Origin of the sequence: Alteromonas sp. 009811495 (assembly GCF_028865455.1) — a bacterium.
Taxonomy (GTDB): Bacteria; Pseudomonadota; Gammaproteobacteria; order Enterobacterales; family Alteromonadaceae; genus Alteromonas.
This window is the reverse complement of sequence record NZ_CP113972.1, coordinates 2,997,982-3,055,652: the sequence shown is the minus strand read 5'-3', so window position 1 is coordinate 3,055,652 and position 57,671 is coordinate 2,997,982. Positions and strand designations below refer to the sequence as shown.

The 57,671-nt window shown below is 41.8% G+C and carries 46 protein-coding genes (2 of these 46 only partly in view); 29 read left to right on the top strand and 17 right to left on the bottom strand.

All coding sequences use genetic code 11. The features are described from left to right. From OZ660_RS13950 to OZ660_RS13890, 13 genes are all read left to right on the top strand, one after another. Nucleotides 1-799, top strand: the 3' portion of a protein-coding gene (locus OZ660_RS13950; protein WP_274741314.1) for a glycosyltransferase family 2 protein. It extends 11 nt beyond the left edge of the window; the window shows 799 of its 810 coding nt (coding positions 12-810); the start codon falls outside the window, past its left edge; its stop codon occupies nucleotides 797-799. A 5-nt stretch (nucleotides 800-804) separates the two neighbouring features. Further along, nucleotides 805-2,730, top strand: a complete 1,926-nt coding sequence (gene asnB, locus OZ660_RS13945; RefSeq protein WP_274741313.1) for an asparagine synthase (glutamine-hydrolyzing) — start codon at nucleotides 805-807, stop codon at nucleotides 2,728-2,730. After that, on the top strand, nucleotides 2,708-3,853 hold the full coding sequence (locus OZ660_RS13940; RefSeq protein WP_274741312.1) for a glycosyltransferase: 1,146 nt from the start codon (nucleotides 2,708-2,710) through the stop codon (nucleotides 3,851-3,853). The genes asnB (OZ660_RS13945) and OZ660_RS13940 overlap by 23 nt, the downstream gene beginning before the upstream one ends. Next, nucleotides 3,837-4,232, top strand: coding sequence for a hypothetical protein (locus tag OZ660_RS13935; RefSeq protein ID WP_274741311.1), 396 nt, complete (start codon nucleotides 3,837-3,839; stop codon nucleotides 4,230-4,232). Before OZ660_RS13940 ends, OZ660_RS13935 begins: the two co-directional genes overlap by 17 nt. Nucleotides 4,233-4,242: 10 nt before the next feature. Further along, nucleotides 4,243-5,544 (top strand): O-antigen ligase family protein, encoded by a 1,302-nt coding sequence (locus OZ660_RS13930; protein ID WP_202262098.1) that lies wholly within the window; start codon nucleotides 4,243-4,245, stop codon nucleotides 5,542-5,544. Beyond that, the gene (locus OZ660_RS13925; RefSeq protein ID WP_274741310.1) at nucleotides 5,534-7,111 is read left to right on the top strand and encodes a GMC oxidoreductase; all 1,578 of its coding nucleotides are present in this window, start codon (nucleotides 5,534-5,536) and stop codon (nucleotides 7,109-7,111) included. Before OZ660_RS13930 ends, OZ660_RS13925 begins: the two co-directional genes overlap by 11 nt. 3 nt (nucleotides 7,112-7,114) lie before the next feature. After that, the gene (locus tag OZ660_RS13920) at nucleotides 7,115-7,429 is read left to right on the top strand and encodes a hypothetical protein (protein ID WP_274741309.1); all 315 of its coding nucleotides are present in this window, start codon (nucleotides 7,115-7,117) and stop codon (nucleotides 7,427-7,429) included. A gap of 184 nt (nucleotides 7,430-7,613) precedes the next feature. Then, nucleotides 7,614-9,494 (top strand): asparagine synthase (glutamine-hydrolyzing), encoded by a 1,881-nt coding sequence (asnB, locus tag OZ660_RS13915; protein WP_274741308.1) that lies wholly within the window; start codon nucleotides 7,614-7,616, stop codon nucleotides 9,492-9,494. A 5-nt stretch (nucleotides 9,495-9,499) separates the two neighbouring features. After that, entirely contained in the window at nucleotides 9,500-11,428 is a 1,929-nt protein-coding gene (locus OZ660_RS13910) for an acyltransferase family protein (protein ID WP_274741307.1), read from the top strand. Continuing rightward, entirely contained in the window at nucleotides 11,421-12,491 is a 1,071-nt protein-coding gene (locus OZ660_RS13905; protein ID WP_274741306.1) for an acyltransferase family protein, read from the top strand. Before OZ660_RS13910 ends, OZ660_RS13905 begins: the two co-directional genes overlap by 8 nt. Nucleotides 12,492-12,494: 3 nt before the next feature. After that, nucleotides 12,495-13,676, top strand: coding sequence for a glycosyltransferase (locus OZ660_RS13900; protein ID WP_274741305.1), 1,182 nt, complete (start codon nucleotides 12,495-12,497; stop codon nucleotides 13,674-13,676). An 8-nt stretch (nucleotides 13,677-13,684) separates the two neighbouring features. Continuing rightward, nucleotides 13,685-14,509 (top strand): sulfotransferase domain-containing protein, encoded by an 825-nt coding sequence (locus OZ660_RS13895; RefSeq protein ID WP_274741304.1) that lies wholly within the window; start codon nucleotides 13,685-13,687, stop codon nucleotides 14,507-14,509. A gap of 258 nt (nucleotides 14,510-14,767) precedes the next feature. Continuing rightward, nucleotides 14,768-16,189 carry an oligosaccharide flippase family protein gene (locus tag OZ660_RS13890; RefSeq protein ID WP_274741303.1) on the top strand — a complete coding sequence of 474 codons (1,422 nt, stop codon included), beginning with the start codon at nucleotides 14,768-14,770 and terminating at the stop codon, nucleotides 16,187-16,189. 81 nt (nucleotides 16,190-16,270) lie between these two features. Here the strand turns inward: OZ660_RS13890 and OZ660_RS13885 are convergent, their stop codons facing one another. From OZ660_RS13885 to OZ660_RS13875, 3 genes are all read right to left on the bottom strand, one after another. Next, nucleotides 16,271-18,886 (bottom strand): hypothetical protein, encoded by a 2,616-nt coding sequence (locus OZ660_RS13885; protein ID WP_274741301.1) that lies wholly within the window; start codon nucleotides 18,884-18,886, stop codon nucleotides 16,271-16,273. A 119-nt stretch (nucleotides 18,887-19,005) separates the two neighbouring features. Then, nucleotides 19,006-20,232, bottom strand: a complete 1,227-nt coding sequence (locus OZ660_RS13880; RefSeq protein ID WP_274741300.1) for a glycosyltransferase — start codon at nucleotides 20,230-20,232, stop codon at nucleotides 19,006-19,008. Next, nucleotides 20,225-21,181 (bottom strand): polysaccharide deacetylase family protein, encoded by a 957-nt coding sequence (locus OZ660_RS13875; protein ID WP_274741299.1) that lies wholly within the window; start codon nucleotides 21,179-21,181, stop codon nucleotides 20,225-20,227. The genes OZ660_RS13880 and OZ660_RS13875 overlap by 8 nt, the downstream gene beginning before the upstream one ends. 216 nt (nucleotides 21,182-21,397) lie before the next feature. On the opposite strand from OZ660_RS13875, the gene wecB reads away from it, so the two are divergent. The 4 genes from wecB to OZ660_RS13855 are packed head-to-tail and all read left to right on the top strand — an operon-like array spanning nucleotide 21,398 to nucleotide 25,881. Further along, nucleotides 21,398-22,519: a non-hydrolyzing UDP-N-acetylglucosamine 2-epimerase gene (gene wecB / locus OZ660_RS13870; RefSeq protein WP_274741298.1), complete on the top strand. Its 1,122-nt coding sequence runs from the start codon at nucleotides 21,398-21,400 to the stop codon at nucleotides 22,517-22,519. 4 nt (nucleotides 22,520-22,523) lie between these two features. Beyond that, on the top strand, nucleotides 22,524-23,774 hold the full coding sequence (gene wecC, locus OZ660_RS13865; RefSeq protein ID WP_274741297.1) for a UDP-N-acetyl-D-mannosamine dehydrogenase: 1,251 nt from the start codon (nucleotides 22,524-22,526) through the stop codon (nucleotides 23,772-23,774). 27 nt (nucleotides 23,775-23,801) lie between these two features. Further along, entirely contained in the window at nucleotides 23,802-24,830 is a 1,029-nt protein-coding gene (locus OZ660_RS13860) for a hypothetical protein (protein WP_274741296.1), read from the top strand. Beyond that, a complete protein-coding gene (locus OZ660_RS13855; RefSeq protein ID WP_232369573.1) occupies nucleotides 24,811-25,881 on the top strand; it encodes a FemAB family XrtA/PEP-CTERM system-associated protein in 1,071 nt (356 codons plus the stop codon). Before OZ660_RS13860 ends, OZ660_RS13855 begins: the two co-directional genes overlap by 20 nt. Here the strand turns inward: OZ660_RS13855 and OZ660_RS13850 are convergent. Further along, nucleotides 25,871-26,983: a GNAT family N-acetyltransferase gene (locus tag OZ660_RS13850; protein ID WP_274741295.1), complete on the bottom strand. Its 1,113-nt coding sequence runs from the start codon at nucleotides 26,981-26,983 to the stop codon at nucleotides 25,871-25,873. The two genes, OZ660_RS13855 and OZ660_RS13850, sit on opposite strands and share 11 nt — an antisense overlap. An 84-nt stretch (nucleotides 26,984-27,067) precedes the next feature. Here OZ660_RS13850 and OZ660_RS13845 point away from each other — a divergent pair, with 84 nt between their 5' ends. The 3 genes from OZ660_RS13845 (at nucleotide 27,068) to OZ660_RS13835 (ending at nucleotide 31,880) form a co-directional block, all read left to right on the top strand. Next, the gene (locus OZ660_RS13845) at nucleotides 27,068-28,147 is read left to right on the top strand and encodes a glycosyltransferase (protein ID WP_274741294.1); all 1,080 of its coding nucleotides are present in this window, start codon (nucleotides 27,068-27,070) and stop codon (nucleotides 28,145-28,147) included. 10 nt (nucleotides 28,148-28,157) lie between these two features. Continuing rightward, nucleotides 28,158-30,872, top strand: coding sequence for a tetratricopeptide repeat protein (locus OZ660_RS13840; RefSeq protein WP_274741293.1), 2,715 nt, complete (start codon nucleotides 28,158-28,160; stop codon nucleotides 30,870-30,872). Nucleotides 30,873-31,004: 132 nt separating this feature from the next. Further along, nucleotides 31,005-31,880: a PEP-CTERM sorting domain-containing protein gene (locus tag OZ660_RS13835; protein ID WP_226432988.1), complete on the top strand. Its 876-nt coding sequence runs from the start codon at nucleotides 31,005-31,007 to the stop codon at nucleotides 31,878-31,880. 167 nt (nucleotides 31,881-32,047) lie between these two features. Here OZ660_RS13835 and OZ660_RS13830 read toward each other — a convergent pair whose 3' ends face one another. Next, a complete protein-coding gene (locus OZ660_RS13830) occupies nucleotides 32,048-32,875 on the bottom strand; it encodes a PEP-CTERM/exosortase system-associated acyltransferase (protein ID WP_226432987.1) in 828 nt (275 codons plus the stop codon). Nucleotides 32,876-32,991: 116 nt separating this feature from the next. Then, nucleotides 32,992-33,741: a YdcF family protein gene (locus tag OZ660_RS13825; protein WP_274741292.1), complete on the bottom strand. Its 750-nt coding sequence runs from the start codon at nucleotides 33,739-33,741 to the stop codon at nucleotides 32,992-32,994. A 28-nt stretch (nucleotides 33,742-33,769) separates the two neighbouring features. On the opposite strand from OZ660_RS13825, the gene OZ660_RS13820 reads away from it, so the two are divergent. Then, the gene (locus OZ660_RS13820) at nucleotides 33,770-34,546 is read left to right on the top strand and encodes a S1 family peptidase (protein WP_274741291.1); all 777 of its coding nucleotides are present in this window, start codon (nucleotides 33,770-33,772) and stop codon (nucleotides 34,544-34,546) included. A gap of 36 nt (nucleotides 34,547-34,582) precedes the next feature. On the opposite strand, the gene OZ660_RS13815 is transcribed toward OZ660_RS13820, so the two are convergent. After that, nucleotides 34,583-36,241: an FAD-binding protein gene (locus OZ660_RS13815; protein ID WP_226432985.1), complete on the bottom strand. Its 1,659-nt coding sequence runs from the start codon at nucleotides 36,239-36,241 to the stop codon at nucleotides 34,583-34,585. A 291-nt stretch (nucleotides 36,242-36,532) separates the two neighbouring features. On the opposite strand from OZ660_RS13815, the gene OZ660_RS13810 reads away from it, so the two are divergent. The 5 genes from OZ660_RS13810 to OZ660_RS13790 are packed head-to-tail and all read left to right on the top strand — an operon-like array spanning nucleotide 36,533 to nucleotide 40,434. Further along, nucleotides 36,533-37,204: a hypothetical protein gene (locus OZ660_RS13810; protein WP_274741290.1), complete on the top strand. Its 672-nt coding sequence runs from the start codon at nucleotides 36,533-36,535 to the stop codon at nucleotides 37,202-37,204. Then, a complete protein-coding gene (locus OZ660_RS13805) occupies nucleotides 37,197-37,427 on the top strand; it encodes a hypothetical protein (RefSeq protein WP_202262076.1) in 231 nt (76 codons plus the stop codon). Before OZ660_RS13810 ends, OZ660_RS13805 begins: the two co-directional genes overlap by 8 nt. Then, nucleotides 37,418-38,287 (top strand): HprK-related kinase A, encoded by an 870-nt coding sequence (locus OZ660_RS13800; RefSeq protein WP_274741289.1) that lies wholly within the window; start codon nucleotides 37,418-37,420, stop codon nucleotides 38,285-38,287. The genes OZ660_RS13805 and OZ660_RS13800 overlap by 10 nt, the downstream gene beginning before the upstream one ends. Continuing rightward, nucleotides 38,271-39,389: a nucleotidyltransferase domain-containing protein gene (locus tag OZ660_RS13795; RefSeq protein ID WP_274741288.1), complete on the top strand. Its 1,119-nt coding sequence runs from the start codon at nucleotides 38,271-38,273 to the stop codon at nucleotides 39,387-39,389. Before OZ660_RS13800 ends, OZ660_RS13795 begins: the two co-directional genes overlap by 17 nt. Nucleotides 39,390-39,417: 28 nt before the next feature. Further along, nucleotides 39,418-40,434, top strand: a complete 1,017-nt coding sequence (locus OZ660_RS13790) for an NAD-dependent epimerase (RefSeq protein ID WP_274741286.1) — start codon at nucleotides 39,418-39,420, stop codon at nucleotides 40,432-40,434. 98 nt (nucleotides 40,435-40,532) lie between these two features. Here OZ660_RS13790 and OZ660_RS13785 read toward each other — a convergent pair whose 3' ends face one another. The 5 genes from OZ660_RS13785 to OZ660_RS13765 form a co-directional block, all read right to left on the bottom strand. Further along, the gene (locus OZ660_RS13785) at nucleotides 40,533-41,408 is read right to left on the bottom strand and encodes a patatin-like phospholipase family protein (RefSeq protein WP_226432981.1); all 876 of its coding nucleotides are present in this window, start codon (nucleotides 41,406-41,408) and stop codon (nucleotides 40,533-40,535) included. A gap of 135 nt (nucleotides 41,409-41,543) precedes the next feature. Then, nucleotides 41,544-42,494: a hypothetical protein gene (locus OZ660_RS13780; RefSeq protein WP_226432980.1), complete on the bottom strand. Its 951-nt coding sequence runs from the start codon at nucleotides 42,492-42,494 to the stop codon at nucleotides 41,544-41,546. 226 nt (nucleotides 42,495-42,720) lie between these two features. Beyond that, complete coding sequence (locus OZ660_RS13775) at nucleotides 42,721-44,901, bottom strand: malate synthase G (RefSeq protein ID WP_274741284.1); 2,181 nt, start codon at nucleotides 44,899-44,901, stop codon at nucleotides 42,721-42,723. 104 nt (nucleotides 44,902-45,005) lie between these two features. After that, nucleotides 45,006-45,950, bottom strand: coding sequence for a LysR family transcriptional regulator (locus tag OZ660_RS13770; protein ID WP_159627081.1), 945 nt, complete (start codon nucleotides 45,948-45,950; stop codon nucleotides 45,006-45,008). Between the two features lie 313 nt (nucleotides 45,951-46,263). After that, on the bottom strand, nucleotides 46,264-47,859 hold the full coding sequence (locus tag OZ660_RS13765; RefSeq protein ID WP_274741283.1) for an isocitrate lyase: 1,596 nt from the start codon (nucleotides 47,857-47,859) through the stop codon (nucleotides 46,264-46,266). A 398-nt stretch (nucleotides 47,860-48,257) separates the two neighbouring features. On the opposite strand from OZ660_RS13765, the gene OZ660_RS13760 reads away from it, so the two are divergent. From OZ660_RS13760 to glsB, 3 genes are all read left to right on the top strand, one after another. After that, on the top strand, nucleotides 48,258-49,214 hold the full coding sequence (locus OZ660_RS13760) for a chemotaxis protein CheV (protein WP_226432978.1): 957 nt from the start codon (nucleotides 48,258-48,260) through the stop codon (nucleotides 49,212-49,214). A 373-nt stretch (nucleotides 49,215-49,587) separates the two neighbouring features. Further along, complete coding sequence (locus OZ660_RS13755) at nucleotides 49,588-51,042, top strand: alkaline phosphatase (protein ID WP_274741282.1); 1,455 nt, start codon at nucleotides 49,588-49,590, stop codon at nucleotides 51,040-51,042. An 87-nt stretch (nucleotides 51,043-51,129) separates the two neighbouring features. Then, nucleotides 51,130-52,038, top strand: a complete 909-nt coding sequence (glsB, locus tag OZ660_RS13750; RefSeq protein ID WP_159627162.1) for a glutaminase B — start codon at nucleotides 51,130-51,132, stop codon at nucleotides 52,036-52,038. Between the two features lie 10 nt (nucleotides 52,039-52,048). Here the strand turns inward: glsB and OZ660_RS13745 are convergent, their stop codons facing one another. The 5 genes from OZ660_RS13745 to OZ660_RS13725 all read right to left on the bottom strand — a co-directional run. Continuing rightward, nucleotides 52,049-53,314, bottom strand: a complete 1,266-nt coding sequence (locus OZ660_RS13745) for a lipocalin-like domain-containing protein (protein ID WP_274741281.1) — start codon at nucleotides 53,312-53,314, stop codon at nucleotides 52,049-52,051. Beyond that, complete coding sequence (locus OZ660_RS13740; RefSeq protein ID WP_274741280.1) at nucleotides 53,311-55,923, bottom strand: ABC transporter permease; 2,613 nt, start codon at nucleotides 55,921-55,923, stop codon at nucleotides 53,311-53,313. Before OZ660_RS13740 ends, OZ660_RS13745 begins: the two co-directional genes overlap by 4 nt. After that, nucleotides 55,920-56,636, bottom strand: coding sequence for an ABC transporter ATP-binding protein (locus OZ660_RS13735; protein ID WP_226432975.1), 717 nt, complete (start codon nucleotides 56,634-56,636; stop codon nucleotides 55,920-55,922). The genes OZ660_RS13740 and OZ660_RS13735 overlap by 4 nt, the downstream gene beginning before the upstream one ends. Nucleotides 56,637-56,793: 157 nt before the next feature. After that, nucleotides 56,794-57,495, bottom strand: a complete 702-nt coding sequence (locus OZ660_RS13730; RefSeq protein ID WP_159627074.1) for a VC0807 family protein — start codon at nucleotides 57,493-57,495, stop codon at nucleotides 56,794-56,796. Nucleotides 57,496-57,541: 46 nt separating this feature from the next. Next, nucleotides 57,542-57,671, bottom strand: partial view of a rhomboid family intramembrane serine protease gene (locus OZ660_RS13725; RefSeq protein ID WP_226432974.1) — the 3' end only. Its footprint extends 410 nt past the window's final position; 130 of the gene's 540 nt are visible here — the last part of the coding sequence; the start codon falls outside the window, past its right edge; its stop codon occupies nucleotides 57,542-57,544.

Genomic DNA, 57,671 nt, shown 5'->3' with positions numbered 1-57,671 from the left:
AGTAGTAATTCTGTCTTTTAACTCTGAAAAGCATATAGGCAAGTGCTTAACCGCACTTTTTGACGCGTTACAAAGTGCAGAGTTAACCGGCGAAGTTTTTGTCGTTGAAAATGGATCGGTGGATAATTCACTTGAATGTATTAACCAATACGCTGACAAGTTTGGTAGCGCGCTACACGTAATAAATCTTGGTGAAAACACCGGTACAACATTTTCAAGAAATCAAGCACTAAAGCGTGCATCAGGCAAGCACGTGTTAGTTTTAGACTCCGATGCCTACGTTAATGCAGAAGCACTTAAGCGATTAATCAGTTACCTAGAGCAAAATAAGCAAGTGGGCTTAGCTGTGCCAAAAGTGACTTATGCATCTGGTAATTTCCAGCTTTCATGTGACAAGTTTCCCACGCTATGGGGTAAAGCAAAGCGTTTCCTATTCTTGAAGAAGATGGAACAAAAACCCAATGACTTATCTCTAGTTAGCGATCCTGTTACGGTTGATTATGCTATATCAGCATGTTGGATGTTGCCTAAGCACGTTGTAGATAAAGTGGGAATGTTAGATGAAAAGATCTTCTACTCCCCAGAAGATGTCGATTACTGCATTCGTATTTGGGAGGCTGGCTTCCAGATTCACTACGTTCCAGATGTATCCGTAATTCATGACGCGCAGGAATTGTCGCGCGGTTTTAAGCTAAATAAATTCCATTTTTCGCATCTCGCGGGCATTTTTTACCTTATGAAAAAGCATAGATACTTCTGGGGTTTAAATGGACTTTACAAGCGAATTCAAAGGAGATAGCTCCCGTGTGTGGCGTAGTGGCTTGGGTAAAAGCGACAACTGACGGAAAAGTTGACGAGTCTACTTTGCGTTCAATGACAGCAACGCTTCATCATAGAGGCCCTGATGGAGAAGGGTACTATATTGACGGCAATGTGGGATTGGGGCACAAGCGACTATCAATTTTAGATGTTGAAAATGGCAAGCAACCCCTTGAAAGTGATGGCGTTGTATTAAGTTACAACGGAGAAATTTATAATTTCAAGCAACTAAAATGTGAACTAGAAGCTTTAGGGCATGTTTTTGCTTCGCAATGCGATTCTGAAGTTTTGTTATTCGCATGGAAAGAGTGGGGCGTATCAGCGGTTCATAAATTGCGTGGCATGTTCGCATTTGTTATTTATGACAAGCCTCAAAATACACTGTTTGTAGCCAGAGATCGTTTAGGTATTAAACCGTTACACTGGGCAAGAACATCACAAGGCGATTTGTTATTTGCGTCTGAGCTTAAAGCTATTACTGCGCATCCAGATATTGAAAAACAACTGAACCCCTGTGCCATAGAAGATTTTTTCTCGCTAGGCTATGTGGCCGACCCTAAAACCATCTTCAAAGATGTATTCAAATTACCGCCAGCACATGTTATTTCAATAGATTTAAGTGACCCAACGCGTGATGTAACTCCGGAGTGTTATTGGGAAATTGAAAATTTTGTTTCTGATGAAATTACCAGCGAGCAAGACATAGGCGAAGAGTTCGCTCGGCTGACGGAAGAGGCGATTACGCTACGTATGGTAGCTGATGTTCCGTTAGGCAGTTTCCTTTCAGGTGGTATTGATTCATCAGTGATTTCTGCTGTAATGCAAAAGCACTCTGAAGTACCTATTAATACCTTTTCAATTGGCTTTGACTTATCTAAGTATGATGAGTCTTTTTATGCGAAGCAGTTGGCCACGCAATTAGGGTTTAGGCATTTGAACACTAGTGTTTCCATTAATGATTTAACCTTTATGGAGACCTTGGTTGATATTTACGATGAACCCTTTGCAGATAATTCGGCTATTCCAACATTCATACTATCGGGTGTTGCGGCGCAGCATGTAAAAGTAGCGCTGTCTGGTGACGGTGCTGATGAGTTGTTATACGGTTATCGCAACCACAAAATGTTGTGGGTTGAAGAGAAAATCCGCAAGTGTTTGCCAGACGGCGTACGCAAAAAAATGTTTGGTACATTGGCAAAACTCTATCCCAACCTTAAAACTGCTCCGAAATTTTTGCGCGGTAAAACAACCTTAAACGCTTTGTCTGGTAACGCAATAAGCAGTTATCACAATGCTATTTCTATCACGCATCAAAATGAATTAGCCCGCTTGTATTCGCCGCAACTTAAAGCGCAATTACATGGCTACAGTAGTTTGAGCATGTTTGATGATATAGCGAAGAAATGCAAAAGCACTAACAGCCTTAAAGCTATTCAGCTTATAGATTTTAAAACCTATCTTGCAGGTGGCATTCTTACCAAAGTAGACCGTGCAAGCATGAAAAACTCGCTTGAAGTGCGCGTACCCTATTTAGACCATCATCTGGTTGAGCGTACGCTGGCTGCATCTCCATCACTCAATTTATCGTGGGGCCAAACCAAGAGGCTTTTGGTCAACGGTTTTAAACACTTGCTTCCCTCATTTGTCACTAAGCGAAACAAAATGGGGTTTTCATCACCCATCGACGAGTGGCTTCGACAGATTCCCAAAGAGAGTTTGAAAAGTAAACTTTCAGAGGGGGCGCTGGCGCAAACTGGGCTATTTTCTCTAGACGGTATCAGCATACTGCTAGATGAACATCACGAGCGTGGTCACGAACATGGGATGACTATTTGGTCACTTCTTATTTTTAACGCATTTTTAGAAAAACACTTTGGAACACAAAAAAGTGAAAATATTGTATCACCATAGAATTGCCTCGAAAGATGGGCAGTATGTTCATGTCGAAGAATTAACTAACGCGCTTGACGAGTTAGGGCACGAACTTCATTTTGTTGCGCCGCAAGTTAATGAAAATGCGGATTTTGGTGGTGATGGCGGTTTTGTAAGTAAACTCAAAAAAGCATTACCCAAAGCGTTGTATGAAATCCTTGAGCTGAGCTACAGCGCATGGGTTTTCATCAAGCTTGTGGTTGCTATTTTAAAGTTTAAGCCCGAAGTTATTTACGAGCGTTATAACCTTTATCAACCTGCGGGAGTGCTAGCAGCAAAGCTATTCAATATTCCTTTGCTACTAGAAATTAATGCCCCTCTTGCTGAAGAGCGCGCAAAATATAGTGGTCTGGCGCTACAAGGCTTTGCCAAAAAGATAGAAGACTTTACCTGGAGAGGCGCCACACATTGCTTGCCTGTTACTGATGTTTTGGCTGATTACATGCGAGAGGCCGATATTCCAGAGTCAAGAATAACGGTTATTCACAATGGTGTAAGGCAGCAGTTCATTGACGAAATGATGCAACATGACATCAACGTTAATAAACAAGAAATTGTTATTGGGTTTACAGGTTTTATTCACCCATGGCACGGAATGGACAAAGCTTTAGAGGCAATTGCAGAACACAAGGAACTTCCGCTGCGCTTAATTTGTGTGGGTGATGGGAATATTTTACCTGACTTACGGCAGCAAGCTGAGAGGTTAGGCATTTCGGAAAAAGTGGAGTTCAAAGGTCTAGTTACACGCGATAAAGTATTGGATTTTGTAAAAGAATTCGACATTGCGTTACAGCCTGATGTAACCGCTTATGCATCACCTTTGAAAATGTTCGAGTATATGGCCGTTGGTGCTTTAATAGTGGCACCGAAAACGTCGAATATTCAAGAAATACTAAGTGACGATACAGCGCTCTTCTTCGAAAAAGGCGACAAGGCTGAATTCAAAAAAGCGCTTACTACTGCAATAACGTCATACAAAGTTTTAGACTGCAAACGCAGAGCGGTTAAGCAAAGCGTATTAGATAAGCAATTTGTGTGGCAAGAGAATGCGAGAAAGGTTGTTGATTTGGCAAAGAGAGTAGCAAATGAAGCGCATAATTAGTCTGGCTGTGTTATTCGTATTACTTATAGCGTTGGGTAGTGTACTTGTTCTAAAAGGTAATGAATCAATTGCGATTTGTAAGCCAAGTAAAACGTCAACGCCGTACTGTAAATTTGTTGGTAAAACCACACAAGTGTATCTAAATAGTGATGGTCTGGGTTTGGTGTTTATCGACGGTAATATTGACACTAAGAGTGCATCTGATTTTGGATATGCTATTTCTTCAGGAAGTGCGTTTGCCTTTGATATTCAAAATTCACATGGCCGGGCAATGTTTGATATGGCGTTATTGGCTCGGCAGCACAATTTCACAATAGAAGTACACGCTAGAGAAGTCGAACAAGGCTATCTCTTAGCTGATCGTATATGGGTAAAGTAGAGGATTCGCATTGTCTTTGACAGCAATAGCATTTCTTGCTGCATACTTTGGATGTTTATTCAGGGCGTTTAGCAAAGATCCCAAGTGGGGGTTATATGCTTATCTTTTAGCATTCTATGCACACCCCGTTGGCCGCTGGTGGGGACAGTCTCTGCCAGATCTAAGGTGGTCTTTCTTAGCGGCGCTCGTCACCTTGGTAGCCGTATTTTTTTCAAAGAAAAAGGGGCGTTGGCTCAGCTCAAAAGAGTCAAAGTACTACTTAGTATTTTTGCTTTACCTGTTAGCTCAATACCTTTGGGTACTGAACAGTGCTTTTCACACAATTTTTGTGTTGTTAGTGGTCAAATACTTCATTCTTATTCTCTTAATACAGCAATGTTTAAAAACCAAAGAAGACGTTATTGGCTTTATTATCTGTAACGCGCTTGGGGCACTATATTTTGGTTATTTAGGGTATTCGTATGGTGGAGGAAGGCTTGAGGGCGTTGGTGGGCCCGGAGTCGAGTCTGCTAATGGGCTGGGCCAGCATCTATCGATTCTGCTTGTTATCTCTTCATATCTGTTATTAATAAAAATTGGAAAGATAAAGTATTTATTGCTCTTCGCCGTGCTGGTGATTCTGAATACCATTATGTTAACAGAGAGTCGTGGGGCATTGTTATCTCTGGTGCTCACTGGCGTAGTTGCTATTTTCTTTGTGCCGCCTAGCGTTAAAAAAGTCTTCTTTTCATTGGCCATTCTTGGTGCGGTAGCTTTTGGTTTGCTAATGGGCCCTCAGATTGTCGAGCGCTTCAAGAGCACTCAACAAAATAGCTTTGGCGAAATTCAAGACAAGAGTGCGGCATCAAGGCTAGTTATTATTAAAGCGCAATACGAAATTTTTAAAGAGAAGCCTTTATTAGGTCAGGGGCACCGTACAACATTGGTTTTAAGTCCGTTGTATATCCCTCAAGAGTATTTGTCCAAAGTGAAGTCTGGAGAGCAGGTAGTACAAAGAAGGGCGTCACATAACTTTTTAATGGGTATGCTAACAGATCATGGGATAATCGGTGTTACCCTCTATGCGCTAATTAGCTTGTCTTTATTTAAGAGTTTGCTCAAAGTGAGAAAAGTGATAAAGACCGAAGCAAAAGTTGATAACGAATTACTATTAATTCAAGCTGGTCTGTGCTTGGGTTTTGTTTGTTATTTGATCGCTGGAATGTTTTCAAACAACAAAATCTTTGAGATCGCCGTGTGGCTTATTGCGCTAATACCAATAATAAATAGACTTTTAGAACAGTCATTAACTAGGAATCAAAATGCTAATTGATGGACGCACACTGAACGAAGGTGAAGTAATTAATACTGACATCTGTATCTTAGGCGGTGGGCCTGCCGGGATAACATTGGCAAATGAACTCAATGGAAACGCTTTAGATGTAGCTCTATTAGATGCTGGCGGAGAGCAGTATGAAGCCCAAGTTCAAGAGCTTTACGAAGCTGACAGCGTTCCAGAGTTTTATCCTGACCCTAAAATATCACGACTTCGTTTTTTAGGTGGTGCCAGTAACCACTGGGCTAATAATACGTCTCCTTTTTCTCCTATAGACTTTGAAAAGAGGGATTGGCTAGAACACAGTGGTTGGCCAATTAGCTACAACGAAATGATGCCTTACTATGAAAAGGCTGCTATGTACTGTCAAACAGGAGATGATGGTTACTCAAGTGAATATTGGTTGCCATCAATGGGATTAACCGACTTGCTTTCAGAAGCTAAGTTTTCTCGACTAGGCATAGCTAAAGCGTCTTTACCTCCTACTCGATTCTACGTGTCACATGGTAAGCCTCTTGTTGAAAGCGATAACGTAAAACTTTATACGTATGCAAGTGTAGTTGATTTAGAGTTTGATGAGTCTGATAAACGCATCATTTCCGCTTCTTTTACATCTTACAATGGAAAAACACATAAAGTGGTTGCGGATCGATTTGTACTTTCTATGGGAGGTATGGAAAATGCGCGTATGCTTCTGTTGTTTAACGAGAAGTATAAAAACAAGGTAGGTAACAAGAACGACAACGTGGGAAGGTATTTTATGGATCATCCCACAATGAACGCTGCTCATCTTATTAGTGATGTTGCAAAATTAGACTCAATGAGCCGCTTTGAAGGGCAGAGGTTCTTAGTTGCTTTCTTTGAGTTGACCGAAAAGGCTTTGAGAGAAGAAGAGCTTATAAACCTGAGAATGCCAGTTGTAAGCGGCACAGAATATGGTATGTCTGACGGCGTATCGTCGTTTCATATTCTGAAAAATGCTTTGATAAAAGGCGAACTTCCAGAAGATTTGTTCACCCATTATGGCAACTTGATCCTCGATGCGGATATGGTAATTGAGGCTGTTGCTAGAAAGCAGTTTGACACGAAAATTTTTGAAAGTGCTAAAGATAAGTTGGGGTACCAAATACCCATGATGGTGGAGCAGCTACCTGAGCGAAATAACCGCATTTACCTTTCATCTAAAAAAGATAAATTTGGGTTAAACAAACTTTCAATCGAATGGCAGGTATCGAAGCGAAATAGAGAGCTAATGTGGAGGTCTCTTGAAGTTTTCGCGAGAGACATGGGTATTACCTCAATCGGAAGACTCAGGTTACTAAAAGAGAGAGCATCAAGACTTTTCGGTGACCAAATGGGCTTTGGGCATCATCACATGGGAACTACTCGTATGTCTGATACACCAGAGAATGGCGTTGTGGACAAAAACTGTAAAGTGTTTGATGTTGGTAATTTATACGTTGCTGGTTCTAGCGTTTTTCCGACTGGTAGCCACGTACCTCCAACGCTGACGATTTCCGCGATATCCGTACGATTAGCAGACCACCTTAAGAGTGGAGTGTAAAACATGACAAGTAGAAGAAGCTTTCTTAAAACTGTTTTGGCAGCAAGTTCATTATCTGTTACAAAATGCTTTGGCCTAGAGTCAACCGTAGATAGTGGCGATCTGCATTTTCTGACTTCATTGTATAAAAGCTGGATGAACCACTATGGACAAACTCCGGAGAGTTATCTAGCTTCTTTGGGAAGTGAGATTAAAGACCCTTCTTTTTACAAAAGTAAAATCAAACATGATTTTTTGACAGATGATGTTTTTGAATTTGACGGTGTGATCTTAAGCAAAACAGAAGCCGCAGGGATATCAACGCTACTAACATTGTAGCTACCCCAACCTTATGAACGCATTGCTTTTACGACTTTACTTTGGGTTGAGAAAGAGTAGTGGTAAAAAAATGAAGCATGAGAAAAAATAAACAATCTCTGTTATTCAAAAAAAATGATAAATACAACACGCTCTGCCCGCTGCTGGAAAAGAGTATGAATATAGTTAATAGGATTTTCTGAAAATGTGCGGGATATTAGGAACGCTAAATTTTACTAATACGGTTGATGAACAACGACTTGCCTCAATGCGAGACACAATGCCGTATCGTGGTCCAGACAGCAACGGAATTTGGATTTCCAACAATTTGCACTGTGGTCTTGCTCATTTGCGTTTAAGCATATTAGATCCGACGCCCGCTGGCCATCAACCTAGGGTAGAAGAGAATGGTCGTTTCGTTATTTCCTATAACGGCGAAGTGTATAATTACATTGAAATTAGGGCCGAACTTCAGAAAAAAGGTTATACATTTGAAACGGGCACTGATACTGAAGTTATTTTAAGTGCGTACATTGAGTGGGGCGAAGATTGCTTAAATCGCTTCAATGGTATGTTCGCCATTGCTATATACGACAATGAAACCGAAACCCTATTTTTAGCCCGAGACCGTTTGGGCATTAAACCTGTTTATTACTATCAAGATAAGCATGAGCTTATCTTCGCCTCTGAAACCAAAGCAATACTAAAAGGGTTAAGCGCGCTTCCAGACCTTAATGTCGAACTCATCGATGACTACATGAGCTTTGGATACATACCTGGTGAAAAAACCTTGCACAAAGGCATTAACCGACTAATGCCAGGGCACTACGCCATTGTGAAAGGTCGCGAAATGAAAATCACGCAATGGTGGGATTTAACATTTAACAATGACGAAGACAAAGGCTTCGATTATTACTTAAATGAGAGTAAACGGTTACTTGAAAGTGCCATCGATTTGCGGTTAAGAAGTGATGTGCCGCTCGGTATTTTCTTAAGTGGTGGCATTGATTCAAGTGCAGTAGTTGGGCTGCTTGCAGACAAAGTTAAAGAACCATTAAAAACGTTTTCGATAGCCTACGATTTTGGTAAGAACTTTGATGAAACACAGTACGCCAGAATGGTGGCAGACAAGTTTGGTACTGATCATCATGAGTTAAAGATTACCCCTCAACAGTTTGCCGACTTTATTCCTGAATATATTCACTTAATGGATGAGCCAGTTACCGAGGCTGCTGCTATTTCCCTGTTTTTTGTTTCAAAACTGGCAAAAGAAAAAGTGACAGTTGCGCTTTCAGGTGAAGGTTCTGACGAAATATTTGCTGGTTACGACCTGTATCAGTATATGAATGTGTTAGAAAAGTACCGTGCTGTTGTTGGTCAAAAAGGCACAGAAATTTTTGCAGGAATTGCTAATAAAGCATTGGGTAAAAGCCACAAGGTATCTAAATACTTAAATATGGCAACGCAACCAATAGAAAAGCGTTACAAAGGTATGTCGACATACCCCGATGCGCAAAAAGAGGCTTTGTACCGTCCTGATTTTAAAGTAGAGCTAGAAAAAGCCAAAACAGAAACTGGCCATGGTGCCTTTTCAGCAAAGTTGTTTGATAAAACAAAAGACAACGACCAACTAAGTAAGATGCTTTATTTTGATACGAAGACGTGGTTAGTGGACGATTTGTTGATTAAAGCTGATCGAATGAGCATGGCTACATCGGTTGAGCTTCGTGTTCCGTTTTTGGACTACAGACTTGTAGAGTTTGCAGCTAGCATTCCTTCTAAACACAAAATCAATAAAGGTGAAGGTAAATATCCATTGAAGAAAATGATGGAAGGTATTTTGCCTAATGACATTATTTACCGTAAGAAAATGGGCTTCCCTACACCGTTAAAGTTAATGTTTCAAAATGAGCTCAGAGAGTATGCAACCAATCTACTATTGGCTGAAGACACCCGAGTTCACAAGTTCTTTAAAAAGGAGCGTATTGCGCAGCTGATTGAGGAACACAACGCCGATAAGTATGACCATCATAAAACCTTATGGCAATTGGTGGTGTTGGAAGAGTGGCTGAGAAAAAATAGCTAGCTAACATGAGTAAGACAACTTATCACCCCCATATTGATGCATTGCGTGCATTTGCTGTGCTTGCTGTGATCATTTTTCATGTTAATCACAATTATCTGGAAGGTGGTTTTGTTGGCGTTGATATATTTTTTGTTATTTCTGGCTATTTAATCACTGCGCAAATATTAAAAGCGGTAAGTGAGGACCGTTTTTCATTTCAAGATTTCTACAGTAGGCGGATTAAACGAATCTTGCCAGCTGCGCTGTCAGTAATTGGGTGTACGGTTCTCATAACGCAATTCATATACTTGCCAGATGACGCGGTCGATGTAGCATCCTCCGCCATTTGGTCATCGCTTTCTCTGCCCAACGTTTATTTTTGGAAGTTTGACGATACTAGTTACTTTGCCTCTAGTAGCTATACCGTACCATTGCTGCACTATTGGTCATTGGGAGTTGAGGAGCAGTTTTATTTTGTATGGCCTTTAGTTATCGTGCTGTTTTACAGAAGGCTAAGTGCTTCGGCATTTATGTTGATGTTAGTACTTACTGTTTTATTGTCCGCAGGGATAGCAGAGTGGTTAATTGCGTCACGTCACTCTTTCGTTTATTACATGCTACCCACTCGAGCGGGTGAGCTATTAGTTGGTGGTGGCTTAGCTGCGCTTTTACATTACGGTTTTCTTGAAAAACCAAAAAAGGCGAGTTGGGTATTTCCTGTATCATGTATCGCGCTACTTATTTCCGTTTTATTTATTCATAAAGAGCATACATTCCCAGGCTTTTTATATTTACTACCCACTTTGGCTGCCGCAGGTTTCATTTGGAGCGGCTTCAACAATAACTCGCATTTGGCAAAGTTGCTAAGTAACCAGGTACTGCTATGGGTAGGTAAAATTTCTTTTTCTGCATACCTTGTGCATTGGCCGCTATTAGCATTTTTCCGGTATGGCTACGGTGAACCTAGTCTACTGATACAGTTAGTTTTATTTTTTCTAATATTTGTATTAGCCCATCTAAATTGGCGATTTGTGGAAGAAAAATTCAGACATAAGAGCTTGCCATTTCGACAACTATTGTTAAGGCAAGCTGTTGCTCCGATTTTTTTCGTATCTCTTATTAGCGCTAGTGTGATTTGTTCAGATGGCTTTGGTGTAAGGTATTTCAGTGAACAATACAAAAGTCAGCTTGTAGAAAATCAAAATAATGCGAAAGCCCCAAATTCTTACAAACATGTTTGCCAATATTGGCGTTTAGAGCAAGGTCATTTAGCAGATGATAACTGTGTGTTAGGTAAAGGAAACACGCCAAAGGTTTTGTTGTGGGGAGATTCCAATGCAGCACAGTACATCGGAGTGTTAGAAAGCATCGCGAATAAGCAAAAGTGGAGCTTTAGAAATATTTCTCACGCAGCATGTCCTCCAATTTTTTCTGGAGTAGAGAAATTTGTAACAGCAAAACGACTTAGTGACTGTCTTAGTTCTATAGAGTTAGTGAGAAGTACACTGGAACAGTACGACACAATTATTATCTCGTCTGCCTTTCATTATTACATAGAAAAGAATGACGATTACTTCATTCATTTTTTTGAAGCATTAACTACGCTAAGCGAAACACATAAGATTGTTGTGTTGGGCAATGTTCCTGTGTTTGATAATTTTGATAGAAACTGTCTTGCTAAAGCGATCACTTATCCTTGGCTCAAGTGTGACTATGTAGCAGATACGAAAAAGATTGAAGAGATTAACAAAACACTGAGTCGTTTTACTGAAAGTAGTCCGAAAATTCACTTTGCATCACTCAACAGTTGGTTATGCAAAGAAGAATGTACTCCCTATAAAGCTGGCAGGCTCATTTACTATGACGGAAGTCATTTGGACGCGATAGTTACCAGGGACAGTGATGTTATGTCTGACTTTGAAGTTACAATAAAACGCGGAGTGCAATTTGAATAAGCATATTTCTTTGTATCTGGATGTTTGGCGCTTTGGAGCTGCATTAGTAGTATTTCTTTCTCATGTAGCATCACAGAAGATAAGTAATGGTTTGTTTTGGCAGACTAAACATTATGACCAAACTGCTGTGATGATATTCTTTGTCATGTCAGGATTCGTCATTTCATATATATCATCGACTAAAGAGACTGAATTAAAAGACTACTCTATAGCACGAGTAAGTAGGCTCTATTCAGTTGTAGTTCCTGCGTTGTTGATCACTTTTATTGCCGACTCCATTGGTTATTCTATTAACCCTGAATTCTACACGGAAGGGCCTTGGCCGTTTGAGACTGATAGCTATCTACTTACATATTTCCTGTCTTTTTTGATGATTCAAAATGTTTGGGACCTTGGGTTAAATCCAGGTATCAATCAACCATTTTGGTCATTAACGTTTGAATGGATTTACTACATTGCATTTGCTGCCGTATTTTATTTTAAGTCTAACTGGAAGTATGCTTGGCTTGCATTGATTTTAGTTTTGGCTGGGCCTACGATTGTGGCGCTTTTCCCTATTTGGTTACTGGGTTATTTTTTATATCGAGTGATGTCAAATAATGCGCGCCAAACTAACTCACTTCTTTCAGTGCTAATTTCATTTAGTGCGGTAGTTGCGATGGTCCTTGTGGGTCCTGAAATACGTAAAATAGAGTTTTCAAGTTCCCTTATAGCTAGAAAAGAAGTATATGGCGATTACTTTGATGCAATAATGTTTTGCATACACCTCTATTTTGCACCGTCGATATTACATTATGGAGGCTACATATTAGAGAGGTATGCTAGTGCCATCAGGAAGGTTGCTGCGTGTACTTTTGCGCTTTACCTTTTTCATAGGCCACTTATACAGCTGATTGCTGCTATTACACCTACCGACCTCGAAGATTCTTTTTATAGATTAAGCCTTCTATTGATTCCCTTATTAATCGTATTTACCGTAGGTTATTGGTCAGAAAAACAAAAAAGCAACTTAAAAAACATCTTGAATGATTTGTGCACAAAGTTTGTAGGGAAAGTTAAGTAGGCTATGTCATCTAACAACAGAAAAAAAATACTCGCTATCAGTTATTTGTTTCCAAATTCGGAAAAACCTAATCACGGTGTATTTGTGTATAATCGCTTAAATGCCATGGCTAAATATGCCGATGTCACGGTTATTAACCCTATACCTTGGTCACCGTTGCATTCCTTTATTGATAAGTTTAAACACCTAAGGAATATTCCTGCTAAGACCCAGCGTGGTAATCTGACTATATATCACCCCAGATACCTGTCAATTCCAGGATATGCAAAAGGGATTGAAATTCCTACCTATCGCAGCGCAGTGAAAAAGGTGATTAACGAAATAGGCTTCGATTTTGATTTGATTGACTTGCATTGGACTTTCCCAGACCTTCCAACAGGTGACTATTTAAGTAACCGTTATGGTGTGCCGTATAGAGTAACACTTAGAGGGATGGAAGCCTTTCATATTCAAGATGGTGACGTACGTCAGGCGTCTGTAGCACAGTATTTAAATAAAGTTGATAGCATTATTTCGCTTAGTACTGAGATGGCTAATCAAGCGATATCAATGGGGGTAAGCCCGGAAAAGGTCACTGTAATTCGAAATGGCGTAGACACCGAAATGTTTTACTACAAGCCTATTGAAGAGAGTAGAGCGCTTTTAAAGCTGCCGAAAGAGCATAGAATTGTGCTTGGCGTGGGATCGCTTATTCATCGAAAGGGCTTCGATGTTGTCATTAAGGCCATGGCTGAAATTGAATCGAAAGAAAAGCTGTTTCACTTCTACATATTAGGTTCAGAAGGGCCTGAAGGCGATTACAGAAGCGAGTTGAAAAAACTGGTAAGGGAAAAAGAGTTAGAAAACTTCGTGCATTTTGTAGGTGCCGTTCCTAACGAAACACTAGTCGACTGGTATAATGCAGCAGATGTTTTTTGCTTATCAAGTAGAGGGGAGGGGAGCCCCAATGTGCTTACAGAAGCATTGGCTTGTGGTTGCTCAGCGGTAAGTACCAAGGTTGGCAGTGCGCCTGATATTATGGAGAGCGAAAAAGGTTTGGGTGTTTTGGTTGACGTAGACGACAGCCACAACATGAGAGATGCCCTATTACAGCTTTTAGCTAAAGAAAATGATAGGCAGCAACGTGCTGAAGTATTTGGAAAGTACACGTGGGATTGGTGTGCAAAACAGACATTTGATGAGTAAAACACAAAATGAAAAGTAAAGTTACAGACTCCACAACAAAAATTTCAAAATATATTAAGCCGTTCTATCAGCAAATTAGATATGCCACTAACTCGTCGTCAAGAATCGTCGCGATACTAGGATGTCAAAGGTCAGGCACAACATTACTATCCAGAGTACTCGACTCTTTTACCTACACTCGTACTTTTGGAGAATTTAGTTCGCTATCATCAGAATGCCCGAATAACATAAGATTAAACGCTTTATCAGATGTGAAAGTGACACTAGGTAAAGTCAAAGCTCCTCTAATAGTCATGAAGCCCTTAGTCGAGAGCCAGAATGCCATTAGTCTATTGGACACGCTTGAGAATATTACTGCTGTTTGGTTATATCGGAATTATCTCGATGTGGCCCTCTCTGACCTTAAAAAGTTTCCAAAAACATCTGGCCGAGGAAATTTGCAACCTATTCTCGACCGTGATGAGAATAATTGGCGCTCACAAAACGTTCCTGAAGAATTAGTTGAAACTGTAAAGGCAGTTTATTCAGATTCACTCACAGAATTGGATTGTGCTTGTCTGTTTTGGTTTGTAAGAAACTCGCTATTTTTCTACCAAGGGTTGGAAAAGCGTGACGATGTGGTTCTTTGGAAATATGAAAACCTCATGTTTGAACCAGAGAAACATTTTTCACAGTTATCTGACAAACTAAAAGTAGACCTTTTAGACTATGATTTTTCAAAGACATTCTCAAAAAGTTCTATAAAAAAAGAAAGTGGTACTAAGTTAAATGTTGAGGTGGAGAGGCTTTGTCAAACGTTGATGACTAAACTTGATGCACATTGCGTGAGTTAACTAAGCGCAACCTTTAAGGCTCATTTAAAAAGAAAGTTCTTAGGCTTTTCTCGGTACTTAGCTCCAATTAAAGAAGTACTTAGTTAAGACAAGCTTATAAGAAACAAGTAATATTGGCAGCGTAGGTAACATTTGGTTTTTTTCAATGGAATTGTGCCAGACTTATCTACCACTTTATTTTAGATTTGAGGTTTAGCAAGCAGAATAGCTTGTCTAGCTCTTATATTTTTCCTTCCGTTTTTCACTACAGGTATATCCGTGAGAAGTGCATTTTTGTGGTCTTTTGCATCAAATTATCTTGAAGTCATTATTAGGATTGTTTCTGTAGTTGTTCTTGCACGGTTGCTTACTCCAACAGAAATCGGAACATTTGCAATAGCAGGTGCTATTTTCGCGGTTGCTCAGATGTTTAGAGATATGGGGCTATCAAGCTATTTGATAAAAGAAGAGCAATTAACAGATGAAAAGAAGTCGGGTGCACTTTTTGTTTCATGGTTTATATGTATTTCACTCAGTTTCATAATTTATTGCTCTTCCGATTCAATTGGAAAATATTATTCGAACGCTGAAATTGGCGAAATCCTCAATATTTTTTGTATTAACCTTTTGCTTATCCCTATTGGTATACTGGAACAAAGCCAAATTAGAAGAAATCTAGATTTCAAAAGGCTTGCTTGCGTTACTGTGTTTAGTCAAACAGTGCATCTGACTATTGCAATCTATCTTGCTTATGACGGGTTCGGTGCGCTGAGTCTAGCCTATGCATCTTTATCAGCAACAATCACGACCATTATTATGGTTAAGTTATTAGCGCCAAATCGCCGTTTTTACTTCCCAAAATTTCAATATGCTAAACAAGTGCTACCGTTTGTTTTTCGAGTCGGAGGGGCAAATATCCTAAATAGCTCTAATGAACAAGGGCAGCCTATCATCGTAGGAAAGTTGTTAACTGAAGAGGCCGTTGCGATACTCGATAAGGGAACTGCCGCCATTATGATGCTTGACCACTTTTTGTTTAATGCGATAAAGCGTGTTTTGGTTCCTCTTTTTTCAAAATTAAAACGAGAAAAGAAAAATGTTCAAGGAACCTACTTAGAGATAGTTTGCGTAGTCACCTGTATCGCATGGCCGTTTTTGGTTTACCTCGGCTATCATGCGGAACTTGTAGTGTTAGTTCTATTCGGGGAACAGTGGGTGGACGCCATCGTTCTTATTCCATACCTATGTGTTGCTTTTGCTATCGCGACGATTAGTCGGTATGTGAACGAATTACTGACCAGTACAGGCTTAGAAGTTCAGCTCTTGAGGACAAGTGTTGTTACCACAGTTGCGCGATTAGTGACATTAATATTGGTTGCACCGTATGGATTAGAAGCAATAGCTATGTCTTTAATACTAGTGGAGTTATTTAGGTTTATTGTCACTTCCTTCTATCTCAATAAACACCTTAATATTGGACCTAGTGATTTTATCAGGTCTTGCAGCAAGAGTATGGCTGTGATGATGATTTGTATTTTGCCAATAGTTCCACTTCACGTATTTTCATGGGATGCAGGGTCACTGTTAGTTGTTTCTTTACACTCTTTATTTGTAGCTGTGTTTTGGTTCACTGCATTGAAAGTCACCGAGCATCCGTTGCTTAAGATGTTGCTGAGCTTGATGCCAAAAAAAAGTAGTTAAGTATTGGCTAACAAATTTAAAGAGCAAATAAAGCAAGGGAGCCCTATTTGGGCTCCCTAGACATATACTTCGAAAGCGACGCTAAGCGCCATAAATTAGCTCTATTTTTTCGACAACTAGCGAACTGTTAACTGATACGTTTGAACTTATATTTATTAAATCTAACCATGTAATGTTTAAATCAGCCAATTCAAACTGGCTGTACCCTGTGCCAGGCTCTTGCGCGATTTGATCGAAGCCAGAAACTGTTGTTTGTGATAGCTCAAACCAAGTGCCCCCATGAATTTGTCTACCCTCATAATCAAAAGAAACCATTGGTGCAAACACTAATTCTTCGCTACTAAAATTCTTCCAGGTAACTTTTAACTGCGCATTAGCTTCAATATTAATGCCGTCACCTTTTATTCCTTGGTAGTTATATTTTCCGTTATTTCCAATTACTATTCCGAGCCCCTGTTCGTAAAACCCCGTGTAGTTATCCATAAATACCGAGTTTAGGCTTTCATGAAGTTCGAATTCACTCGAGTTTTGTAAAGAAAAGTCTGCCAAAACCACACTTGTTTGAGATGCTTGCGCTTCTATCGCCTTCGTAAAGTTTATTGGCATTTCACAATAATCAGATTGGTCGAATTGGGCACTTACCACTTCGATTCTTTCTAACAAAAGTGTTTTGTTGTTAGAAAAGTTGCTATTTACATTAATGCTGTACGAATTTAATGGCGCAGTTACCATTAGCTCGGAAACGGTTGTATTTCCACTCGTTGCATTCGCAATATCTAGCGATATCCACTCATGACTTTCTGCTTGGTTAAATCGATTTTGTACTGAAAAAGAAAGGCGTGGAGCAAATGAAATAGCGTCTTCGCCAATATTTCTCCAAACGAGTCTTATTTTATCGCCTGCATCCAGATAGATGCCTGAGCCTGAGATCCCTTGATAGTTATACTCTGCGTTGGAACCAACTAAAGTCGTCATTCCACTTTGATATACGCCCGTGTATATGTCATGAAAAACGCTGTCGAAGTAGCTTGATGGTAAATAGGTTTGGCCGAACTCTACTAGCACTTTGCATTGACCAATTCTCAATTGGTCTTCAGTTCGTACATCTATTTCTAGCTCAACATCAGTTGTTTGGCCTACGTTATCAATCGCAGAAAGGATGACGGTGTCGGAGCTTGCTTGTGATGCAACACCAACTAACTTGTTGCCCTCTAACGTTAGGCCATTGGGCAGCCCTATTGCTTGAAGATTGTAGGGGCTTTTACCACCTTCAACCACAATTTCCTGCTCGTAATTATAACCAACAACCGGTTGATTGATTTCAGACGTCTTGATTTGCAATGGGTAATTAACATCTACAATAGTGTAGTCGATAGTCTTAACAAGGTTTTTTTTCGCTACCTGGCCAACTCCTGGAACATCAACAAGCATATTGTCTTCTTCATAATAATTACCTTCAGCGCGCTCTGAAATATCGCGAACGGCGAAGTAGACAGTGCTACCTTCCGATAGGTAAGCGCGGTGCTCATCTCTTAGTTTCAATGATGCCCAAAGTAGATTGTAGCCATTATTAGGTTTGTAGATAACGCCTTCTGCATTTGACTGTCTTCTGTCGAAATTTGTGACAAAAGCTGGTGTGAATGCGCCCTCAAAATTACTATTGTCAATTGGCTCGAAAGAGTACCGTACCTCATACTTTGCTGAGCAATCTAAACAACGATATTTATCTTCAAAAGAAATGTCGAATTCGCTTGAATCGGGCGAGTAGCCTACTGCAAGCGTTTTGATAGTTTCTTCGTTTTCGTAAGGCTTATAATTTGTGCTTACTTCGTCAATGTAATACACACTGTTTGCTGGCAAATATTTAGAAAAATCAGCTCGAAGGTTAAATGCCGCAATATTGGCAAAATAATCTGTACCGCTGCCTGCATATTCTGTCCCGCCCTCAGCGAATGCGTGAAGGTCGTTAACACCACCACTATTTTTGTGAGTTGGGCTTGCATCAAACTGTATTTTAGTCCATCCCCCCATAGGAATATTCGAGGCGTGGTGGTAGTAATGTGCACCTTTACTCGTATCTACAAATGGATAAAACGAAAAGCTTTTGACTGGTGAATTATAGAACTCTGCAGAATACTTATCGATATCTACACTATTTCTAGGCATTAAAACCCACACAGTTAAGCGGTTCTTTCCCGAAAATTGTTCAATCTTGCTCGTTGGTGTCGGGCCCTTGTAATACAAGGCAATATCGCCTGGTAGAAGCGACTGTACACCTAAGTCTTCATCAGAGACGAACTCTTTTTTACTTCTAAGCGGTGTGCCATCGGATTGTGAGTTACCGTTAGCATCTTTATACATTCCGCCTGTGAGATGAACTCGAAGCGATGTTCCTTCGACAGAAAACTCAGAACTTGAGTCAATATATCCGTATTGAAGCCAACCCATATGATCAGAGTTTCTTTCATTATAATAGGGATAAAACTTGGAACCATCTGCTCGACAAAGCTTAGATTGCGCTTCGCCATTGTATATTTGGCAGGGATTTTCTCCCTTATCCGAATAATACCAATCGTCAAAGCCGCGCTCTAATTCACCGTTCTGGAAATCGAACGACATAAAAACATCGGGTTCTGCATTAATAACGGGTGCTGTACTTACTGTAACAGCGGTAAAAACACTCAATAGGCTCTTCATACAACTACTCCTGAAAGCACCTAACAACAAAGTGATTACAAGTGTAGATATGTACATTTTTTGTTCAAGTTACATTGGGTGTGTGTTTAAGAAACTAGTTATGAGCATTCATTCTCAACCTAAACCAGTGCTATAAGCGCGTTGTGCAATTGTCTTGCTTTGTGTTCTCTACTGTGACCGTCAAGATTTCTTTTTATTTCAGCGGATTGCTGTTCAATGATAGCCAAAAGTGCGGCTTTTGATTCTGCTTCAGAATAGCAACTTACTACGCCAGCGTGATTTGCGGCTAAAGTTTGCGTAGCACTTCCTGTAGGAGATTTAACCAAAAGTGGTTTCTGTGTTCTCAAGTATTCGTAAAGTTTTCCAGGTATCTGCTTGTTAAACCTTTCGTCCTGTATAAGTAAAAGTGCACTACACTGCATCATATTAGACAAAGCGTTAATGAAAGGAACGGGAGGAATAAATTTGACAAGGTTTACTATACCTAATTCATTAAGCGTATGATGAAAGTCTTGGCCATCACCAGCGCCTTGAAATATAAGTTCAAAGTTGTCTTCATTGATCATTCCTTCACGTTGCAACAATGCAAGAGCACTGAAGATTGGCTTAGGGTCTCTGCCATGAGGATACAATACGCCTGAATAATATAAACTAAACTTGTCAGTTGAAAACGGAGATTCCATAGAGGGTAACTCAGCTAACTTTTTAAAGTTGCTTTCGTCAAAACCATTCTCAATTACCATGCTTTTGTCACTTACTAAGTCGCCATATTCTTTGCAATACAAGTCGCGTACTTGTTGCGTGGCAAATGTAAGCGTGCTGGCTTGCTTTAATGTTTGTGAGTCTATTTTTTTATGCTGTTTGTCAAGGCGCTTGCTTGCAGAACCGTTCATGTAATGAAATGGGTCTCTGTAATCTGCAACCCAAGGAATGTTACCTTCAGAAGATAATTTCTGAGCAATATAATGTGTACTGGGTATGGGCGAAGACGACCAGATTACATCGGGTTTGTATTGCTTCAACAGCTTTTTGCCTTTCACAAGTGCACATGGGATCCACGTTAACCCCCATCTGTCAGGCATTTCCATTGAAGATAGGTATTTGCCTTTTATTGATAGATGTCGTGGTACATCAAGTGCCATCGCTCGATAAACTAAGTCGTCTTTACCGTCTTGATAGCTATTATCAATGCGTTGATAGGCTTTAGAAGAGGCCGTCAATACAACCACTTTCCATCCCCATTGTTTCAAGTAACGATAGAAGCTTTCTATTCTAGGTACCGACGCACCGTTACTAGGGGGAAACTCAAAGGCTATCATTAAAAGTGTTTTGCCATGATTAGTCACTGAGTTTCTCTCCTGCTATTTTTTTTATTGAAATACAAAACTGATTGAGCTCTTTTCTGTGAGGCATAAATCTGGGAAGTCTTGTTTTGGGGCTGTTTAACGTAATGCCGCCATCATTGGTGGCAAAACCATACGCTACACCGCTTTGCCGCAACATCTCTTCATGTTGTTCGTTAAAATCTCGACCAAACCAACCATTTGGATAGGCGAAACACGTTACATTTTTGGGAAGTAGCTTGTTAAGAAACATCACAGAGAGCTCGATTTCGTTGAAAGCTACATCGTCTGCCTGATAAGCCAAAATACTATGGGTGTGTGTATGGGCGCCAATGCAATGGCCTCTGTTTTGTAAATCAACCAGTTGAGATGCTGTCATCATGCACCGTGGCGTTTCTACCTTACCAAGCGTTTGTCGTAATTCTATTAGGTGGCTGTCTCGTGTGCTATTGGGCAGTACTTTCAACTGACCGACAAGAGATAAGTAAGCGGCGGCTTTTTGCTCTTCTGTATCAAGGTTAAAATGCTTGCCATTAAACACTAAACTCTTTGCTTCGGTGCACTTTACTATTTCCAACAATTCGTCGTTCCATAGGTAGCCACGTTCAGTACCTTGTGTTGAAACAAAAAAGCTGGCTTTGCCTTCTACAGACTCGATAACTGGTGCTGCTAATTCATAATTATCTTGATAGCCGTCATCAAACGTAAGACACAGAGCATTACTAGGAAGTGTATTATTTTCTAGGCACTGCAATGCATCTTCCAGTGACATCAAGGTAAAGTGCTTACTCAGCTTTCTAATTAATAATTGAAAATTATCAAGGTGCCAATCGTCTGGGCAAAACGCAGTGGCAGTGGGGAGTACTCTGTGAAAATACAACACTGGGAGAGGGTTACTTTTAAGCTTTATCTTATTAACGGCATCCACTGCTTTTAATACAACAGAAAGCATATATTTCCATTCCCGAGTCAATTCTAGTTAGGCAGCTTGTGTTATGGTGCTTACCTTCAATCAAATATAGCAACCAGAATACATGGTGAATGAATTGAAGTGAATTGATAAGTGTATAGTTTACGCATTATTGGCTGTAATTATAGCAAAAGGTAGGGCAGAATAATGTGTATTCAAGGATGCGCATAATAAGATAAAAATTAGTAAGGCTTACCAATGAAGAAAGTGCTCACCGTTTTCGGCACAAGACCGGAAGCAATAAAGATGGCTCCGCTAGTCCACGCGCTTGCGAGTGAAAAGAATATTGAATCTAGAGTGTGCGTTACTGCGCAGCATCGTGAGATGCTTGATCAAGTATTAGCATTGTTCGACATTGTGCCAGATTATGACTTAAATGTTATGAAGCCGGGACAAGACCTCTATACAGTCACTACCAGTATTCTAGAGGGAATGAAACCAGTACTTGAGGACTTTAAACCCGACGTAGTCTTGGTCCACGGTGATACTACAACAACTTTTTCAGCGTCTTTAGCTGCCTTCTATCAACAAATCGATATTGGTCATGTTGAAGCTGGCTTAAGAACTGGTAACTTATATTCACCTTGGCCTGAAGAAGCAAATCGCAAACTCACAGGTAGCTTAACGCGTTACCATTTTGCCCCTACAGCCCTGTCACGCGATAATTTACTCGCGGAAACGGTCAGCGAGGATAACATTGTAGTAACAGGTAACACGGTTATTGATGCATTGTTGTGGGTGCGAGAGAAGTTATCCTCTGACACAGCACTGTCTAATGAGTTAGCGGAGCGTTTCGATTTTCTGGATAAAACGAAAAAGCTAATTCTGGTAACGGGTCATCGACGAGAAAGCTTTGGCGGAGGTTTTGAGCGAATCTGTCAAGCACTTAGTCAAATAGCGCAACAGCGAAACGACGTACAAATTGTCTACCCAATGCACCTCAATCCTAATGTTAGAGAGCCTGTAAATCGCCTTCTGTCGTCGCTTGATAATGTATTTTTAATTGAGCCTCAGGATTATCTTCCTTTTGTGTATTTAATGAATGAGAGTCACATAATCATTACTGACTCGGGTGGTGTACAAGAAGAAGCACCATCGCTGGGTAAGCCTGTTTTAGTGATGAGGGATACGACAGAGCGTCCCGAAGCGGTTGCTGCAGGTACAGTCAAATTGGTAGGAACAGACATAGAAAAGATAGTCAATGAAACTATTTCATTGCTAGATGACAAAGATAACTATGCCACAATGTCTGCAGCGCATAACCCATACGGTGATGGCAAAGCATGTGAGCGAATCGTATCAACTTTAGTAAGGGACTAAAATAATGGAGTTTAAGAGAGTATCGGTTATTGGCCTAGGATACATCGGGTTACCTACAGCTGCAGTCATTGCTTCAAGAGGTATTGAAGTAATTGGTGTGGAAATTAACCAAAAAGCAGTAGACACCATTAATCGTGGTGATATCCACATTGTTGAACCTGATCTAGACATTGTTGTTCAATCAGTTGTGGCAACTGGTAAGCTTAAAGCTACACTTGACGTTGAGCCTGCTGAAGCATTTATGATTGCGGTGCCTACACCTTTCAAGAAAGGCAATGCAGATCAAAATAGCCCTGACCTTAGCTATATCGAGAGCGCAGCAAAAGCTATTGCACCTGCCCTGGAAAAGGGAAATTTAGTCATACTTGAATCTACAAGCCCCGTCGGTGCAACTGAAAAGTTAGCGCAGTGGCTGAAAGAAGAACGACCTGATTTGTCATTCCCGCAAGATGTGGGTTCACAGGCTGACATCAATATAGCACACTGCCCAGAGCGCGTTTTACCTGGCTATGTATTACAGGAGCTAGTCTCTAACGATCGCGTTATCGGCGGTATTTCTCCTGCGTGTAGTGAAAAAGCGAAAGCGCTTTACAGTACTTTTGTTCGTGGCGAATGTATTGTTACCAATGCAAGAACCGCAGAAATGGCAAAACTTACAGAAAACTCTTTCCGCGATGTCAATATTGCGTTTGCAAATGAGCTTTCCGTGATTTGCGACAAATTGCAGATTAATGTGTGGGAATTAATTAAACTGGCAAACCGTCACCCTCGAGTAAATATTCTCAACCCAGGACCAGGCGTAGGCGGCCACTGTATAGCTGTAGATCCTTGGTTTATTGTCGACAGCTGCCCAGAGGAAGCTAAAATCATCAAGCAAGCACGCTTGGTGAATGACGCAAAACCGCATTATGTTGTTGATCAGGTACTTTCAGCTGCTGATGAGTTTAAGAAGCCTGTCATTGCTTGTTTAGGTTTAGCTTTCAAAGCTGATATTGATGATTTAAGAGAAAGTCCAGCGCTTCAAATTGTAGAAACACTATGTGCAGACTCTGAAGCATCACTGTTAGCGGTAGAGCCAAATATTCATGAATTGCCCCCGTCATTGGCAGAAAAAGGTGTTGAACTTGTATCCTTCAGCCAAGCAATTGAGCGCGCCAACGTTATAGTTGTTCTGGTTGACCATAAAGAGTTTAAAGCTGCAGATAAAACAAGTTTAGCGCGCAAAGTTGTTATCGATACGCGTGGCATCATGTAATAGCTAGCCCTTAGGATTGCGCTTTCCATGATCAAATCTGTTGCAACAGTTGTTTGTAGTCTCCTTGCATTTTCATTTAATGCGTCGGCGAAAGGTGTGCTCGTAGACGGTAAACCATTCGCATCATTGAAAAGTGCAATCTCTAGCATAAAAGATGGCAGTCGAGTTTATCTAGAGGCTGGCGTGTATACCGAAGGTGCATACGTCAAGGCGAGTAATATTGCTATATTAGGTGAGCCAGGTGTTGTTTTTGACGGTGCACTGGCCGATGGCAAAGCGGCTCTGGTTCTTACCGGGGATAACGTAGAGGTAGAGTCAGTAGAGTGCGCGAATATTTCAGCCCCGGCGGGTAATGGCGCATGTATCCGCTTTGAAGGTGCTAATCTTGTTGCACGTGATATACATGTTCATGATTGTGAATCGGGCATTATGACCGCCAGTGATGCCGGAAAAGTCGAGGTGTCATATTCTCGGTTTGAAAGGCTTGGCAACCGCAATGGTTACGCTCATGCGTTGTATATCAAAGCTGATGAATTGCATTTTCGCTACTCTTCCATTTTGAGTACCAAAATGCAGGGGTCGGGAATTAAGTCTCGCTCAAAAAAGGTTGTTGTTGAAAATAGTATAATTGCTGCTCTTGATGGGGTAGATAGCCGTTTAATTGATATGGCAAATTACGGCGAGCTAATAGTTCGCGACAGTATACTTCAGCAGGGTAACAACTCTTCCAATAGCCAACTCATTGCCTATGGGTTGGAAAAGAAAATCAAACAAGAGTTTGAGATTAATAAAATAGTAATTAAGGATAACTTGATTTTCTTTGACCGCAGACAAGCAAATGTATTGGTGCGAAGTCGTTTGGAAGATGAGCGTATTATAAGTGGTAACGTATTTGTTGGGGATTTCAATAACCCAAACGAGTTTGTTGAAGGCAATTTGTGGTATATGTCTAGAGCAAAAGCACACGTTACATCAGCGCCCTATTTACCTCAAATCCATGAAAAACAAATTGTAATGGACAGAATAAGAATTATTGGTGAAGCACAAAATGATTGATGGAAACAACGCATCTTATGTTGTGAGTGAATTTTCAGACAGTGATGCAGCGGCGTGGGATAGCTACGTTGATAGACATCCAGAAGGGACGCTTTATCACAAAGCCGATTGGGCTGGACTTATTCGAAAGACTTTAGGTCAAACTCCTCGTTACCTAAAGGCACAAGACTCTAGTGGGAAAATTGTAGGTGTTTTGCCTCTCGTCAATTTAAAGAGTTTAGTGTTTGGTAACTTTTTGGTGTCTATGCCGTATTTTAATTACGGAGGCGTTTTAGCTGATAGCGAAGAGATAGCCTCGGCGCTGGTCAACGCATCGACAGACATTGCAGATAAACTTAACGTGTCGCATGTTCAGTATCGTTGCTCTTCTGAGTGTATGCCAGAGGCATTCCCAGTTGCTACGCACAAAGTTAATATGATTTTAGATTTACCAGAATCACAAGATGCGCTAGGTAAATCGATTGGTTCGAAACGTCGCTCTCAAATTAAACGGCCAATTCGAGAAGGTGTAAGCCACAAAATTGGTGGGAAAGAATTAGTTGATGATTTTTACGAAGTGTTCTGCATCAACATGCGAGACTTAGGTACACCTGTTTACAGTAAAAAATTGTTCGAGAGCATATTTGAAATATTTCCTGAAAACACAAAAATCTGCGTTGTGTATTGGGAAGGAAAGCCAGTATCTACAGGCTTTTTAATGCATTATAGAGATCGATTAGAAATTCCGTGGGCAAGTACTGTGCGCTATGCCAACAGAATTTCAGTAAACATGTATTTGTATTGGCAAATTCTTTCTTATGCCATTGAAACCGGCTTTAAGCAGTTTGATTTTGGGCGCTCGACAGTTGATGCGGGTACCTACAAGTTTAAAAAGCAGTGGGGGGCACAGCCACAGCAATGTTATTGGTACCACTATGTACCAAAAGGGAAAGATCTTCCCGACTTGTCTCCTGATAACGAAAGTTTTGGTTTGGCGATAAAAGTATGGCAAAAGCTGCCGATACCAATTACCAAAATAATCGGGCCACATATCGTAAAGGCTATTCCTTAGAGAATAGCCTTTTTTTTATTCCTCTTAAGCAATGTTCAAGTTTCGTCTTTAAAGAAGGGCGTTGAAAAAATAAGTAGCTGAACTGAAGTGTGTTGTCAGTAAATGAACGCTTGTAGCGGTAATCTCCCGCCAAAAAATCGTAATGCTTTAAGCCCTGTTGGGAGCACCACTGAATCACAAAGTGATGAAGACTGAGGCCATATTTTATTTTGTTATTGGTACTACTCTCGTTGGCTGATAAGTAGTAATAAAACGTATCCTTGTGCACAAATCCAATCAGCACTGCAACAACATTGTTTGCATCTGACAATTCGGCACTAATCAGTTCAGTACTGTCGTTGTATTTTGCTAGTAATTCGATGTGACTGACGAAAGCGTCGGTGCAAAATCCGCTTTCTTCTTGCCACGTGTTTTCATGCATTGGCTGCAATTTAGTAAGTGCAGACAAATAATCCTCAGTATCTCTAGAAACGGTAAAAGCGATACCCATCTGCTCAATTAATTTATTACTTCTTCTAATTTGAGAGCGTGCTTGTGCACTTTTGTACTTGGTATCGCCGTCAGCACTTATTGGCAGCTTGTATCCTACTGAATGAAGATAGTCTCTTACCCAGAAACCTTTGAGAATTGCACTTGTTTCATCGCACACGCCTTTTTCGCTAACACCTAAAATAAACTCGTCAACGTCAGGGAAATGAGAGGTGACAAAAGACCACATTGCCGCGCGAATAGCCTTTGGGGCACGCGCATCAAGCACAAAATCGTTGTACTCTATCCAACTCTTATCCAGTGCGTCATCACCAGTTTTGTGAAGATACAATTGTGTATAGCGAAATAGAATATTTCGGGTTTCTTGTGTTTTAACAAGAAGGCCTAGACCAACTGTTTCATCGCAATGCACAGCCTCGGTGAGGTAGAGTGTATAGCCACTATCCAATGCATTGTGAGCAAAACTGGCTATCCAACGCCAACTCAAAAAGAATGCACTATCAGCACGATTAAAAAGTGTGGTCCACTTATTTTCTAAAAGGAGAAGTTGTGCCGTGGAATTTACTTTATGAGACTTAACGATAATCTCGGACGATGGGATGGTTTCACTCAAAACAATGTTTTTCTTCTGTTAAATCGAATATAGTATTCCAGCATCATATTAACCTCAGTATGGAAAATGAGAATCGGTGAGTCAATGAAAAAGAAGGTAGTGCATCTTGTTTACAGTATGGGGTGCGGAGGGTTAGAGAAAGTAATTGTAAATCTCATCAATGGCTCGTACGAAGATGTTGAACACATCATTATCTCGCTAATTCCTGAGTTCGAAATGACGGCAGGTATCATTCCCGACGTCGAAATATTCTGTTTGGACAAAAAACCAGGCAAAGATATAGGCTGTCATTATCGCTTATATAAGTTGTTGAAGAAGATCTCCCCTGATGCAATAAATACCTACAACTTCGGAACTATTGAGTATCACGTTACCGCATTTCTTGCTGGAGTAAAGACGCGCGTTCACAGTGATCACGGACATGGCGGCGATGCCCAAGACGGTTTAAACAAAAAGAATAACTTTATTCGTAAAGTGTCATCATTCTTCATCAATGACTACGTTGTAGTTTCTCAAGACCTAATGGATTGGGTAACAAAGGTGGTTGGTGTAAAACCAAATCGTTTACACCTTATCCAAAATGGCGTTGAAGTACCTGACTCGCTTTCAAATATAAAAACAACGGCTCCCACATCACCTATTATTTGTACTGTAGGTAGGCTTGACCCTGTTAAAAATCAAACTCTGCTCCTCAATGCGTTTAAAATTGTTCACGATAAATGTGCTAATGCAAGATTGAAGATAGTAGGGGATGGTCCTGAACGTGAAAATCTTGAGCGCGAGGCTGCGCAGCTAGAGGTTGCACGATTTGTAGACTTTATGGGGTATCGTGAGGATGTGCGAGAGCAGCTTACAACGAGCGACGTTTTTGTACTGTCCTCACATTATGAGGCCATGCCCATGACTATTTTAGAGGCGATGGCGGTAGGCTGCCCTGTTGTAACAACGGATGTCGGGGGAATAAGGCATTTTGTTGACGACACTTACGTTGCATATTCATCGCCCGGCAAGGCAGAGGAGTTAGCAGATCATTTGTTACGCTCCTTACAATACTTGCCTGAACAACAAGAAAAAATAAAAAAGTCATTCGAACTTGTTAAGAGCAGTTACTCGCTACAAGCCATGTCTGCTCGCTATACATCAATTTACTACAATAAGAATTAGGAATTTAAACATGTCACCTTTCAGACTTAGCGTTCTCTCAGCTGTTGTTGCTGGTACTTTATCTATCAGCGGATGTTCAAGTGAAACTTCTGAAGAACAGTTGAAACAAGCTCAACAGGCTATCGAGCAAGGGGAATATAAAAAAGCAGAACTCATTGCCAAGAATGTACTGCTGGATAGCGGTACATCCAGTGCTGCAAGCCTGCAACTTGGTACCGCTTATTATTTCCAAGGTGAGTTTGAAAGTGCGCTTAAAGAGTTTGAAAAGCTAAAAAATGCAGATGATATTGACGCTACCACAGTTAGGTACTGGCTTCAGTCTTTGCTGTTTACTGACAGCCTTCAACAGATAAATAATGTACTGTCTGCACATGAGAGCAAGTTACCGAAAGACCTAGCGTACTATTATGCTAGCAAAGCAGGGCGCGATGCTGATATGCCCGAATCCACTCCCGATTCAAAAGGTTTTTTCAAAGTCGCTGAATGTATATCTGCGGCAAAGCGCGGTGCCACTACAACTGTTGATTGTATAGAAAGTGCAAAGGACGGTGACGACAACGAATATTTCTATGAACTAGCGACATACTCTATGTATGAAGGTAGACACGAGGTCTTTCTCGATGCTGTTGCTAAGCTAGCGAGCGCGTTTGGGCAGTCTGCAATGTTTCAAATATTAAACGCGGACGCTTTAGTAAGAAACAAGCAATTTGAAAAAGCAGAATCTAAAATCACGCCACTATTAAAAAAATATCCAGACCAAGGTTTCCTAAACTACCTCAAGTCGGTTGTTAGTTTTGAAAAACAGGATTTTGAAAGTAGTAAATCGTTTGCTGAGAAAGCAATACAAAACGGTGTTGATAATGCTAGAACGCGTTTGATAGCTGCAATTAGCGCTTACAATCTTGAAGCGTTTGAGCAGGCACACAATCACTTCGAATCGATTGCTGGAGTGTTAAGCAAAGATTCTCCAGAGTATCGTATTTATTCATCGACGCTGCTTGCCCTTGGGTATAAGGAAAAAGCGATTTCAGCGTTAGAAGAAATGAATAACGTTTCGCTCAGTGACTTGCCGCTCTACACATCTGCAGCAAAGGCGTTATCTAGCACTAATAAATCAGATGAGGCACTTTCAGTGCTAAAACGCTTTGACAACTTAGTTGAGGGTGAAACTGACACTTTTGTTGAGCTCAATATTAATAAACTTGCTCTAGATGATTTGAATGCACTAGCTAACTTAGAATCTCTCGATGAAGCGCAATCTTCTGATTCAGTAAAAACTGCATTGGCCTCTTTTTACCTGTCTCGCAATGAATTTGATAAAGCTGCGAAGATTGCAGATGACTTTGCACAGTCTGAAGAAACCCTTTATACCGCCAAAGTGATCGAAGCATTTATTGCGTTAAAGCAAGAAGCTCCAGATGTATCTGAAAAATTCAATTTGTTGTTTGAGCTTGACGAAAATTCGCTTCCAGCCTTGTTCTATTTTATTAATGAGAATATTGAGGCGGAACAGTATGAACAGGCACTTGCGTTTTCTGAGCGTCTGCAAAATCAAATACCAGGCTCAGTAATTGCGGTGACCACACATATAAAAGTGCTGTCTTCTATGGAAAGAGACGAAGAATTACTTACGTTTTTAAAACGCACTTATGAGCAAGAAGAGCAAAATGTAAACATAGCTTCATTATATGCATCAGAACTGTTCAATCAGGGGCAAGCGTCTGAAGCAAAACGTGTTCTGTCTGACTTTTCGGTCGATAGTGCTGCAAAACCTATATTTTGGCTAACGTTGATCAAGGCTGAGTCTGTACTAGGTAATGATGAAGCTGCAAAAAAACTCGCAAAAAAATGGGTGACAATTGTTCCTGATTACAAGCCAGCTGTGTTACTGGCTTCAAATTTGTTCGAGGCAGATGGCGATTACGCCGAGTCAGTACGTATTCTAAGAAAAGCACAGTTGGCATTTCCAAATGATAACGATATCAAACTGCTACTAGCGTCGACCTTATTAAGCACCAATGACATTCGCGGTGCTAGAAAAATCATAAATAGCACGCCTTCATTAGCACAAGCTGGGTTGCCATATAACCTCATTGCTGGACGCCTCGCGCTAGCTGATGAGAATTTTGATGAAGCTCAAGAGAAATTAGAATCGTATTATAACGAATACAAGACATATGACTCGCTCATGTTGTTGCTTCAGGCGTATCGCGGTCAAAAAGCGATAGAGAAGGCAACTCAAGCTTGTGAAGATTACATAAATACAAATGGTGTTGATCCACGTGTTTCTCTATATGTTGCAGAGCTTTATATAAAAACAGATCATGACAAAGCAATCATGCATTATGAAAGACTGTTAAGAAATGGCGCTGAAAGTGCGATGGTGCTTAATAATCTAGCGTGGTTGCATCATGTTAATTCAAGAAATGATAAGGCACTAGAATACGCTGAGCGAGCAGTAAAAATAGAAGGGGATAACCCTGATTACCTCGATACCCTAGGTATGATTTACCTAAGGTTAGATAGCGTGGTTGAGGCTGAAGCTATCTTGAATAAGGCACACAACTTGGCTACAACCAACCTTTCTATATTGTTGCATTATGCCGAAGCGTTGGTTTCAGCTGGTAAAATGGGCCGTGCTGAGAATATGTTGTCTCCACTTACTGGACGTTCAGCTGAGTTGGATAAGGAAATTAATCGCATTCTAAATAGCAAGCCTGTTTAAACTGTCTGGTTTTTTTACATTGATAAAATGGGTTTTTAGAAAATTGTTTAAAATCAGTAACATAAAAGTTGGCACACTGGTTGCTTTACTAATATCGATAGAATGAAACCATTTTCTTTTAATGAGGACGTTATGAAAAAATTATTATTAGCAACCGCAATGTTAGCAGCAAGCTCTGCAGCGAACGCTGGTGTAGTAAGTGCAGCTGGTGGTGTGTCTTGGGAAGTAGATGGTGGACTTCCAAACTTTAGCGCTACTATCGATTTCACACAGTGGTGGACAGTTACTAACACTACTGGTGTTGCTGACCTAAATACTGCTGTTTCAGCTGAAACAATTTCTCCAACTCTTTCAAGCATTTCTAATGCTTACGCAGGTGGTGATGCACCAGAGCTAGTTGGTGCTGGTAAATTCAACCTAGGTAATGGTCTAGGTGAGCCAAACTGTAACGGTTGTGAGCTTACATTCAGCTTTGGTGGTCTATTCTTTGACCCTCAAAATGCGAATGCGCCAATCGACTCTACTGACGGCTGGTTAAACATTTATGTTGATTACGATCAAGTAGGTGGTGCATTTGACGAAGCGCAAATGGATAACTTCGCTGACGCGACTGACCACGCTGCTCGTGCAGTTGATGGCGACCTATGGTTAAGCCTAAACCTACGTGACTTCCAATACTATGCAGACCCTGCGTATGCAAACATTGGTGAGCCACTAATCTCTGGTACAACATTGTTCTACGGTGAAGTAATTGGCGGTATCGCTGAGTCTAACTTCATCTCTGACTTCTTCGCTGGTGCGTATGAAGCTGATGCATTTGGTCTAGCGTCTACTTTCGACGATAACAGCCGTGCTCCTGCTTCACCTGCTGACCTAAACATTTCTGAGTACAGCGTACGTGGTTCTGGTAACGTTGAAGCTGCTACAGTATCTGCTCCTTCTACTATTGCTATGTTTGGTCTAGCGCTAGTTGGTCTAGGTGCAATGACTCGTCGTCGTAAAGCATAATCAACGACTTGTCACGCGAAAGCGTAGCACACTAAATATTAAAGCCCAGCAATAGCTGGGCTTTTTTGTGTCTGTTGATTACTGGAATTAATTTACAAGAATTAAAAGCAATAAAAAACACGGCATTGCCGTGTTTTTTTATAGGTATTATTTGGATAAGTTAAGAGTCAATGTTTTTGATTTAACCCTTTCCGTATATCAGCAAGCATTTTGGCAAAGCTAGGTGAAAGACTAGTTTCTAAAAGTTTTTGATTTATGTAATAAGGGGCGCGCTTTCCGTGATAGTCAATAACAGGACCAATCTGCTGAAACTTAATACCCACAAAGCCCATGCTTCTCGCTAATCTAGGCTCCATCATTACATAAGCATGTTTAATATTATTCTCTATCGTTAAGCCAGCAGCTGCAAAATACAACCCGACAGCAATAAACGGAAAGCAGCGCAACTCAGTTTCTGAATAGGTTTGTTGGTTAATGATACCAACCGCTGCACCGTCATGGTTATCCATTTGACGGCGTCTAAACTGCTTGGGTACTGCCAACCTTGATACCTCACACACATCTTCTCTGGCGAAATTCGCTGGATTCAGTTTGTCGTCGGTAATTGAATTTAAACAGTACTTTTCTATAGGCAACTGTTGATGGGGTTCAGTAGGTCGAACTATTCTCACTGTGCCCGCATAGTTTTTTGAGCTTACGTGCTGAATTAAGCAGTGTAGTGAGAAGGAGTCAAACTCATCGAGTTCTAATCCGTCATCTTTTATTGGCTCAAACCCAAGCTCTTCACAGTAAACGTTATGTCTAATCTTGAATACTTCTTTACGAAGCTCTTCTTCAAGCGCAACACAGGGCGTGAGGTAGGTCGAGAAATGCGTTGAGATATAGCTAGCTTCTTTAAGCTTGCTGTAACCAGACAACAACTTGCCCAACTTGTTATTTTTACCCACAAGTTGAGTGACTCTATCGAGTACGCTTTTCTGTTTCTGGTTACTCATACACAATCATTTTTATTTTTAACGTTTTCTAAGCTTAGCAGATTATCTTTACAATGCGGAACCAATAATTCGTTATAAGTCACACTTTATTCTATTCACTACTTTCGTATAACTCACTAATTTAGCAGTTTATATTTAACTCTCGCCAAAAGTTCGTATAACCCCCTCCTCGCATTTTGAAGTGAGTCTTCTGAAGGCCATGTGATGAAAAATGTTGTGTCGCCATTGTGATGGTAATCAACCGGAAAGTACGTTACTGAATTTGCAGTCGATCCAAGTTCCAGTTTAATTCGAGCGATATGACTAGCTGACGAAACAACCCAGATGTTCTTATCAGTAATGTATGGTTTTACTGAAACAATTTCCTCATGAGTGTTTGTTCCTTGACGTGTAAGAATAAGTTCAGATGCATTTATGTTTAACGATTGAAAAAAATCTGCGGCTTTGTCGCTGAAGTTGACTTTCTCGTCGTCTAAGAAATAGCCGCCGCTGATTATTATTGGCGCCTTTGTTAAGAAGTGAAGTCTCGCTGCTTCTACATTCCTTTGCAATGAGCACTCTTGCCACCGGCTTATTTCTGGTAGAGCGCCTTCGGTATTGTAATAGCAAGCAAGAACAAAAATGTAGTCAGGACTATCAAGAGAGGTATCGTCGTGAGTGGGCAATTGATACTCCACTTTGCTTAGCAGTAACTTACTAGCGTAGGGTTGCGACCAAAGTAACAACCACGCTACTGCAAATATACTCACACAGTAACAGCCCCGTTCACGCTTCATTATTTTTAATAGCAGCGCTAAGAGCATTAGTAAGAATGAAAACTTTAGTGGTGATACCAACTCAACCACTATAAGCTTAAGTAATTCCATGTTTAATTTAACTTTAAAAGGAGTATGTATGGCAAAGACTACGATATTTACTCGTCGCCTGCTAACTTCATTTGTATTCAGTTTTATGCTTTTTAGTGCTAAAGCGTTTGCGGTGTTTCCTGAGGTAGTGAAAGAAGTCACGCCGTCCGTAGTTGCCATTGGGCTTTATACACCGCTTGAAGCGAACGGCAATCAGGTTTTAGGGACGGGATTTGTAGTTGCTGATGGCAAACATGTTATTACGAATTATCACGTTGTATCAAAGATCCTCGACCCAACAATTGTGCAGTATTTTGTCGTTATTTCGGGGGAGGGCAGAGACGTTAAGACCTATAAAGCTGAGGTGTTGGGTATCGACCCTGTGCACGACCTCGCCGTATTAAAGTTCGAAGGTAAATTGAAACCAGTCAATCTAGCAGAGGGCGCTTTGCTGCCCCCGGGGACTGATGTTGCCTTCACTGGGTTCCCAATAGGTGCTGCGATAGGGCTATATCCTGCTACCCACAAAGGAATGATCTCGGCTATCACACCAGACGCAATACCTGCGCAAAATGCAGATCAGTTAACAGTTAGTATGCTCAAGCGCTTAAAGCAACCTGAATTAGTGTATCAGCTCGATGCCACTGCGTATCCAGGGAACTCTGGAAGCCCAGTTTATGATGTCAAAACAGGACACGCGGTTGGCGTGATTAACAAGGTATTTGTCAGTCAAGGTAAAGAGTCGGCATTGTCAGCGCCAAGCGGTATTAGCTACGCAATCCCAATTATTCATGCATTGTCATTACTGAAGCAGCACGGCTTATAGACTTGTTCCTATGTGTGGCCATTCATAAAATGTAAATTACTGCGGTTTATAAGGGTTATACCTATCTGGGCTTATTATGCCGTTGGGATCGAGTGCGGCAGCTATTTTTCCCGCTGCCTTCCAGTAGGTACTCGTAGCATTCAGGCTCTTTTGCTGCTCTATGTTTAATCGATAGGGAATAAACCCACGCTTCAAACCTTCACAGACCAGTTCGTTTAAACACGCTTGCGCGTCTTTAATCGCTTGAGGGTTTTCGCGATCAAATACAATGGGTATTGTGCTATCCGTTGATATACCACTTAAATTAGTAAAGGTAATCATTGGTTCGATATTGTATTTGGGCGTTATGCGCCTAATCATTTCGATGAACTTAGACATATCTGGAGCTTTGGCGGGGACTAATGGCGCGTACCATAATAAGCCGCAGCTATCTTTTGCTGGGTGTAATAGCTTAGATTGAACGCCAGGTTTTACTCGTGGATTACGCCAATACGCTAGAGGTAGAGCGACTTCACTAGGCTTGCCGCGCATTACTTCCATTCCCTTTTCAAGCTTTTCTAGTTGTATTCTTGCGTTATCTAGTGCACTTAATGGCAGCAACTTGGTTACCAATTGCCCTATTTTTACTAGCAAGCTACTTGAAAATAATATTTGGTTTGCTTTTCCTTTTGCAATTTTACGAATGTCGCGCTTGGCAGCTTTCGCCACATTATTTGTGCCATAAATAGTACCCACAACGGTCCATTCTGGCACGTCGTATTGCTTTGCAATTGCTTCAACTTGGTGCTCAGTCATAACCGAGTGGCTTTGGGCTCCTTGAGGGTTCTCCGCGACCATCGAACATATTCTGCGTTTATCCATTAAATTGATTGAGCCAACAACGCCTTCCAAGTTGTTGAATATTTCTTTCACTACGCTATAAGCTGTTTCAAAGCTGTCCTTCTCATAAAAGCGCATGTAAAACGAATCGAAAGCGGGTTTTATCCTAGCAAGTGCTATTGTCATTTCAGTAACAATCATATTGCCTGACTGCGTGAAAATACCATCTAGGTAAGGCCCGTGTTTCCACTTGAAGGTTTTATCGACATAGCAGTTGGTTTCATCACCACCCGCTTCATCACTCATCACCTTTAACGACGATTCGTAAAAGCTGCCGTCTGCCAGGTAGCCTTTCAAATTCGTAACGGCGGTAAAATGATCTGCAGTTGGAGTTATTCCATAGCCACGTTCAAGGGCATTACTTACTATACCTGCGCTGGGCCCTGCGCCCGTAACGGGCACCATAAATGGTGCGCTTTGTTCAGTTAAAAAATCAAATAGTTGTTGCTGAGTGACACCTGGTTCAAGTGTGACAATGCCGTTTTCACTATCGAAATACGTAATATCGTTTAGCTTTGATAGGTCGAGTAATACCACTGTAGCGCTTTGATTACTCGGTAACCCAGACCCATACCCCCAATTCTTGCCGGTGCCTACAGGGTATATGCTAAACGCAGGTACATCATATACGTCGGGGGAGTTTGCGATATGAAGAATTTTTTGTATTGCCTGTTTATCGGATGGCGTAGCGATAATGGATATAGTTGATTCGAATCCTTCTGTGTTGAGCAACTTATTATCTCTAGCGCTTTCAGAGGCAGTAATTTCACAAATATCAGCCAATTCGCGAGAGAGAATGTCGATCAAAGGATTCATATATACACCTTAAGTACTGGTTTGTTATGGCAGAGTATAGTTAGAAGCGCAGATTAACAATACGAAATCAATGTTAAAGCGTATCTACCCGTCAAATACTTCTGCATCGAGGTTGTCGAAATTTTCATATAGCTTATAATCTGGGAGTAGCAGTATATTTTACTGTTAGTATTTTTTACAGTTTTCAACTGGCGCGAATTAAACTTCAATCAAATCAATGTTTTATTTCTTGGCTTGATTTTTGCAATGTATGCAATCGTAGTGAGTTAAGTCTTTGAGGATGTGGTTAGAATGGACAATATGAATAAAAACGATGAAGCGAAAAGAAGCTCTCGTCGTAAGTTTTTAAAGAGAACATCTGCTGGCGCAATCCTAGCGTCACTTCCTGCTGCATCAGTGTGGGGGCAGGACTCTCTTATTGCTGGTTCCATCGCCGCATCAGGTCACGGTTCTGATTATGCTGGAACAACTCCGATTGCTCTACTTTCACCTGGAAAGTGGAAGAACTGGACGAGTCATTGGGGCGCAGTTTCAATCAATGCAAAGTACTCTCAATACACGGGTAACAAACCATTTGGTTATGGTAATGCCGGTATCATGAAGCATAAAAATGGCGATATTCTTACGAATTCTGAAATGCTAGATGTCACGCTTTATGAAGTAATAAAAAATGTTGGTGGTGGCGACGGCAATATTAAAGGCAAGCGTTCTGGGCCTAGTAATATCAATTGTTACATTGCAGAGATGATCCTTAATGCTGCAAACCACGGCCAAACTATTGGTGGTGAAACTATTCATTTTCCAATTCTAAAGACATTTAATTCTAGTCTCGGCGGGTCGAGCAATCCGGGTCTGTTCGCTGATGAGTACGAGTTTGCAAGATATTTACATGATAATGCTAGTGGCAATGAGAAAGCGGTAGCAGAAGAGTTAGCTACATTCTTAGTGGACCATCATGTGTAATGGTCTGCATTTGTACTTTGAAAAAGGCGTGATTTATCACGCCTTTTCTGATCATAGTGGAATGACGATTTATTCTACATTTAGTAATGAAGTTTTCGTTGCAACAGTGGGTCCTCAAAGTTTAATAAACGCATTTGAGGCGAATGAAAATGTGGACGAGAATGCTGAGCAAGTCAGAAAGGCGCTCGTCAAAAAAGGATTTATTAAAGCAGAATGGCATTAAGTAGTTTTTTGCTGGATACCCATCCATTTTCCTTTGCAATAAAAACAGACATACCGCAAGTAGCCGACAGCATTGAAATGCTTTATGGCGACGTTTTGCGAGATGATTCAACGCTGACGCTGCCCACCTATGATGTAGAAATTAAACATGCCAGCCTGCTTCGGCGCTTGCTAAAACCACAAACACAATTTTTCTGTGACCAGCGAGAACCGTTTTTACCCATGCCATCTGATAAATCGCTCGCCATGTTCGAGTGGGGACTCAATTGGATAGTAAGTGCTCACGAGTTTAGGCATGTAATTTTACACTCTGCGGTGCTGGCAAAAAATAACAAAGCGATATTGTTTCCTGCACCACCTGGTTCTGGCAAAAGTACACTTACAAGTTGGCTCAGTCACAATGGCTGGCGTCTGCTTTCCGATGAAATGGCTCTAATGACACCTAATACTACTGAGGTAACGCCATTTGTACGGCCCATTTGCCTAAAAAATAATGCGATTAATTTAGCCAAGTCATGGTTTCCTTCGGGGCGCTTTTCTCATATATCACCTAATACACACAAAGGCGATGTCGTTCATTTATCTCCACCAACAGCTTCTTGGGACGCGCGTCGGGAAAAGGCTGAAGTAGTTGCGATTGTCTATCCTCAGTACTCAGCTGATACGTATTGTGATATTTATGAATTAAGTAAAGCAGAGGCTTTTTCAACGCTTACTACTAATGCCTTTAATTATGGTGTTTTGGGCAGTTTGGGCTTTTCTACGCTAACTAACTTAGTCGAGAAAAGTAAGACCTTTGAAGTTAGATATAATAATTTGGAAGAGCTCCAGAGTTTCTTGGAAAATGATGTCCTCTCATAAACAGACGATCACAGAACAAGCATTTATTGATGCGGTATTAAACCCAGCTTCTTGCCTTGATAAAAGCGACGCTTGGTGGTCTAGCTTCATTAAAATTTTGCGATTTGAGCGCTTGTTAGCACTGTTCGCATTTAAAAGTGAAGAGCATGGTTTATTAGACTCGTTTCCCAGTGTCGTAAGAGGGCATTTAGAGAATGCGCGAATAATGGCAAATCGCCAAGCCGACCATTTGAAGTATGAAGTTTCACTATTGTCGAGCTCAATTCAAGCGGTTACACCACAATGCCTTTATCTAAAGGGCGCTGCTTATTGCTTAGCAGATTTGTCAGTGGCAAAGGGACGATTGTTTTCAGATATTGACGTTCTGGTACCTAAAAACTGCTTGGAGAAAGTGGAAAAGAGCCTTTTATTCAAAGGTTGGATGAGTAAACCTATTAATGACTATGACGAGCGCTATTATCGAGAGTGGGCACATGAGATCCCTCCATTGGTGCAATCTAGGCGAGGGACGGTGGTGGATATCCATCATAATTTGGTACCGCCCATTTCAGGGAAAGCGCCCGACATTAATGCGTTTCTTGCACAAACAATGGAAGTCAATGGCGTTACAGTACTAAAGCCGCATGCAATGCTTGTGCACTCGTGTATCCATTTAATATTTAACGAGACGTTCAAACAGGCGCATCGCGATCTTTATGACATAGCGTCTCTAATTGCAGACTTTGGCAACGATGATTTTTGGGACGAAGCTATTGGTTTAGCGAAAGAAACCGGTTTTTACCGCGAGTTATTTTTGGCTTGCCGTTACAGTAGCAAGAAGCTAGGTTTCCCACTGCCCAGCAAGCTGACGCAAGATATACCTTACACAGCTCATAAGCTTTTCGTGTTGGACAGCTTTATGGACAAAGCATTATCGCCTCATCATCCATTGTGTGACGTAAAAGGCAGGAATATTGCTAGCTTTATGGCTTGGGTCAGGGGACACTGGTGCAAAATGCCATTGATGCTGCTGATTTATCATCTTTCTGTTAAGTCGATTAGAGCACTTATAGAGCAAATTTTTGGAAAGCACGTCTTCGAAACTGAAGGGACATCTAAATAGCTCACGCTAATATTTTTGGGAGAGAAAAGTGAAAATCTTAGTCACCGGCGCTGCCGGGTTTATTGGGGCAGCAGTATCACAATACCTTATTAATAGAGGTGACGAAGTAGTCGGTATTGATAACATAAACGACTATTACGATGTGAACTTAAAACACGCGCGCTTGGCCCAATTGAAGGCTTCTGATGCCTCTAGCTTGTTTTCATTTGTTGAAATGGGCGTTGAAGAGCGTGAAAAAATGTCTTCGCTGTTTGAAGCGCACAAATTTGATAGAGTTGTACATCTTGCCGCACAAGCTGGTGTTCGCTATTCACTTGAAAACCCAAGCGCTTACATAGATTCAAACATTGTGGGCTTTGGTAATATTTTAGAAGGTTGTCGTCACAATAACGTTGAGCACTTGGTGTATGCCTCTTCAAGTTCGGTGTATGGCGCCAATGAAACTATGCCGTTTTCGGAACAGCACAATGTAGACCATCAGGTTAGTCTTTATGCAGCATCTAAGAAAGCTAACGAATTAATGGCGCATACTTATAGCCATCTTTACAATTTGCCAACTACAGGATTGCGCTTTTTCACCGTGTATGGCCCATGGGGCCGCCCTGATATGGCGCTGTTTAAGTTCACGAAGGCTATTTTAGAAGGTAAGACTATAGACGTATACAATTACGGAAATCACCGCCGTGATTTTACTTATATAGACGATATCGTCGAAGGTGTAGTTCGTTCTCTCGATAACGTAGCGAAGCCAAATGACAACTGGGATGGTGCCAACCCTGACCCGAGTACAAGTAAGGCGCCATATAAAGTGTACAATATTGGCGCGCAAACGCCGGTACACTTGCTTAAATTCATTGAAACACTAGAAAATGCATTAGGCATTGAAGCGAAGAAGAACTTGTTGCCAATGCAGCCTGGGGATGTACCTGACACTTACGCAGATGTTTCATCACTGGTAAAAGATACGGGCTATAAGCCAAGTACTGATGTTGAGACAGGCGTTAATGCATTTGTCGATTGGTACCGCAACTTCTACAAGGTGTAGTCTAGAATAGGTACACTGCGCCAATGCTATTATTGTAGCAGTGTACCACCTGTCGTTTATCAAGCCACATTCTCTTTCTTATAAAATAGCGCTTTGCCTTATAGATGCGTTGACTCATAAGCCATAAGTCCTGCACATTTTTTGGGTAGAAACTCTTTCGTTGTCCTATACCCCATCTCATATAGCGTATTCTTTATTTCCGGAGACAGAGAGAAGTCTACTGCTGAAATATCGCCAGTATTTACAACGACAGTATTGTGCCAATACTTAGCATTTACATATTCTCTGGATATTGCTGTCATAAATGTACGAATAAGCATGCCAACATACTGAGGGAGTTGTAGAACGTTTTTCTTTATTGCTTTGCGCTTTTGTTCGGTGCTTTGAAGTCTAAAGCACACTGAAGGTGTGCCATCACCTCGCCAATCCTCAAATAACGCGTCTTCAGATAAAATGGCACCATCCACCAAAAGGTGCTCTTTAAACGGTTTAAATGAGAAAATAAGCGGTATAGACATGGAATACCGCACCGCTTCTGAAACTTTCATTTGTGGAGCGGTTTTTTTATTGAATAAAACCGGGCCACCGCCGTTTACGTCAGTCGCAAGAATGTGGAGATCCAGAGACAAATCTTCGAAAGTCGCTCCCTCAAGCTGGGCATCAATCCATTTTTGAAACACATCACCCGAAGAAAGCCCCCCTTCGCGTAACAGTCGTATTAACGAAAAGTCAGTGAATTGTTTGAAGTCAGTAAGCAGCGCTAATTCTCGCATTTCACTTACCGAGTAACCTTTGGCATACAAAGAGGCAATAATAGAACCTCCAGACACTCCGACCAGAGTATCGAAACCTATGGTCATGTCCTGCAGCGCTGATATGATACCGATATGTGCACTTAAACGTGTGCCACCACCAGAAAAAATAGGAACAATGCGAGACTGTACAGTGGGTGTTAAAGTAGGTAATGCGGACATTTATAAGACTCTACAGAACTGCTCATAAATTAATAATAGCCGAGGACAGTTATATAACCACCCCGACCATCGTCTATACATCAAGCAGATACGGCCAACTATCTTCATCCTTTTTCAACTAACGACCACTTTGGTTTAATTAAATCGCAAGCGTCTCGATATCATTAGCATCGTGAGGCTAAGGGTCATAAGCATAAATATGGAAGGTGCTGAAACCGTGATTGCTTGCGCGGGGTCTCGAGCCCACACATTGATATGCGATACACCTTTTCCGCCAATGTCGTTCGTATTAAATGTACCGCCTAAGTTATAGGGCGTTTGAAGATTGAGTATTGCTGGATTGTTTTCTGCTGCAAAAATGTCTTTGAAGTCGATGTTGTAAATTATGGAAGTATGCGCTCCACCAGGCGTACCTGATTTTATTGATATGGCGAGCTGATCAAATAGGGCTGCGCGTCCGAGTAATTGACTGACGGTATTCACTAATCCTGACAAATCAAGAATATCTAAATTCCATGTACCGGCATTACAATCGCCCGTTGTTCCACTTGTGCATGCAAATGTAATGTCTAGCAAGGTATCAAGGCTTGGTGCAGTATCACTGGGTGAAGATTTTTGCCCTTGTAATACAGAGCCATCACCTAGCGGCGCAGGTCCTATGTCAGAGTATGTTTCTACAAAATTACTATTGAGATTTGCAAGGTGGATCCAGCCTGGATCATCTGCCACCCCATCGGGCTGACCAGTTGATGGGTCTATATCGAGTATTTGGAGATCGCTTGGGTCAATGAAGTGAAAGTAGTCAAATCCGGCTTCACCGTTTAATAAGCCATCGTTTAACTGTCCAATATTCGGATTTGGTGAGCTTACGCCGTGGGCATCATCATTTCCGTAATAAAAAGCACATTCCGTTGCACTATAGTCTTGGCTTAATAAGTTGGTATTGCTGCCGACATTTGTCATGCTGGTTAACTGAACATTGTTAACGTTACAGCCCACTGAAGAACTTATTATGGTGGCATTAACAAGGCCAGAAACGATAAGCAGTGTTACACAAATGGCTAGGCGTTTTATTATGCTTTTCATTAGCTAACTCCAATTCTGCAATTGCATCGGAACTACTATGTACTGTTGCATGGTGCATACTACGTACCAGTTTCGGAGTTGTCTTTATTTACAAATATTTAACATTGTGTGATATTTGTACGTCATATTTTTGTAAAATTATCTGACACAAAAAAGGCACCGAGTGGTGCCTTTTGCGAAAAGATATTCTCAATTTGAGAATATGAGCGTGCCGAATTGCAAACTATTAACCCGCCAATTTAGCCTTCATTTCTTTGCGGCGAGCGTGAAGCAGTGGTTCGGTATAACCACTTGGTTGTTCTTTACCCTTGAATATCAGGTCGCTGGCAGCCAAGAATCCAATCGAATTCTCAAGATCAGGTGCCATAGGGATATATTCAGGGTCGCCACTGTTTTGTTCGTCAACCAACACCGCCATACGAGCCAACGACTCTTTAACTTGGTCGACACTGACAATGCCGTGCTCCAGCCAGTTTGCTATGTGCTGTGATGAAATTCGCAAGGTTGCACGGTCTTCCATTAAACCAACATCGTTTATATCAGGTACCTTAGAGCAGCCAACACCTTGATGTACCCAACGTACCACGTAGCCGAGAATACCTTGCACATTATTATCAATTTCACGCTTAATGCTATCGCGTGTGAGTGTCGACGCGTCTTCTAATAATGGAATGGTTAATATGTCGCTTAAACCATCAAAATCTGCATCTAAAGACTTTTGTACGTCAAACACATTTACATCGTGATAGTGAAGAGCATGCAGAGTTGCTGCCGTAGGTGAGGGAACCCATGCTGTGTTCGCTCCCGCCTTTGGGTGGCCAATTTTAGCGTCCATCATATTTTGCATTTCATCGGGTATTGGCCACATGCCTTTGCCGATTTGTGCTTTACCTGATAAGCCACAGCGCAAACCAATAGCAACATTCGCTGTTTCATAAGCCTTTATCCAAGGCATTGCTTTTAGCGCTGCCTTTTCGGCAAATGGGCCAGCCAGCATTGAGGTGTGAATTTCATCACCGGTTCTATCCAAAAAGCCTGTGTTAATGAATACAACGCGCGAGGTTGCTTGTGCAATACACGCTTGTAAGTTAATGCTGGTGCGGCGTTCTTCATCCATGATACCCATTTTCAACGTATTGGCAGGCACATCGATAATCGTTTCTATTTTGCCGAAAAGTGCATTTGAGAATGCAACTTCCTCTGGACCATGCATTTTCGGTTTAACAATATAAATACTGCCTTCACGGCTATTTTTGAACTTGCTATTTCCGAGTAAGTCGTGCTTGGCAATAAGCGACGTTACAAGTCCGTCCATAATGCCTTCAGGGACTTCTTCACCGTCAAACAACATGGCGTCGTTTGTCATAAGGTGGCCAACATTACGCACAAACATCAAGCTTCTTCCACTTAATGAAAGTTCGCCTTGATGTGCAACATGCTTAGATGGCGAATAAACGCGGTCTTCGTGCATAGCGCGAACCAGCTGTTTCCCACCTTTGGTCATCTCTATACTAAGCGTACCCTTCATTAGACCTAGCCAGTTACTGTAAACAAGGGTTTTGTCTTCGGCATCTACCGCTGCTACAGAGTCTTCGCAATCCATAATGGTAGTAAGTGCAGCTTCTACAAGTACGTCTTTTACGTTAGCGGGGTCACTTTCACCAATTGGATGAGTAGGGTCTATCTGAATTTCAAAGTGAAGGCCGTTATGCACAAACAGTAAAGCGCTAGGTGCAGCAATATCACCTTGATAGCCTTGCCACTGTTCGCTGTTGGCAAGCGTAGTAACATCACCGTCGATAAGTGTTACCGAAAGCTTACCCGATTCAATGCCATAAGCACTCACATCGCCATGGCTGCCCTTAGCAAGGGGGATCATAGCATCAAGGTAGGCTTTGGCCTTTGCAACAACTTTTGCACCTCGTACAGGGTTATAGGTTTTTCCTGCCTCTGCGCCACCTTCGTCACTAATAACATCAGTACCATAAAGGGCGTCGTATAAGCTGCCCCAACGCGCATTTACCGCGTTAAGTGCATAGCGAGCGTTGTTGATAGGAACGACAAGTTGTGGGCCAGCCATTGTGGCTATTTCAGCATCGACATTGGTTGTTTTTGCTGACACGTCTGATGGTTGTTCTACTAAGTAGCCGATTGATTTTAAAAATTCAGTGTATTCACTGCCATTCACCGGGTTGCCGGCTTTGTGGTAGTCGTCGATAGCGCGCTGTAATTGTTCTCGCTTTTCTAGCAGCGCTCGGTTTTGAGGAATAAATTCTGCGAAGAGGGCTTCTGCACCTTTCCAAAAGGCGTCTTGCTCTACGCCTGTTCCTGGGAGGGCCTGTTGATTAATGAAGTTGTCGAGTTGTTCGGCAACCTGTAGACGGCCTCGAGTAATATATCCTTGCATAACTACCTCTATACATTTAACTGTTCATTCAGTGTAGTGTGTATAGAGATAGTTTTTTAATTTATGGTTTGTATCTTTGTCATATATTTTGTGAATGATGGGGCTTAACCAGCATTCATCTCACTAGCAACATCGCTAATTAGCCTACGTAACCAGATATGACCTGCATCGTGGTGTAACAATGCACTCCACGCCATTTTTAGCGCAATAGGCGGTATATCAAAAGGCGGCTCTTTGATCACCACATCAGGATCGTGTTTGAACAAGCGCGCGGCTTTGCTTGGCAAGGTTGCAATGAGTTTCTGCTTTTTCGCAATTTGTAATGCAGCATGATAGTGACGAGTGAAAACGCGAATTGCGCGTTGCTTACCAATTTTTGTAAGCTCAGCATCTACCCAACCTAATTTTTGGACTTCGTTGGGGTCGATGCCCACGCCAACGCCAAAACCTGTTTTACTTACCCAAATATGTTGTGCGCGCAAGTAGCCGTCTAAATCACATTTTGCCACTAGCGGGTGGTCAGCACTCATCACACAGCTGAACGTGTCGTACCAAATGACTTTTTGGTGAAATGACAGTGGTAATTCGTCGAAACGGTTTATGGCCATATCAACTTTGCCTTGCTCCACATCGTGAAACGTTACGTCACTGGGAGTAATTAAATCGAGGGTGATGTTGGGCGCTAAATCTGCAAGCCTTCCAACGAGTTCGAGTAACAATGTACTTTCAGCATAGTCACTGGTCATAATGCGGAAGGTTCTGTCACTAGTAAGTGGGTCGAAGTCGGTTTCTGGTTGAATCGAGCTTTCTAGACGGCTTAATACGTCGCGAATAATGGGTTGAAGTTCTAACGCGCGCTTTGTCGGTGTCATGCCGTCACTGGTGCGCACCAGCAGTGGATCTTTAAATAAGTCGCGCAGGCGTTTTAGACCATTACTCATGGCCGGTTGTGTAATACTCAACTGGTTAGCGGCTTTTGTGACGCTCCCTTCTCGTAACAGTACATCTAAATAAACTAATAGATTAAGGTCGACCTTCGCTATATTCATTATTGTAATGCTCTTTTTGAACCTAATTAAACATATCTATTGTACGCGTTTTTGTTTTGAATGTCAGATAAGCGTTTAGTCTTAATTTTTAAATGAATTGTGTGTTAAGTTATTGAATTTTATGTTTTATGTGTTTTTTTTGATGAATCTTAGTTAAAAAAGTATAAAATTTCTTTTTGCGAAAAAAATAAATGAGATGAATGTTGTGGGGCAGGCGTTTAAGGTCGCTTTTCGTTAAAAACGAAAAAGGGCACCCGAAGGTGCCCATTGGAAAGGTTGGGATGCTTTCCAGTTAACTTATTTCCAACGTACCTTATACGTCGAACTGGTTCATGGTGTTGTCTTCACCAGATGCCTTAAGTGCACCTTCACCAGAGAAGTATTCTTTGTGCGTGTCACCTAGGTCAGAGCCAGCCATTGCTTGGTGCTTAACACACGCTAGGCCTTGGCGGATTTCTTGACGCTGAACACCGCGAACGTATGCAAGCATACCTTCTTCACCGAAGTAACCTTTCGCAAGATTATCAGTTGACAGTGCCGCAGTGTGGTAAGTCGGCAGAGTGATAAGGTGGTGGAAGATGCCTGCTTCACGCGCTGCATCAGCCTGGAAGCTCTTAATCTTCTCGTCTGCTGCCGCTGCAAGTTCACTGTCGTCGTAGTCTGCAGACATAAGTTTCGCACGGTCGTAACCAGAAACGTCTTTGCCTTCTTCAGTCCATGCATCAAATACCTGCTGACGGAAGTTAAGCGTCCAGTTGAACGATGGCGAGTTGTTGTATACCAGCTTCGCGTTAGGTACTTGCTCACGGATAGCGTTAACCATTTCAGCAATTTGACCCACATGAGGCTTTTCAGTCTCAATCCAAAGAAGATCTGCACCGTGTTGAAGTGAAGTCACACAGTCAAGTACTACGCGGTCAAAACCTGTACCCTCTTTGAAGCGGAATAGACCGTTAGGAAGACGCTCTGGCTTAACAAGCTTGCCGCCTTGCTTAAGTACTAGGTCGCCTTCAGCTAGGTCGTCTACGCCTGCAACGTCAGTCGTTTTCAAGAATGCATTGTATTGTGCAGCTAGGTCGCCTTCAGAAGTAGACACTGGGATCTTTTGAGTAAGGCCAGCACCTAGTGAATCGGTACGTGCAACAATAACACCTTCATCTACGCCAAGTTCTAAGAACGCATAGCGAACTGCGTTGATTTTAGCTAGGAAGTCTTCGTGTGGAACCGTTACTTTGCCGTCTTGGTGACCACATTGCTTCGCGTCTGAAACTTGGTTTTCGATTTGAATACAGCACGCGCCTGCTTCAATCATTTGCTTAGCTAGAAGGTAAGTTGCTTCTTCGTTACCAAAACCAGCATCGATATCAGCGATAATTGGTACTACGTGTGTTTCGTAGTTGTCGATTTCCGCTTGGATGGCCGCTACATCGCCGCCATTTTTCTTTGCGTCGTCGAGTTTATGGAAAAGATCTCCTAGCTCACGAGCGTCAGCTTGACGAAGGAAAGTGTAAAGTTCTTCGATAAGCGCTGATACTGATGTTTTCTCATGCATAGATTGGTCTGGAAGTGGACCAAACTCAGAGCGTAGCGCTGCTACCATCCAACCTGATAGGTAAAGGTAGCTTTTATTCGTGGTACCTTGATGCTTCTTAACTGAAAGCATTTTTTGCTGACCAACGAAGCCATGCCAGCAACCTAGTGACTGTGTGTACTGAGACGAATCTGCGTCATATTCAGCCATGTCTTTGCGCATGATGCTTGCCGTATAGCGAGCGATGTCTAGGCCCGTCTTAAAACGGTTTTGAATTTTCATGCGAGCAGCGAACTCAGGGTTAATACCTTCCCATGTTCCTTTCTGTGCTGCTTTTAATGTGGCGAAGTTATCAATGTCTTGTTGATATTGCGACATGAGCGTCTCTCCCGACTATAATTAAAATACTTAACGTTATTAGCGTTTACGCTGTAGGGCGTTCCCGTTAGTTCCATTTCATCCTAGTGCGCAAAGTTGAATAATAGAAATATATAATCAGCATTGCCGCCATTCATTTGGTGAATGTTTGTGAGTGGGTGTCGGGTAGAGTATCGAGTGGAGTAGGGGGCAAATACGTGATGAGTTAATGTTACTGTGAACCTACGCACTATGCGCTACACCTTGCACTTCACAGCAAAGTAAGGCGCGTGGGTCTACAATTTAATTGATAGATTACCGAAAAGAGTAATTGCCTTGCCCGCAAGTGCAAGGTAGATTGTCGCGATGATGCTATATGTATCATTAAGTGCATTGATTTATAAAGAAAAGTGAGTGATATGGGTAACAGTGTCTTATCGTCGGTCGATCAGAGAACCAAGCTTGTTGGCGAGAATAGGCTTGAGCTTTTGATGTTTCAGTTAGGCACTCGTCATATTTTTGCAATGAACGTTTTTAAAATCAAAGAGGTAATAAACGTTCCCAAGCTCAATATGATGCCAGGCTCGCACTATAATTTGAAAGGTGTGATGAATTATAGAGGTAAATCTATCCCCATCATCGACCTTCGCCAGGCAATTAAGATGCGCTCTACAGTTGCAGAAGACTTTGCCAAAAACGTTATTATCACAGAGTACAACCGCAGTGTTCAGGGCTTCATTATTGGTGAAGTCAAAAGCATAGTTAATACGTCGTGGGGCGATATCCAACCGCCACCTAGCGGTATTGGCAAGTCAAACTATTTAACCGCTATAACTCAGGTGAATATTGATGGAAAAACTGAGCTTGTAGAAATCATTGATGTTGAAAAAGTATTAGCTGAAATCATTGATTACGATACCTCAATTTCAGAAGAGGTGCTTGATACTGAAATTGTAAATCACTTCAACGGTAAACAGATCTTGATCGTTGATGATTCAGGCACGGCCCGTAAACAAATACGCGACACACTAGAACAATTAGGCGTGTCAATTATTGAGCGTAAAAACGGTGCAGAAGCGCTTAAATTATTGCAGTCATGGGCAGATGAAGGTAAACGCCCATCGGACGAAATTCTATTGATGTTTACCGATGCTGAAATGCCCGAAATGGATGGGTATAGACTTACTTCAGAGGTTAGAAATGACCCTAGAATGGACGACCTGTTTATTGCGCTTAATACGTCACTTAGTGGCAGTTTTAATGATGCGATGGTTGAAAAAGTAGGGTGTAACCGTTTTATTTCAAAGTTTCAGCCAGATATGCTTGTTGATGTTGCGCAGCAGCGCCTGCGAGAATTTTTAGCCAGTCAAAAATAAATTTCCTACCGCTGCTTTCTCTTACCTCCGCCTTAATTTGACGGCGGTTCACGCCTTTGTGTGACCAAATCTGTATTTGGCCAATATTTTTGTAACACTTATTATTTTTGCGGAAAGCTTTGAGGATACACTGTGTGTGTTTTACACTAATGGCACCTGTCGCCGTGTGCAGGTGCAATGTGCTTTTCGCTAGTGCACAGAGAACACTCGTATAATATAAACTTACGCGCAGAGCGTGCTCGGACAAAAAAGCGTTTCAGGGCGAAAGTCTAAAGAAGCACACTTAAGCGCGACAGAGAAATAAGCATTTTTTTATGCGCATTATCGGTCTATTAATCACTAGGTAGTGCGTACATACTTCAGGGAAGTTTAGATGATTAAACAATTTGTTCGTACATCGTTACTAGCATGTGCGTCAGTTACGTTCTTAGCAAGCTGTGGCATCACTGATAATGCAGCGTCTTCTGCGCCAACAACAGCGTCTCAAAGTAATGTACCAAAAAACATTATAATGGTTGTTGCCGACGGTATGGGGCCCGCTTATACCACAGCCTATCGCAACTATGTTGATGACCCTGCCACAGACAATATTGAAACGGTTGTCTTTGACGACATTTTAGTGGGCAATGCCTCAACGTATCCTGCAAAAGTCTCTGGCTATGTAACTGATTCTGCTGCGGCTGCGACTGCATTGGCCACGGGCGTTAAATCTTATAATGGAGCCATTGGCGTAGACGTTAATAAGAAACCTGTTAAATCCGTTATGCATTATGCCAAAAGTAAAGGCATGCGTACTGGACTTGCAGTGACTTCGCAAATTGTTCATGCAACGCCTGCCTCTTACATTGCACACAATGAAAGCCGTAAAAACTACAACGAAATTGCTGAAGATTTTTATGACGTCCGTGTAGACGGCAAATTTGTTGCCGACGTTATGTTAGGTGGTGGAACGTCTTATTTCGAGCGTGAAGATCGCGATATTCTCGCGCAATTTATCGATGCAGGATACCAATATGCTGATTCTTATAATCGTCTAGCATCAATTCCTGCTGGTAGTAATGTACTTGGTTTGTTTGCGCCTGTAGCGTTGCCAGCAGTACTCGATGACAAGCGTAAAAATCGCCTTCAGTACCTAACGAAAAATGCGATCAAGCATCTTGAGAACGACAATGGCTTTTTCTTGCTGGTAGAGGCGAGCCAAGTTGATTGGGCGGGCCATGCAAATGACATCGCATCTGCTATGGCAGAAATGCACGACCTTGCGCAAACTATGGAGTATTTGCGCGACTATGTTAAAGCTAACCCTGACACCTTGGTAATACTCACTGCTGACCACAGCACGGGTGGACTTACCATTGGTGCAAATGGTGATTATCGCTGGAGCCCAGAGCACCTAAAAAATATGCAGGCATCAGTAATGACAATTGCTATGGCAATGCCTAACGAAGAAAAACCAGGTGAGTATGTCGCTCAGAATCTTGGCTTGTCGTTAACGGAAGAAGAACTTGCTACCCTTGAAAGCGTAGCTAACCAAGATGACAAATCTCGCTTTATGGCGGTTAAGGCGTTTTTAGACACCAAAACCAATACTGGATGGACTACCGGTGGCCACACGGGTGTAGACGTAGAAGTATTTGCATTCGGTGCTGGATACACCAGCTTTATGGGCCAAATTGATAACACTGATATTGCGAAAAAGATTTTCAGTTTTTTAGATAAAAAGCCGTTTAAAAAGAACGTTCCTGCTGAAACTAAAGTAGAAACCAATATCGAGCTTACCGATGACGATGATGCATGTAACTTCAAAGAAGATTGGCACTGCAACTAACACAAACGATTTGTATTGGTAAAGCGCCCTAGAGGCGCTTTATTTTTATACACACCAATAACAGAAGTGGTATTGATGAATAACGACATGCACAACTTGCTACAGGACATTTTTGACGAAGTCGAACCCATGCTGGGAATGGGTAAGGTCGCCGACTATATACCCGCATTGGCGTCTGTAAACCCTCGTCAGTTTGGTATTGCTATCTGTGATACTCACGGTCAAATTACGTCTATTGGTGATGCTGGCGTCCCTTTTTCAATTCAAAGTATTTCGAAGGTGTTTAACCTTGTTCTTGCCATTAATCACTATGGTGAAAGTATGTGGGAACGGGTAGGGTGTGAACCTTCTGGTTTGCCCTTTAACTCACTGGTACAGCTTGAATATGAAAATGGTATTCCACGCAATCCATTTATCAATGCAGGCGCACTGGTGGTGAGCGACATGGTTCAGTCGCGGTTTGCCTCCCCCCATATTGCTATGCGTGACTTCGTACGAAGATTGTCATGCAATGGCGATATTGTTGTAAACAAGGTGGTGGCAGAATCTGAGTTCGAACACCGTTCTCGAAATGCCGCTATGGCTTACTTGATGAAAGCATACGGTAACTTTGAGAATGAGGTTGAAGATGTACTTCGCAATTATTTCCATAACTGTGCCCTTGAAATGAGCTGTGAAGACTTAGCGCGTGCGACCAGCTTTTTAGCAAATGCGGGCATGTCTTCATGTGCCAACGAGCAAGTACTCACGCCATACCAAACCAAGCAGGTTAATGCGTTATTGGCAACAAGTGGTATGTATGACGAGGCAGGAAGTTTTGCTTTTAAGGTAGGTCTTCCAGGTAAAAGTGGGGTAGGCGGTGGCATTGTTGCTGTAGTGCCTGGTCGTTTTTCTATATGCGTATTCTCGCCAGCGCTTAATAGTGTGGGCAATTCACAGCTGGGTGTAGCGGCATTAACATCGCTTAGTGAGCGTATTAATTGGTCAATTTACTAGGCCATAAGCATTAGTAGCCGGTTAGCTCTAAAAAGCCTGTTCCAGAATGAGTACCCGATACATTAACGCGTCCCTCGTAGTAGGGAAATGCGCTTTCATTCCATTGATTGGTTTTAAAGGGGCTTATATTAAGATTAAGTGCAAGATCACTGGCCGTGTCTTTAAGCACTATACGCCATGACGTGGGGACATCGCGCGGCCCAGTTCGAGTTGTAATAGTTTCGTTTTCTACTGGTATTATTGATAATTGTTCATCTGACAACGTCTTTTTAAGGCCGCTTGAGGTTATATAAGTACCAGTAGTAAAAATATCTGACAGGGCAGTTGCAGAACTTGATGGAGCAGAGTGCATACGAAATGCCATGAGTTTGTCTCCATTGTCTAAATGCAGCGAAAACCAATCCCAGCCCATGGCATCGCTGTTGGCAAGATGACTGGTCCATTCATGGTCAAACCATCCAAGTCCTTTAACACCAATTGATTTTCCATTAATTAGTAGGTTTCCTTTTGCGTTGATAAACGGTTGGCTGTAATAGTAAGAGCGAAGTCGTTCATCTAGCGTTTTTCGGCTATATCCATTATCGCCTTGCTTTACAAATGGGCCTGAAGTATCGAGTGATAAATCAATAGACACTGCTTCGCCCAATGCAAGTGCTTGGTCTCGTGATGGCGAACTTTTTCCCGTGGCATTTTTATTTTTCAGTGACAGGTTTAGGGATGACGGGAACATATTGTTTGGAGCCGAGGTACGCCATGACCAGTCGTCTATAATCGCTTCGAACGGACTGCCATTTACATAAGCATTACCCACACCGCCTGCTGCGAATCTCTCTTCAAAATAGTGCTGTGTGTTGGTGTGTAGTGAAACATGCCCCATCCATTGCTGTGTATTCGACCAATTGCTTTCACCGACTTTATTACTGCTAGGTGTGTTAAATCTAAACAGCGTGTATTGAAGGCCATACTCATTTTTGTGGTCATCTTCTAACACAAACGTGAGATACCACCACTCTAACTGATAATCTGGATGGCTTTTGTGATCGTTAGGCAAGGTTAGAAGCTTATCTTTCGTTACTTGCGCGAAACTTTGCGCGGCAATGTCTGCATCTTGTGCGGTTATGCCACCGAAAAATTGTCGAGGCCTGTCGTTTTGGGCTAAAGGCGCACTGTCTTTATTAGGTGTGTTCTTTGTTTCTGGTATCAGCAAAAAGCTAAAAAACACGGTAATGCCTGCGACAACTAAGAATAGACCTACGCGTTTCAATGACTTATTCATAGCTGTACCTCCTGGCGAAGGTCGACCTTTGGTTCAAGTTTCCCGAGTGGCAAAAGTAAAACCACTGACACAATGGCAAGCGAGAGCATCACGCTGGACATGATTACGTCAGTCTGAATAACAATGGGGTACACCCAGTTAAATGCGTACCTGTTTACCATAACAATAAACACGTAAGCTAAGAAAATACCAAAGGGAATTGCCAGTATCGCGGTTACAAGGCAAAGCAAAAAATATTGCGTAAACAGCGCGCTTTTCACTTGTAGGCGACTGACACCTAGTGCCCGCAATGTATTCAATTGCGGAGCGTTACCTAAAGCTAAAACCGTTAACGATACCGCAAAGGCAATGCCGGCGACGACAAGCGTGGTGATATTCAGTCCATCGGTTAGCAAAAACGTGCGATCAAAAACCTTAAGCGACTGGTTAAGTAGGTGTGTTTTTGAATAGGCATTGCCAAATGGTGCCGCCAACGCGGTTATCGCGCTGTCTGTTAGTGTGCTGTCTGTTAGGTTGCTTGGAGACGCTGAATTTTGAGTAGCTGGATACAGTGCCATAGCCCCAGAAAACAACATGTTATTTAGCCCACTGTTTTCCTTACGAGCTGACAATAAACGGGGAAGGGGGACAAATACTTGCCCTTGTGTATTGCCGTAGTCAGGGTATATACCCAGTACACGCCACGCTTGCTTTTTACTAAACAGGGTATCGTCTAGGGTGTCGCTATCAACCGTAAGGGTAGTGATGTTCTTGTCTAAACCGCTTCTGTTTGTTGCCAATGAATAGTTCGACAAAGAAAGTGTGTCACCAATGCGTACGTTGTTCATCAGTGCCAATTGTTGATTAATAAAAACCCCTTGGCCTTTTGAAAACTGCTCCCACGCATCATCCACAGCATTATCAAGTAGCAATGCGATTTGTCCTTCGGTATGAAGAGGGTAGCTAGAGACAGAAATGGTCTGCTCATTCAAGGTGGCTTTCAACCTCATCAAGGGGGTTGCATCGAGGCTGTCTGGCAACACGATATCTGAATACAGCATATCAGTATAAAGGTATGCAGGGGCATAAAGGCGTTGCTTTAACCAGTCAACCGTCGCGTCTCGGAAACTGCTTGTCATGGTGTTCATACCAATATTGGCGGTAAGTGCGATAAAATATGCGCAAACGGCCAATCGCGACTTAGATGACAGCGACTGCATATTTGAAACAACAAAAAATAACACCACCCAACGCTTTGGCGTAACTTTAGCAAGCCATGTGGTCAATATAGGCAACCAAAGTAAGACCAACGCGCAGCTACTAAGCAGTAATGCGGCAACATAGCCAAGTGCGAGTGTTGTGGAAGAAACGAAGTGTGACAACAGATAAAGTACCAAAAGCACTATGCATGAAATCAAACTAGCTTGCGCTAAAGAAGCCTGGTTTTCTTGCTTTATTTTATGGTGCGAGAGGGCATTGGCTAGTTGGGTAACTGGCAACAGTGAAAACACAACCAGCGAAGTAAAGGTCACAATAAGTGCAAATAAAAATATCGAAAGCAAATTGACGTCTGGCTTTATAAAGACAGCGCTAAACAAAGAGGAAAACGTACCGCTAATCACTGGGGATAGCCAGGAGGCCGCATTAAAACCAGCTATCATGCCAAGGGGGATGCCAAAGACACAGTAGATCAGAAGCTCAGCAACAAGTGCTAAGGATAGAATATAGCTTTGAATGCCTAGCTGTCTTAGTCGAATCATATTGGGCAAACGCGTGCGGTACATCAGGTTAAGCGCGTTTAACACAATGAACAGCGCAACAACCCCCATAAGTGCGCTCATTGCCCAAAGGTTAAGCTTAAAGCTATCTGGGAGTGACCCTGTTTCTTGGGCAAACGTATTTTGAGGTTTAACTAATGTGACTGAGGTAATGCTGTTTAGCGCTTCAATCTCCTGACTGGACAACGGCATGAGCGATAAAAAACCAGAAAGCGGTGTACTTTGTGGTGAAACTTTGTGCCGATAAAAGTCGGTAATAGCGATAACCAAAGTATCTTGGGGGACAGCAGCACTCACAACAGGATTGATAATCGATGGCCATTTTACGTCTGACGACACAAGGTTTTCACATGCTATTTCGCCCAATGTAGCAGGGTGCATGAGGCCTCTCACAGAGGTATTTTTCTGCCCCTGCATTTCTGTGCTAAGCCATGCGCCGCCGTTTTGTAAATTCGATACGCTAACAAAGTGACTCATCAGTACTTGGGTGTCTACGCCCATGATGTTGACATTAAATGTTCTTGATGACGCGTCGCCACACGATACGCGCACAGTGCGCTGAGCAAGCGCGGCAAGTTGAGTAAACCCCACCAATCGCGCTTTTACATAATCTTCTTTAGTTAGCGACAGGTCGCTGTTGATGGGGACCAATACATTGTCGGTAAATAGCTTGTCTTTGCTTTCTAATAACTCGCCTTGTTCGGCGCCTTCATTGATAAGCAATACTGTTATAAGACCTGCATTCGCCACTGCAATAGCAGCAATAATAAGAAGCGGCTCGAGCCATCGCTTTTTTGCCATTGCAAAAAGCGTTTTTAATGTTAATCCGAAAGTGTGCAGGGCGCTTTTCATCCGCATGCACTTTGGTTATTGGTAAGTGAAACCAGCTTTCCAGCGTGAAGTTTGGTTTCCATAACGGCTTTTTCTGCCACTTCTTGGCTATGGGTTACTACGACAAGCGCGGTGTTAGTACTGCGACAAACATCAAACAATAATGTTGAGACTACATCACTGGTTGCTTCGTCTAAGTTTCCCGTGGGTTCATCAGCAAGTACCAAAGCAGGGCGGTGTACCAATGCGCGAGCAATGGCGCAGCGCTGTTGCTCGCCACCAGATAGCAAGTGTATTGGCTTTTTGGCAAGATGAGCGATCCCCAACTCTTGCATTAAATGCTGCTGATACTCTGCATCAAAGTTGCCTTTTAGTCGTGAGGTAAAGGCAATGTTGTCATAAGCGTTGAAACAGTCAAAAAGGTTATAGCTTTGAAATACAATGCCAAGGTATTGCTTGCGAAAATCATCAAGTTTGCCTGTGGTAGCAGGCCTTTTAATAGATGCGCCTTTGCTGGCAGCGACTTGGCTATCAAAAATGCGCTCGTTTCCTACATAGATTTGACCCTCGTCAGGTGCATCGAAACCGGCAATAAGTGAGAGTAGGGTAGATTTTCCACACCCTGATGCACCTTGAATGCTCACTGATTCACCTGCCTTGACCGTTAGTGACAAACGGTCTAAAAGCAGTACATCAGAAGAAAAGGACTTAGACAGACCATTGATGGTAAGCATAAATGCGTAAACTCAAAAAAACGCTAACAAAACAGTGTCTTCAGTATACGCAACAGAATGGCATTTTGGTTAAAAACCAAATGATAAAAACAAAAGCGCATTACTTGTCAGTGTCGCTTTTGTAAACTCGTATTGTAATCAGGTAGCGCAGATGTGCTTATTGATTGATGAAGTCGTCAAGCTCTTCGCCAGTAACCTTCTTTATCTGAGCAAATAAATACCATAGCGCTGCAATAAGTAGCACCATGCTTGGAATAACAATGACGGGATAGCTGAGGGCTGTCATTCGGCCAAGCTCTTCTGTGTAGGCAGTAGTGCCTGGTTCGCTCACTAAAATCACTTTTGCCAATATGTAGTTAAGCGCCGATGATAAGAAGAATGAACTTGCTACAATGTAAGAGCTTACCGCTATTTTCTTTTTGAACTCAGCCTGTTTACCTTTTGCATCAAGCACAGCATTTAAGTGGGGCCAATTAATAATTTGATCGTTTAGCACCAACATCTTAACCAGTGGTTTATTTGAGTATTGCGTGACAAGAATAGCAATGCCAATAAGACCAGGAATAGCGGCCTCTTTAATAGCGATGTAATCAGCAGGTAATTTGAGAAGACTAAACCCGCCTGTCAGTAAAACACTGATAATACCTAATATAGAAAAGCCATTGACTTTACCCGACGCTTTTAAATCCCATAAGCCATAGCCAATTGGGAAACTCAGTGCCGCGACAATGCTCCATTCGGGGCCTAAGTAATCTTCGGAACTTGCGTAGCTCATCAAAACGACAGGAATGATGATGTTAAAGGCAAGATTTCCAAAGAAACCTTGATTTTTTTGCGTAGGTTGTTGTACTGCTGACATAGTTACTTTCAACGTCTTATCGTGACGCTAATTATACAAAAACAAATTAGCGTGCCCAGTGCCATGCGGCAAATAAGCCACCAATAAAGCCAAACAAATGATATTCAAAGGAAATAAATTTAGATGTGGGCAATACACCCACTAACATTCCGCCGTATAGCGCTGCAACCACTAAG

What these genes read in the sequence shown, in the direction of transcription:
- OZ660_RS13765 (WP_274741283.1), bottom strand. Translation starts at nt 47,859, where the DNA reads ATGTCGCAATATCAACAAGACATTGATAACTTCGCCACATTAAAAGCA.
- OZ660_RS13885 (WP_274741301.1), bottom strand. Translation starts at nt 18,886, where the DNA reads ATGAAGAGCCTATTGAGTGTTTTTACCGCTGTTACAGTAAGTACAGCA.
- OZ660_RS13760 (WP_226432978.1), top strand. Translation starts at nt 48,258, where the DNA reads ATGGGTAACAGTGTCTTATCGTCGGTCGATCAGAGAACCAAGCTTGTT.
- OZ660_RS13785 (WP_226432981.1), bottom strand. Translation starts at nt 41,408, where the DNA reads ATGTCCGCATTACCTACTTTAACACCCACTGTACAGTCTCGCATTGTT.
- OZ660_RS13755 (WP_274741282.1), top strand. Translation starts at nt 49,588, where the DNA reads ATGATTAAACAATTTGTTCGTACATCGTTACTAGCATGTGCGTCAGTT.
- OZ660_RS13820 (WP_274741291.1), top strand. Translation starts at nt 33,770, where the DNA reads ATGGCAAAGACTACGATATTTACTCGTCGCCTGCTAACTTCATTTGTA.
- OZ660_RS13740 (WP_274741280.1), bottom strand. Translation starts at nt 55,923, where the DNA reads ATGAAAAGCGCCCTGCACACTTTCGGATTAACATTAAAAACGCTTTTT.
- wecC (WP_274741297.1), top strand. Translation starts at nt 22,524, where the DNA reads ATGGAGTTTAAGAGAGTATCGGTTATTGGCCTAGGATACATCGGGTTA.
- OZ660_RS13895 (WP_274741304.1), top strand. Translation starts at nt 13,685, where the DNA reads ATGAAAAGTAAAGTTACAGACTCCACAACAAAAATTTCAAAATATATT.
- OZ660_RS13795 (WP_274741288.1), top strand. Translation starts at nt 38,271, where the DNA reads ATGATGTCCTCTCATAAACAGACGATCACAGAACAAGCATTTATTGAT.
- OZ660_RS13745 (WP_274741281.1), bottom strand. Translation starts at nt 53,314, where the DNA reads ATGAATAAGTCATTGAAACGCGTAGGTCTATTCTTAGTTGTCGCAGGC.
- OZ660_RS13840 (WP_274741293.1), top strand. Translation starts at nt 28,158, where the DNA reads ATGTCACCTTTCAGACTTAGCGTTCTCTCAGCTGTTGTTGCTGGTACT.
- wecB (WP_274741298.1), top strand. Translation starts at nt 21,398, where the DNA reads ATGAAGAAAGTGCTCACCGTTTTCGGCACAAGACCGGAAGCAATAAAG.
- OZ660_RS13835 (WP_226432988.1), top strand. Translation starts at nt 31,005, where the DNA reads ATGAAAAAATTATTATTAGCAACCGCAATGTTAGCAGCAAGCTCTGCA.
- OZ660_RS13830 (WP_226432987.1), bottom strand. Translation starts at nt 32,875, where the DNA reads ATGAGTAACCAGAAACAGAAAAGCGTACTCGATAGAGTCACTCAACTT.
- OZ660_RS13925 (WP_274741310.1), top strand. Translation starts at nt 5,534, where the DNA reads ATGCTAATTGATGGACGCACACTGAACGAAGGTGAAGTAATTAATACT.
- OZ660_RS13775 (WP_274741284.1), bottom strand. Translation starts at nt 44,901, where the DNA reads ATGCAAGGATATATTACTCGAGGCCGTCTACAGGTTGCCGAACAACTC.
- OZ660_RS13860 (WP_274741296.1), top strand. Translation starts at nt 23,802, where the DNA reads ATGATCAAATCTGTTGCAACAGTTGTTTGTAGTCTCCTTGCATTTTCA.
- OZ660_RS13900 (WP_274741305.1), top strand. Translation starts at nt 12,495, where the DNA reads ATGTCATCTAACAACAGAAAAAAAATACTCGCTATCAGTTATTTGTTT.
- OZ660_RS13910 (WP_274741307.1), top strand. Translation starts at nt 9,500, where the DNA reads ATGAGTAAGACAACTTATCACCCCCATATTGATGCATTGCGTGCATTT.
- OZ660_RS13810 (WP_274741290.1), top strand. Translation starts at nt 36,533, where the DNA reads ATGGACAATATGAATAAAAACGATGAAGCGAAAAGAAGCTCTCGTCGT.
- OZ660_RS13730 (WP_159627074.1), bottom strand. Translation starts at nt 57,495, where the DNA reads ATGTCAGCAGTACAACAACCTACGCAAAAAAATCAAGGTTTCTTTGGA.
- OZ660_RS13815 (WP_226432985.1), bottom strand. Translation starts at nt 36,241, where the DNA reads ATGAATCCTTTGATCGACATTCTCTCTCGCGAATTGGCTGATATTTGT.
- OZ660_RS13935 (WP_274741311.1), top strand. Translation starts at nt 3,837, where the DNA reads ATGAAGCGCATAATTAGTCTGGCTGTGTTATTCGTATTACTTATAGCG.
- glsB (WP_159627162.1), top strand. Translation starts at nt 51,130, where the DNA reads ATGCACAACTTGCTACAGGACATTTTTGACGAAGTCGAACCCATGCTG.
- OZ660_RS13920 (WP_274741309.1), top strand. Translation starts at nt 7,115, where the DNA reads ATGACAAGTAGAAGAAGCTTTCTTAAAACTGTTTTGGCAGCAAGTTCA.
- OZ660_RS13735 (WP_226432975.1), bottom strand. Translation starts at nt 56,636, where the DNA reads ATGCTTACCATCAATGGTCTGTCTAAGTCCTTTTCTTCTGATGTACTG.
- OZ660_RS13845 (WP_274741294.1), top strand. Translation starts at nt 27,068, where the DNA reads ATGAAAAAGAAGGTAGTGCATCTTGTTTACAGTATGGGGTGCGGAGGG.
- OZ660_RS13805 (WP_202262076.1), top strand. Translation starts at nt 37,197, where the DNA reads ATGTGTAATGGTCTGCATTTGTACTTTGAAAAAGGCGTGATTTATCAC.
- OZ660_RS13780 (WP_226432980.1), bottom strand. Translation starts at nt 42,494, where the DNA reads ATGAAAAGCATAATAAAACGCCTAGCCATTTGTGTAACACTGCTTATC.
- OZ660_RS13875 (WP_274741299.1), bottom strand. Translation starts at nt 21,181, where the DNA reads ATGCTTTCTGTTGTATTAAAAGCAGTGGATGCCGTTAATAAGATAAAG.
- asnB (WP_274741308.1), top strand. Translation starts at nt 7,614, where the DNA reads ATGTGCGGGATATTAGGAACGCTAAATTTTACTAATACGGTTGATGAA.
- OZ660_RS13825 (WP_274741292.1), bottom strand. Translation starts at nt 33,741, where the DNA reads ATGGAATTACTTAAGCTTATAGTGGTTGAGTTGGTATCACCACTAAAG.
- OZ660_RS13770 (WP_159627081.1), bottom strand. Translation starts at nt 45,950, where the DNA reads ATGAATATAGCGAAGGTCGACCTTAATCTATTAGTTTATTTAGATGTA.
- OZ660_RS13800 (WP_274741289.1), top strand. Translation starts at nt 37,418, where the DNA reads ATGGCATTAAGTAGTTTTTTGCTGGATACCCATCCATTTTCCTTTGCA.